This is a genomic window from Gordonia jinghuaiqii, from assembly GCF_014041935.1.
Lineage (GTDB): Bacteria > Actinomycetota > Actinomycetes > Mycobacteriales > Mycobacteriaceae > Gordonia > Gordonia jinghuaiqii.
Genome location: NZ_CP059491.1, coordinates 3,738,965 through 3,796,635, shown reverse-complemented (window position 1 = coordinate 3,796,635; position 57,671 = coordinate 3,738,965). Strand labels below are relative to the sequence as shown.

Sequence of the window (57,671 nt, the reverse complement as noted above, 5' to 3'; positions counted from 1 at the left end):
CGTCCTCACCAACTCGGGGCCGCTGGCCGGGGAGTCCTCGATCGACGACGTGACCCCGACGCCCGAGGACCCGTGGCTGGTCCAGCAGTACCTCGTGGGCGTCGACCGGTGCAGCTGGAGCGTCGCGCACCACGGCGAGATCGTCCTGCACTCCTGCTACGAACACCCCCTGGCCATCGATGACCGCGGTGGCATCGTGTTCGAATCCGTCGATTCCCCGCAGTCGCTCGCCGCGGCGCAGACGATCGCGCGAGAACTGAACTGGCACGGACAGATCAGCTTCGACTACCTGGTGACCGACGACGGCGTCCACCACATGGTCGAGTGCAATCCGAGGCCGACGTCCGGTTGCACCCTCGCGACCGCGGAGGAATTCGACGCCGCGCTCTTCGACCCCGGCGACCTCGTGGTGGTGCCCGCGGGTCGGAAGAAGATGATCAAGGCGGCCGTGCTGCGCGACGCCCTCAAGCATCCGTCGCATCTGCGCCGGAATCTGGCCGTGGCGAAGGGTGCGGGCGGCGTCTACGACCAGCCCCACGATCACCTGCCGCTGGTGTACTCGGCGTTGTCGTTGCAGCACATCCTGGCCTACCGCAAGGAACTGGGCCTCTCCCGGAACAAGCGCGAGGAGCTCGTGGCGACGCAGTTCTTCGACGTCCTGTGGGATGGCACCGCGATCGCCTGACCAGCGAGGATACCCGGCGCAATGTGTGCTAGGTTACAGTAACTGCCGGTAACAGTTAGTGGGGTGGCTCATGCAACCGGAACATGACGTGGTGATCGTCGGCGCGGGCTTCGGTGGGATGGGGGCCGCGATCGAGTTCAAGCGGCTCGGCATCGACAACATCGCGATCCTCGAGCGCGAGGCCGACCTCGGCGGCACCTGGCACGTCAATCACTATCCGGGGCTCGCCGTCGACATCGCGTCGGTGACGTACTCGTACTCCTTCGAGCCGAATCCGTTCTGGTCCAGGCTGTTCGCGCCCGGCGCCGAGCTCAAACGGTACGCGCACCACGTGGCCGAGAAGTACGACCTCACGCGGCACATGGAGTTCGGGGTCCTCGTCGACTCCGCCGAGTGGGACGACGCCGGCCTCCTGTGGCGGATCCGGACCGGCGACGGCACCGAACGCACCGCACGTTATCTCGTGACCGCGACCGGGTTCCTCTCCCAGCCACACATCCCGGACTTCCCGGGGATCAAGAACTTCGCCGGCACGGTCCTGCACACCGCCGACTGGCAGGACGGTTTCGACTTCGCCGGCAAGAAGGTCGCCGTCATCGGCACCGGCGCGACCGCCGTACAACTGATCCCGGAGATCGCCGCCCGCGCCGACGCCCTCACCGTCTTCCAGCGCACCCCGATCTGGGTGGTGCCCAAGGTCGACTTCGCCATCCCGCGCGCGGTGCAGCAGCTGTTCCGTCGCGTGCCGCTGACGCAACGCGCGGCACGCCTGGTCAACACCTCACTGCTCGAGGCGCTGATGGTCTTCGGGGTCCTGCACTTCAAACAGCTCAAGCCCGGCAACAAGCTGGCCGCGCGGCTCGCCAAGGCGCACCTGCGGGCTCAGGTCGCCGACCCGGAACTGCGTCGAAAACTGACCCCCCACTACGACTTCGGGTGCAAGCGGCCGACCTTCTCCAACACCTACTTCGCCAGCTTCACCAAACCGCACGTCACGCTGGAGACCAGTGGCGTCGCCCGACTCGAGTCAGATGCCATCCTCGCCGCCGACGGCACCCGCACCGAGATTGACACCCTCGTGCTGGCCACCGGCTTCAACCTGTGGGACGTGAACTTCCCGGCGTTCGACATCATCGGTCGCGAGGGCCGTGACCTCGGGAAGTTCTGGCGGGAGAACCGCTTCCAGGCCTACGAGGGCGTCACGGTGCCGAAGTTCCCGAACCTGATCTCGCTCAACAGTCCGTACTCCTACAGCGGATTGTCGTACTTCACCACCATCGAGGGGCAGATGAAGCACATCGCGCGTCTCTTCGGCGAACTGCGACGCCGCGGCAAGGACACCTTCGAGGTCACCGAGACCGCCAACGACGCCTTTCTCGACGAGGTGACGCAGCGTCTGCAGTCGTCGGTGTTCTACAACGGCGACTGCACCGGCTCGCGCAGCTACTACTTCAACCAGCACGGCGAGGCGACGCTCCTGCGTCCGGCGTCGACGCTCCGGACACTGAGGGAGATGAACTCCTATCCCGTCGACGACTACGCGTTCCGCTGACGCCGGTCAGCGGAAAGGGGTTCAGGCGTCGGACAAGCGCAGGTAGCCGCCGAGTAGTCGCCGGATCACCTCGGTCACGGCCGGGCCGCCCGCGGTGGTGGGCACATCGTCTGCGCGAGCGTCGTCGTCGGCGCCGACGGAGCGGCACGCCTGGATGATCATCGAGTCGATGAGCTGCGCGACCTCATGTGGACGTGGCTCGCCGTGCGCGGCAAGGGCATCGACGAGAGGCTCCTGGAGTTCTCGGTGAAACCGTTCCATCGGCCCCTGCAGCACGGTGGCGTCGACGACCCGGACGAGTGCGTTGGCGACGTCCTGTTCCGTGCCGGTGAACAACTCGACGTTCGCGCTGATGTACTCCCAGATCTGCCGACCGGAATCGGTCTGCGCCGCGACCCGGTCACGGACGTGGCGCGCCCATGCCGGAAAGACGTCGGCCACGACCGCGGCGAGGAGCTCGTCGCTCGAGGCGTAGTACTGGTACACGCTGGAGCGGGCGAGACCGACCCGCTGGCCGACGGCGGCCAGGGTCGGCGCCTTCCCGGTGTCGGCCAGGATGGCCTTCGCCCCCGCGAGGATCGCCTCTTCCTGCTGACGCCGGTGCTCGGCGACGGTGGGCGCCTGAATTCTCGGCAAACACCCACCTCCTCAGGTCATTTGGCCGCTGTTGCTCCGGGTGTCAACCTGCCGTCGATCATCTCGTACACCTTGTCACAGTGTATGAGGACGTCCTGGTCATGGGTGACCATGACCACTGCCACATTGTGCTCGTGTGCTTCGCGGGCGAGCAGCTCGACGATCTCGTGGCTTCGTGCGCGGTCGAGGGCGGCGGTCGGCTCGTCGACGAGGAGGACGTCCGGCCGGGTCATCAGAGCTCTCGCGATCCCGACCCGCTGACGTTCACCGCCGGACAGTTGGTGCGGCCGTCGCTTGGCCTTGTGCGCCATGCCGACCTCGGCGAGCAGCTCGGCGACCGGGCGCGGATCGGCAACGCTGCCGAAGGTGAGCGGCAGCCGGAGCTGATCCGCGACGGTCAACGAGCCGAGGAGGTTTCCGCTCTGGAAGACGAATCCGATGTGTTCGCGACGGATTCTGGTCAGTTCGCGGGCGGATGCCGTGCTCAGGTCGACGCCGCCGATCCGTACCGTCCCCGACGTGGGTGCGATGAGGCCGCCGGCGACGGCGAGCAGGCTCGACTTGCCCGAGCCCGACGGCCCCACCACGGCGACGAACTCGCCGGGTGTGACCTCGACGGTGATGTCGTCGAGCGCGGTGACGACATCCTCGCCGTCGCCGTGGACGAGGCTGACAGTGCGAAGTGAGAGTGCGGTCATCGGTTTCCTCCGAGAGCGGTCAGTGGGTCGACCCGGGTGATGCGGAGTACCGCGATCGCGGCCCCGGCCATGCCGCACACGATCAGCAACGCGCCGGCGACGGCGATCGACCCGGTTTCGAGGGCGAACGGCATGGGGGTCGAGCCGATGGCGGCGCCGATGCCGACGCCGATTCCGATGCCCGCGGCGGCCGAGGCAACGAGCAGGATGAGTGACTGCATGAGCGAGTCGCGCAGCAGATACCCGGTGCCGGCGCCGAGGGCGCGCATCACGGCGATCTCCTGCCTGCGCTGGATCGTCAGGACGGTGAAAAAGGCCCCGATCACGAGTGCCGAGATGGCGTACAGGAATGCCTGGATCAGCGCGAGCGTCGAGGTCTCGGCGGTGTAGCCGGGCGACGCACCGAACGATTCCGTCAGTGTCAGGGACGTCGTGCCCGCGGTGGAGTCGCCGGCCGGCAGGTCGACGGTGTCGCCGGCGTTGACCGCGACCGCGGTGATGTCGTCGTAGACGCGCGGCGCCACCGGCTCCCCCGGACGGGCCCCGGCGCGGATCTCCTGCCAGGTGCTCAGCGGCACGTACGCGACGTCCACGTGTCCGAAGGTGCTCTGGCCGTCGAGGATTCCGACGACGCGCAACCGGGTTCCGAGTGGTTCGACGGTCACGGTGTCGCCGATGGCGAGCCCGTCCTCGGCGGCGGTCTCGCTGATGACGAGCTCACCCGGGGTGCCGGAAAGCGAGGAGCCGGACGTCGCGGTGGGGCTGACGAACGAGCCCGGCTCGACGCCGAAGAGGGCGAGATCGATGTCCATACCGGTGTCGGTGCGGCCGTTGATCAGTGCGTTGCCGAATGGGGCGGCGTCGTCGACACCGGGCTGTTCGGCCCAGGTCTGCACCGCGGAGGTCGGCACCAGGCTGCGGGAGAAGGCGGAGTCGGTGGCGATGTCCTTCTGGAAGGCGAAGGAGGTCACCGGCAACTTCTTGAGTCCGGAGACACCGTCGTTGACCAGTCCCACCGACAGGCCGCTCAGCAGGACCATCAGCACGGCGATGAGTGCGACCACCGATCCCATCAGGGCGAACCGTCCGCGGGCGAAGGTGAGTTCACGTAGGGCCAGGAACATCGTCAGTTCCTCCACTCGGTTATCGACAGCATGTCGGGAAAGATAGCGACAATGTGTCGGGAAGTGCAATTCGAGTGACGGGGGTCTCGGGTCCGGAAGCGTTCCCGGTTACGCGTGACGGGGCGCCGGGCCGGGGATAACCTCGGGACATGCGCGCATGGGCGGTGACCGAACCGGCGCCGATCGACACCGGACCGATGCGGTTCGTCGACAAGCCACGTCCGCGGCCGGGTCCCGGCGAGTTGCTCGTCGAGGTACGCGCGTGCGGTGTGTGCCGCACTGATCTGCATGTCGCCGAGGGGGACCTGCCGGTGCATTGCGAGAACGTGACCCCGGGACATGAGGTGGTCGGCCACGTCGTCGAACTCGGGAGTGGCGCACAGGGTTTCACGCTCGGGGACCGGGTCGGGGTCGCCTGGCTGCACAGCACCGACGGCACCTGTGACCGATGTGTTCGCGGCAACGAAAACCTCTGTGCCGCATCGCGCTACACCGGCTGGGATGTCGACGGCGGCTACGCCGAGTTTGTCACCGTGCCCGCCGCGTTTGCCTATCCGCTCCCGGACGGGATCGACGACGTGTCCCTCGCCCCGCTGCTGTGTGCGGGCATCATCGGGTACCGGGCCCTGCGGCGCACCGGGCTGCTCGACGGCCCAGGCCCCGCCCGTCCGAAACGGCTGGGCCTCTACGGTTTCGGTGGCAGTGCCCACCTCTGCGCGCAGCTGGCGATCGCGCTCGGCATCCAGGTGCACGTGCTCACCCGCGGAGAGCAGTCGCGGCGGCTCGCGGCGGCGCTCGGTGCGGCGTCGGTCGGCGACGCGCGCGACGCCCCGCCGGTGTTGCTCGACGCCGCGATCACCTTCGCGCCGGTGGGTGATCTGGTGCCGGTGGCGATGCGGGCCCTCGACCGTGGGGGAGTCCTGTCGATCGCCGGCATCCATCTCAGTGACATCCCCGCCCTCAACTATGAGCGAGAACTGTTCTACGAGAAAGAGATCCGCTCGGTAACAGCGAACACCCGAGCCGACGGCACCGAGTTCCTGACGTTGGCCGAACGCCACGGAGTCCGCGCCACGACCCACGAGTACCCGATCTCGCGGGCCGACGAGGCATTGCTGGATCTGAGGAACGGCCGCTTCGACGGCGCCGCGGTCCTCACCACGGACTGAGTTCAGAGCGGGTTGAGCAACTCCGGACCGTTGTTGGCGACACGGTTGACCAGCGGTGCCACCTCGCGGATCGCGATGGCGTCCACGAGAGGTTCGGCCGGCGCGGAGAACAGGTCGTCGGGTGCCCTGTGGTCGGGATCGAGCCAGGTGTCCCAGCTGTCGAACGGCATGATCAGGGGCATCCGGTCGTGGACCTCACGCAGTTTGCCGACCGCATCGGTGGTCAGGATCGTGCAGCTGAGCAGCGGCGGGGCGTCGGAACCCTCGGCGTGCCACACCGACCACAGGCCCGCCATGAACAAGCGGGTCCCGTCCTCGGGGGCCATGAAGAACGGGATCTTCGTGGGCTTGCCCTTGCTGTCGGCCGGTCCCTTCTTCCACTCGTACCAACCGTCCATCGGCACCAGGCACCGACGCGATCTGACCGACACACGGAACGAGCTCTTCTCCGCGGCGCTCTCGGCGCGGGCGTTGAACAGCAGCGGCCCCTTGCCGACCTCCTTCGCCCACGGCGGCACCAGTCCCCAGCGCATGGCGCGCACCCGCAGGAGCGGATCGTCGTCGGGTTCCTCATGGGAATGGCGCTTGACGACGGTCATCACCGTGGTGGTCGGTGCGACGTTGTAGTTCACGCCGGGCGACCGGGCCGGTGGGGCGTCGAGGTCGGCGGACTCACTCGCCGGTTCGGGTACCTCGTTGACCGCGTCGATCTCCGCCGCCAGCTTCGCCGGGTCGGTGGTCACCGCAAAACGTCCGCACATGGTGTCCATGCTGCCCTAGGACGAGCCGCGGGTGAGCCTCACACGGCGATGTCGGCGAACACGGCCTCGGTGACGGCGGCGAGGTCGGCCGGTGCGAGCGCAATCTCCAGTCCGCGCTTGCCCGCGCTGCACAGCACCGTGTCGAACCCCATCGCCGAGGAATCGATGACGGTCGGCAGACTCGACCGCTGACCGACCGGGGAGACCCCGCCCAGGACGTAGCCGGTCGTCCGGGTGACGGCCTTGGCCTCGGCCATCTTGGCCTTCGACGCGCCGAGGGCCGCGGCTGCCGCCTTGAGCGAGAGTTTCGCCGGAACCGGCACCACGGCGACAGCCAGACCGGGGCGGTCACCGCCGGAGAGTTCGATGACGAGCGTCTTGAAGATCTGTTCGCCGCGGACCCCGAGGGTATCGGCCAGCGCCTCGACGGCCTCGGCGCCGTAGGCCTCCGACCTGGGATCGTGGTCGTAGCGGTGGACGGTGTGCGAGATCTCCGCGCGTTCGAGTGCGGCGATCGCCGGGGTGGCGGCCATGGTCGTTACCTCCTGCTCGGGACTGCCGGGTCTACGCCGAATGCGGACCCGCTGGATCGACCCGGCCGGGCGCGGGGGGAACAAATGACCGGCCGGGCTCTGTTGTGACTGGTTGCGACGAATGAAGACACAGGACATACCGCGAAGAAGGTGAGACACGCATGGGCGCATCGGCCGTACTGGAGCTGCCGGACCGCATCGAACCGAGGACCCTCTCGCTCGGGCCGGGATCGGTAGGCTTGACCGGCAACGTTCCCATGACACCTCTCATCGAAGGAATCGTAGTGTCCGAAGCCAGGCCAGCCGGCGACGAGTCACCGGGCGCCGAGACCAAGGCGCCTCGACGCGCCGACCCGAACGAGAGCCCCGAGCAGCTGACCGAGCGGTTCGAGCGTGACGCATTGCCACTGCTCGACCAGATGTACGGTGCCGCGCTGCGCATGACCCGCAATCCGGCCGATGCCGAGGACCTCGTCCAGGAGACCTACATCAAGGCGTTCACCGCCTTCGCGTCGTTCCGGGAGGGCACCAACCTCAAGGCCTGGCTCTACCGGATCCTGACCAACACCTACATCAACGGCTACCGCAAGAAACAGCGACAGCCCGCGCAGTACCCCACCGACGAGATCTCCGACTGGCAGATCGCCGCCACCGCCGAACACACCTCGCAGGGGTTGCGGTCGGCGGAGATCGAGGCGCTCGACACGCTGCCCGACGACGAGATCAAGGCGGCACTGCAAGAGCTTCCCGAGGATTTCCGGATGGCCGTGTACTACGCCGATGTGGAAGGCCTGCCGTACAAGGAGATCGCCGAGATCATGGACACCCCCATCGGAACCGTCATGTCCCGCCTGCACCGCGGCCGCCGGCAGCTGCGTGAGCTGCTCGCCGACGTCGCCCGCGAACGCGGCTTCAACCGGTCGGCCCGCGCCTCGGGTGCGGAGGTGGTCCGATGACAGACATCGATCCCGAACTCACCCGGCTCGACTGCTCGGCGGTGATCGCCGACGTCTGGCTCCTGCTCGACAACGAGTGTGACCAGAACGCCCGCGAGCGCCTCCAGGGGCATCTCGACAGTTGCCCCTCGTGCCTGGCCCACTACGGCATCGAGCAGCAGCTCAAGGCGCTCGTGAACCGCAAATGCGGCGGCGACCAGGCACCCCAGGGCCTCCGTGACCGGCTGCGGATCGAGATCCGCAAGACCGTCATCGTGCACGAGACCACCGTGCAGGAAAATGCCGTGCAGGACACCACCGAGACCGATCGCTGAGATCCGACGCGCGCGGGGGATGCGCGCATGAAAAAGCCCGGGCGGCCAGATGGCCGTACCCGGGCGTTTTTCTTGTTCTCGCTCGTCTGATCCGCCGCGAGGCGAGGATCAGGCGTTGGGGCGCTTGCCGTGGTTGGCAGCGTTCTTCTTACGAGCACGCTTCTTGCGTCCGCGCTTTCCCATGACGCATCTCCTTCATTGCGGGGGCGGGCGTCGTCTCCTGACAGGCCCGTTGTGACTGCACATCCCGCGGGACCGGGACATAACAGTGTCTCAGGCATTCTGCCACGGGACAAAAATCGGCTGGCCATCACCCGGTCGGGACCCGATCCTCCGTCGCGAGGATGTGGGCTAACTTAGGTGCATGGCAGAAGACGTTGTCGCAGAGATCGTCGCGAGTGTCCTCGAAGTGCGCGCCGCCGCGGGGCAGCAGATCGAGGTCGGCGACACCCTGGTGCTGCTCGAGTCGATGAAGATGGAGATCCCGGTCCTCGCCGAGGAGCCGGGCACCATCGCCGAGGTCAAGGTCGAGGTCGGCGACGTCATCCAGGCCGGCGACATCATCGCCGTCTTCGAATAGCGCATCGTCGGCCCCCGACTCCCATGCCCCCGACTCCCATGCCCCCGACTGCCACGTTGACCTGAATGTCGACCCTCTCCGATCTCCTGGCCGAGCACACGACGCTCTCCGACTCGGCCGCGGCACACCTGCAACGCCTCGTCGCCGAGTGGCAGCTGCTCGCGGACCTGTCCTTCGCCGACTTCCTGCTGTCGGTACGTACCGACAGCGGTGCCGTCGTCACGGTGGCGCAGTGCCGACCCAACACGGCGTCGACGGTCTTCCCGACCGACGAGGTCGGCCGCGTCATCGACACGACGGTCCATCCGCAGGTTCTCCGTGCCTTCAGCTCCGAACGTATTCTGCGCGACGAGGACCCGACCTGGTTCGGCGCGACGGCGATGCGCCAGGAAGCCGTCCCCGTCGGGTTCGAGGGCTCGGTCATCGCGGTTCTCACCCGAGCCGTCGACCTCACCCACCCGCGCCTGCCCTCGCCGCTGGAGCTCGCCTACCAGGACTCGGCCGACGATCTGTGTCAGATGGTCGCCGACGGCACCTTCCCGCACGAGGAGGGCAACCCGAGAGGACTGTCGACGCCGCGCGCCGGCGACGGGTTCGTCCGGCTCGACGGCGCCGGCACGGTCACCTACACCAGCCCCAACGCGCTGTCGGCCTTCCATCGCATGGGCTGGACCGCCGAGCTCAACCACACGCGCCTGTCCGATGTGGTCAAGCAACTCATCACCGAGCCGTTCGAGGCCGACGAAGTCGCGCTCATGCTCGACACGGCGGCCGGCCTGATCGAGATCCCCACCGGGCCCTACCGGGACATCGGCATGCGTGTCGAGGCCGACGCACGACGCGCGACCGCACTGATCCGGGCGGTTCCGCTGCGTCCGCGCGGAACGGTGTCGGGTGCGGTTGTCCTCATCCGCGACGTCACCGAGGTCAAGCGGCGCGACCGTGCATTGATCAGCAAGGACGCCACGATCCGCGAGATCCACCATCGGGTCAAGAACAACCTGCAGTCGGTGTCGGCGCTGCTGCGGTTGCAGGCCCGGCGCACCTCCAACACCGACGCCCGCGAAGCCCTCAACGAGGCCGTGCGCCGGGTGGCCTCCATCGCGCTGGTGCACGAACTGCTGTCGGGCAGTGTCGACGAGGAGGTCGACCTCGACGAGGTCGTCGATCGTCTCGTCCCGATCCTGGTCGACGTCGCGTCGGGGGAGGCGCGGGTGACGGTCCGTCATCGCGATCGTCTCGGGGTGCTGACCGCGGAACTGGCGATGCCGCTGGTGATGGTCCTCACCGAGCTCATCCAGAACGCGATCGAGCACGGCTTCGACGGCGACCCACCCGCCGACGCCGAGATCGCGGTCATCGCCGAGCGTGACGTGCGCGACCTGCGAATTGCGGTTCGCGACAACGGTATCGGACTTCCTGAACACTTCGACCTCGCCACCTCGGATCATCTCGGGCTGCAGATCGTCAAGACGCTCGTGTCGATCGAACTCGCGGGCGAACTCGACATCCACGCCAATCCCGACGGTCCCGGTACCGAAGTGGCAGTGGTCATCCCGCTGCGATCCTGACCCCGCGGGCGTCGGTCGATGTCGGGTGTCGACGAAAATGCCTGTCGCACAATGTCTTTTGCGCACGAAAAAACCCGGCCGTAGCCGGGCTTTTTCGAATCCGGATGTGGCGACTGCCGAGGGCTAGACGCTGCTCCGGGTGCGCGTACGTGCGGTACGGCGCTTGAGTGCGCGTCGCTCGTCCTCGCTCATGCCGCCCCAGACGCCTGCGTCCTGGCCGGACTCGAGAGCCCATGACAGGCAGTCGGCGGTGACGGGGCACCGTGCACAGACGAGCTTCGCGTCGGCGACCTGGGCGATGGCCGGGCCGCTGGTTCCCACAGGGAAGAACAGCTCCGGATCCTCGTCGCGACAGATGGCCTTGTGACGCCAGTCCATTCCTCTACTCCTTCGGGCGCGCTCGCGCGCGCCACTCGATTCACTTGCTGATGATTGTTGGATGTAACTCTTAGTTCACGCGGGCGCACCAAATGTTTCCGCGCTGTTGCTTGTGAATACTTTCACGAATTCGGCCGAAGTCAATGGGTTTGCCTTAACACGTGTGCAACATCACGTCGCAGGCCCTACCACTTCGGCCTCGATCACCCAGCGGGGGGTGTGGGCAGCAGGTTCGATGCCCGTGTAGTAGCCTACTCGCTCCCCCGCGGTGCTGTCGATGGGTTTCCGCAGGTCGCGCCTGTTGAGGGTCGGAAAATCGCCATGACGTGGAAAGACGCCGGGAGTATTTTTTGCCACATGCGCCGACGGTGTTGATCCACACCACCGGAACCGGACCGCAGGCGGCTGACCGCGGCAGCGGTGGGTGCCGGCATCCTGGCCGGCCGCGTACCGCGCTGGTAACTGCAGATCGAATCGTTCCTCACCGCTGCCGGACGCGGCGCTGCCTTACGTCGTGATGTCGGTGATCTCCACCGGCGGTGCGACGACCGCGAGGGCGTCGCGACGGTGCCGAAAACGGATGTCCCGGAACGCCCCGATGTAGTCGCCGTCCATCTGCACGTCGATGGGCTCGGCGGCGACGAAGCGGACCTCGTCGACGTCGTCGTCGCGAAAGAGGTGGCGTGCCTTGGGATTCGCCTGTGTCAGCAACCGGGTTGCCAGCGGCAGGTTGCGCAGCACACCGGTCGAGGTGGCCACGAACACCCCGAGCCCGGTGTCGAAGGCGGTGCCGGGGTTGGTGCGGATCTCCCGCGGGCCGAGATACGTCCAGGGGCTGGTGTTGGACACGAAACCGAAACGGGCGCCGACGATCCGGTCGCGTCCGGGGATCTCGACGTCGAAGGTGGCCGAGCTGCCGGACTGCTTGAGGAAGCTGGTGACGGTGGTCCACAGGTAGCGCGCCGGGGTGGCGGTCTTGCCGGCGTGGCGTTTGTCCTCCATCGCATGCACCACCACGGCGTCCATGCCCATGCCGGTGTTGAACAGGAACCACCGGTCGTCGGTGTGACCGAGGCCGATGCGACGGCACCGCCCCGCGTCGAGCAGCGAGATGATCTGCTGTGTCGCCAGGAGCGGGTCCGGGTCGATACCCAACGTCCGCGCGAACACGTTGGCGCTGCCGCCCGGGATCACGGCGAGTGCCGGACGCTGCCGGGTGGGGTCGCTGACCGACGGCGGGCCCAGCAGTCCGTTGGCGGCCTCGTTCACCGAACCGTCGCCGCCGTGGACGATGACGGTGTCGAAACCCTCGGCCGCCGCGCGGGTCGCGAGTTCGAAAGCGTGCCCGCGGTGGGTGGTGAGCTCGACGTCGAGGTCGAAATGTGCGCTGAGGGTATGCGCCAGGGCATCGCGACCCGCCGGACTGGTCGCGGTGGCGAAGGGGTTGACGATGAGCATGACGCGCACGACACCCGAGGATATGGGGTCCGACGGGTCCGCGCGTAATCGCACCGCTACCCGGACCCGCCGGGGTCACCCCGCCGGCACCAAATATCCTGGACCGGTGAGCACGGAGAAGGACCGCCCCGAGGTCGACACCGATCCGTCGGTGACGCCCCGCCAGATCAAGATCGCCGGCGCCGTCACCACCGCCGAAGGGCTGCTCGGTGTCACGGTCGCGGTGATCCTGGTGATCCGCGGTCTCGCCGGCCACCGGGAAGCCGCGATCAGCGGATACGGAACCGCGGCCTGGTTCGCCATCATCGGTGGAGGTGTCCTCCTCGGCGGCCTGGCGCTGCTCACCGGGCGGCGCTGGGGTCGCACGATCGCCATGATGGCGCAGATCCTGCTGCTGCCGGTCGCCTACTACCTCTTCACCAGCGGGTGGTCGGCCCTCGCGGTTCCACTCGCGCTGGTCGCGCTCGGCGCGCTGGTGATGCTGTTCAGTCCGGCGTCGGTGCGGTGGCTCGCCGAGGGACCCGAACCCGGGAGCTGACCCCGGCCGGCGACTCTGCGGCCCCAGCAGACTCTTATCCGACGAGCACGGGGCAACCGGTCGTACAGTAGGGCGCATGACCCGCATCCTCGCGATCGCCAATCAGAAGGGCGGGGTCGCCAAGACCACCACGGTGGAGTCCCTCGGGGCCGCCCTTGCCGACCTCGACGTGTCCGTACTCGTCGTCGACCTCGATCCCCAGGGCTGCCTGACCTTCTCTCTCGGGCACGATCCCGACCAGCTGCAATCCTCGGTCCACGACGTGCTCCTGGGCGACGCGGAGATCGCCGACGTCCTGCTCGACACCGAGGACAAGGTCACCCTGCTACCCGCCACCATCGATCTCGCCGGTGCCGAGGCCCTGTTGCTGATGCGACCGGGACGCGAGTACGCGCTCAAGCGGGCGCTCGCCGAGGTGGGTGAGGATTTCGACGTCATCATCGTCGACTGCCCGCCCTCGCTGGGCGTGCTCACGCTCAACGGGCTGACCGCGGCCGACGAGGTCATCGTGCCCCTGCAGTGCGAGACCCTGGCCCACCGCGGCGTCGGACAGTTGCTGCGCACGGTCCGTGAGGTCCAGCAGATCACCAATCCGAACCTCACGATGCTCGGTACCGTCGCCACGCTCTTCGACGCCCGGACCACCCACAGCCGCGACGTCCTCGCCGACGTGTCCGACCGCTACGAGCTCCCGGTGCTGGATCCGCCGATCCCGCGCACCGTTCGCTTCGCCGAGGCGTCCGCCTCCGGGACATCGGTGATGCGCGGTCGCAAGAACAAGGGCGCCATCGCCTATCGCGAGCTCGCGGAGAACCTCTGGAAGCACTGGGACGCCGGCGAAGCGGTACGTACCTTCGGCGCCTGAGTCCATTCGAGACACCCGGGGCCGGGAGCGGTACGCGGGCCTCAGCCGGGGCCGTAGGCCTCGATGGTCGGGCCACGCTGCTCGACGACGATGTCGCCGATGACGCGCAGGCTCACCACCGACTCCACGGGCCCGCTCCGGGTGAGCGGGATGGATCGGATCTCGCGACCGGTGGCGACATCGCGCACGCTGATCCCCGACGCGCTCGGCAGCAGCAGCTGACCGGCCATCACCTGGCCCGGGCCGAGGGTGCCGGGCACCTGGTAGATCGGCTTGAGGCTCGTGGCGTCGAGCACCACCGTCGCCCGGCCGGTCCAGTACGTCACGATGCCGTCGGCCGCGATCGGGACGCTGCCCGGGGGAGGCGTCGCGGCGCCGGCGACGGTGTTTGTGCCGGCGGCGACGCCGTCGGAGTCAAAACGGCGGATGGCCGGTCCGCTCTCGGCGCCGATCGTCGGCGGTTCGGCGGGACTCGCGCCACCGTCGTAGACCGCGATCCCCGACGGGGACATCGCGACCAGGACCGGCGGCGGTCCACTGGTGTCCCCGGTGATGAGGGTCGACCCGTACTCTTCGACCCGCTCGTCGTCGCCGAGTACCGCACCGAGGACGGTCAGCCGGTAGCCCGGATCATCGGCACACCGCTCGATGACCGCGACACGGTCACCTGAGACGGCCGACGAGAACAGTTCGCAGTCCGCGCGTCGCGGCGTGTCCTCCGGGCGTACGGCCGCCTCGATGCGGCCGTACTCGATGCCGCGGACGAGGTTCGATCCCCACGTCTCCATTCGGCGGGGCCCCTGCGCGACGACGTAGCCGGAATCGCTGACCAGCGCGAGGGTGGCGTCGGCATCGCTGGTCCGGGCACCCTTGCGGCTTCCGGTGGCGGCGTCGAGTGCGGTGACCTCCGAACAGCCCCGGCTGTTGCGGTAGACGGCCAGGGCGAGGTCGACGCTGGAGGTCCACGCGGTACCCACCGCGCACAGGTCCAGATCCCTTGTGTAGGACCACAACTCGCGCCCGGTCCCAGGGTCGTGTCCGACGACCGCGCCGCCGTTGCCGGTCACGATCACCGAGTCGGCGACGGCCGGGGCGGTGGTGGCGTCGGAGTCTGCCTGCCAGCGGAACACGAAGGCCGCCGGCACGGACTGGGGCTGCTCGACGCCGGGCGGCGTGCCCTGCGCCTGCACGCTCGTCGTCTGACGGACCGGGCTGACCACCCACGCGATCAGACCGACCGCGACCACGAGTACGACGATGACCGCGGTGATCGCGAGATCGCGCGGTCGGCGCCGCTCGGGTCTGACTCGTGCCACGCGGGGTTCCGGGGGAGTCGGTCGGCTAGGCGGTGGTGGTCATTCGGCGGTGGCAGCGGCCGAGGCTGCCGAGTCGGCACCCGCGGACTCCGGCGCCGCGGAGTCGCGGTTGGCGCCACCACGACGGCGGCGGCGACGGCGCGGCTTCGCGGTGCCCTCACCGGTGTCGCCGTCCGACGGGCTCTCGCTGCTGTCGGAAGCGGGGGCGGCGGAGACAGGGGCCGCGCTGCTGTCCGCGCTGCCGGCGGAGCTGGTGCTGCTGTCGGCGTCGCCGGCCTGACCGGCGCGCGTGCGGCGCCGGGTGCGGTCGGAAGGCTTGCGTGGCGCCCGGTCCTGACGGGACTCGCGCTTCTCACTGCTGTCGCGTTCGGGCCTGGCGGCGGCGACGATACGGCCGGTCTTCGACTCCGGGATCGACATGTCGTCGCGCAGGTTCTCCGACGTCGAGTAGGTCTCCGGCGGGTCGGGGATGCCGAGGCCGAGCGCGTTGTTGATGAGTTCCCAGCGGTGCAGCTCGTCCCAGTCGACCAGGGTCACCGCGATGCCGGTCCGCCCGGCGCGACCCGTGCGGCCGATGCGGTGCACATAGGTCTTGTCGTCGTCGGGGCACTGGTAGTTGATGACGTGGGTGACGTCGTCGACATCGATGCCACGGGCGGCGACGTCGGTGGCGACCAGCACGTCGATGGAGCCCTCGCGGAACTTGTTGAGTGCCTTCTCACGCGCGACCTGGCCGAGGTCGCCGTGCACCGCACCCACCTTGAACCCGCGTTCGGCGAGGTCGTCGGCGACCTTCTGTGCGGTGCGCTTGGTGCGGGTGAAGATCATCGTGGCGCCGCGGCCGTCGGCCTGCAGGATGCGGGCGACGAGTTCGGCCTTGTCGAGAGCGTGGGCCCGGTAGGCGTACTGGGCGGTGCGGTCGTGCACTGCCGAGTCGTTGGCGTTCTCGGCGCGGATGTGTGTCGGCCGGTTCAGGAACGTGCGGGCCAGGGTCACGATCGGACCGGGCATCGTCGCCGAGAACAACATGGTCTGGCGGGGTGTCGGCAGGGCCGACATGATGCGCTCGATGTCGGGCAGGAAGCCGAGGTCGAGCATCTCGTCGGCCTCGTCGAGCACCAGGATCGACACCTTGCCGAGGACCAGATGGCCCTGCTTGGCGAGATCGAGGAGGCGGCCCGGGGTGCCGACGACGACGTCGACGCCGGACTGCAGCTCGGAGATCTGTGCCTCGTAGGGGCGCCCGCCGTAGATCGAGGTGATCTTCAGCGGACGGACGGTGCCGTCGGCGAGGGTGACGTCGGTGGTGCGGGCCGCGACCTCGAGGTCTCCGGTCACCTGCACGCACAGTTCGCGGGTGGGCACGATGATCAGCGCGCGCGGGGTGTTGTCGAGCGGGCGCACGCCCGATGTCTCGGCATGGGCGAGGCGGTGCAGCAGCGGGATGCCGAATCCGAGGGTCTTGCCCATGCCGGTACGTGCCTGACCGATCAGGTCATGGCCTTCGAGGGCGAGCGGCAGGGTGAGTTCCTGGATCGCGAAGCTCTCGGTCTTGCCGTCTGCGGCGAGAGCCGAGACGATTCGCTCGTCCACGCCGAGTTCGGCGAAGGTGGGGGCGGTGTGGGTGTCGTCGACGATGGTCGTCTGCACGGCGGAATCGCTCATGTGCGGTTGTTGCCTTTCTGGGCCGTCTGTGCGCGCGGTGTGTTTCGGTGCGCGCACGAGGAAGGCTCGAAAGTGCGCGCGCAATTGTCCTGGTGGCACCGCCGGATGTGACCGGGTGTCGGGCGAGATGGCCCGCAGGTTGCCCGCGGGGAACCCGCAGGCAACAACGATCAGTACATCCACACGCTCGCACCGGCCGCGCAGTCGATAACCGGGCTGCTCAGCGGGCAAGCGACGGGGGGTCCCGTCCAGTGCACCGCAGTCGAGTGTACTTGGTGCATCCGATCAGCCCGCTACCATCACCTCATGGCGCCTGCATCCGACCCCACCGAGTCGACTCCGCGACCTGCCGGGGACACCCCGGTGGCTGCGATCGAGAAGCAGGATTCGGCGATCGGCAAGTTGTTCGCGGTGCTGCTGGCCGGCGAGTTCGCCGCCTTCTACCGCCTGATCGACGAGTCGTCGATGGCCCCCGACGTCCCCAGCCGGATCGCGATCGCGCGGATGGCCGCATCCGAGGTCGCCCACTTCGACCGCCTCGCCGAGCGGGTGTCGGCGATGACCGGACTCGACGCGGCGGAGGCCGTCGAGCGGTACCGGTCGGTGTTCGACCAGTACCACCGCGCCACCACCCCGAAGACCTGGTACGAGGCGCTCGTCAAGGCCTACGTGGGAGACGGCCTGGCCGCCGACTTCTACGCCGAGCTCGCCGACGTGCTGCCGCCGGACTCCCAGGCGGTGATGGCCGAGGTGATGTCGCAGACCGCCAGTTCGGAGTTCGCCCGTGAGCAGGTCCGGTCCGCGGTCGCGGCCGACCCGTCGATCAAGTCGGCGCTGATCCTGTGGGGCCGGCGCCTCCTCGGCGAGGCCATCACACACGCGCAGTGGGTGCTCGCGGCCGAGGAAGAGGTCACCGACCTGCTCTTCTCCGGTTCCTCGCTGTCCGGGGTCGCGGGGTTCTTCGACGCGGTCGCCGCCAAACACGCCGAGCGGATGACCGACCTCGGACTGGTCTGAGGTCCGTCTTCCGCAGGTCGTCGCCGCCCGGCGTTTTCGCTGTCAGCGGAGCGCCTGTCACGCCGGGACCCGGCTGAACTAGCCTTGTGCGGCAAGCGTTGTTGAGACCGAGCGTTGTTGAGACCCAGCGTTGATGAAACACCGAGGAGGCGGCACATGGCCGTGGAAGTGAAGATCGGCATCACCGACAGCCCGCGGGAGCTGACCATCGCGTCGACCCTGACCAGCGACAAGGCCTTCGCCGAGGTCGAGGCGGCACTGGGCGGCAAGCAGCAGCTGCTGTCTCTGGTGGACGAGAAGGGCGCCCGATACCTCGTGCCGGTGACCAAGATCGCCTACGTCGAGGTCGGTGCATCGGAGAACAGGCGCGTCGGGTTCGGTTCCTGACCTGTCGGGGCACGAGACCCCGGACCATACGAAAAGGGTCCTCCCACGTCGATGACGTGGGAGGACCCTTCTCGTGGAACGCCTCTCAGGCGTCGGTGCCCGGGGTGGCCTGCGGTGCGGCCTCGGGAGCGGCCTGCGGTGCGTCGGCCGTGGGGCCCTGACGGGGGAAGTGCGACAGTCCGCCCCAGAGAAGCGCGACCGTGGTGTCCACGGCGGACTGCTTGTCGACGGGACGCTTGGCCTCGAGCCAGTAGCGCGCATTGACCTGGCTGGCGCCGACGAGGCCCGAGGCGACCATCCGCGACCGGTATGGATCGAGCCCGGAATCGTGCATGACGAGTCCGTACACGGCGTCCACGCACGCCTCGGTGGCACCCTCGACGCGTCGGATGACCGCGGGGTCGGAGGCGTCGGAGGAGAAGATCAGCCGGTATCCGGAGTTGTCCTGATCGATGAAATCGAAGAATGCCTGCACCGCGGCGCGTACGCGCTTGCGGTTGTCGGTGGTGGTCCGCAGGGCGGTGTTGACGTCGCTGACGAGCTTTTCGGCATGGGAGTCCACAACCGCGATATACAGGTCGAGTTTCGACGGGAAGTGTTGGTACAGAACGGGTTTGCTCACTCCCGCGTGCACCGCGATCTCATCCATGCCCGCGGCGTGGTAGCCGCGTTCGACGAAGATCTCACTGGCCGCGTCGAGCAACTGCATACGCCGTGCGCTGCGCGGCAGGCGCGTACTGCGTCCGGGTACGGCGGACGCGTTGGTTGCGGTCGACATGCCCAAGAGAGTACTCGGGAGACCTTCCTGCGCAGTATCGGCGGTCCGCTGTGAGAAAGTTGAACAGTGAGCCGCACAGAGGATGGTGGCCCCGGCCTGGATCGTGGGCGGGTGCGTGCCAAGGATGTCGGCCCGAGATCGTCGGGACGCCCCAGACCGGACCAGCCGCTTCGTGCGCGCTGGGACCCGACCGACGACAGCGGCCGCCCCCGGGTCGACCGTGATGCCCAGCCGGGATACAAGAAGCAATCGGCCCTGGGCCGCTTCGTGGCGACCTACGGCTGGCGGGCCTACGCGATCCCCGTCCTCTCGATCCTGACGATCGCCCTGATCGTGGTGACGATCCAGGACGGCCGGAGCAGTTCGATGGAGCCGGCCGCGGCGGTCAACCCCGACTCGGCGGCGCGCAACACCGACATCAACAAGGAGACGCGCCCGATCGGTGCGCCCAGCGGTGACATCGCGCCCGCCGCGCTACCCGCGGGCACACTGCCTCAGGGCGGCCCGTTCACCGCGAAGGGGCGTCAGACGTTCCGTGTGTTGAGAGGTGCCGGCAAGCCGGTCGGCACCGGCGGGCAGGAGTACACCTACACCGTCGAGGTCGAGAACGGTCTCGATCCGCAGGACTACGGCGGCGACCCGACCTTCGCGAAGATGGTCGACATGACCCTGGCCAACCCGCGCAGTTGGATCGGCGACGGACGGGTCACCTTCCGCCGTATCGACCGCGGGGAGCCGGATCTGCGCATCTCGCTGGTCTCGACCGACACCACGCGCGAACTCTGCGGCTACCAGATCAAACTGGAGAGCTCGTGTTTCTACCCGCCGCAGCAGCGCGTCACGCTCAACGAGGCCCGCTGGGTACGCGGCGCGCTGTCCTATCAGGGTGACGACATCGCCTACCGGCAGTACCTGATCAACCACGAGGTGGGCCACGGTATCGGATACGAGTCGCACGAGCCGTGCCGGGAGAACGGCGCCCTCGCGCCGGTGATGATGCAGCAGTCCTTCGGCGTCGACAACTCCCAGATCATGGCCCTCGACCCCCAGATGAAGGCCAACCGCACGTTCGTGTGCCGACCCAACCCGTGGCCGTTCCCCAGTCGCTGACCTCGTCTGCCGGTGAGCTCGCCGAAGCCCCCGGGGAATGGCGCCGCTGCCTCGATGGTTGAGCAAAGAGTCGTATTCAGCCCGAACAATGGAGGCGTTGTGTCGTCGCAAGGGTCGCTCACCGGATCGCTGCCACCTCTGGTGGAGCCCGCGGCAGAACTGAGCAACGAAGAGGTGGCCCGCTACAGCCGCCACCTGATCATCCCGGACGTGGGGATGGACGGGCAGAAACGCCTGAAGAACGCCAAGGTCCTCGTGATCGGTGCCGGCGGCCTCGGGTCGCCCACATTGCTGTATCTCGCCGCGGCAGGCGTCGGCACGATCGGCATCGTCGAGTTCGACATCGTCGACGAGTCCAATCTGCAGCGCCAGGTCATCCACGGCCAGTCCGACATCGGACGGCCCAAGGCCGAGAGCGCGCGGGACTCGATCCTCGAGATCAACCCGTTCGTCACCGTCAATCTGCACGACCAGCGTCTCGAGCCCGAGGGGGCCATCGAGCTGTTCTCGCAGTACGACCTCATTCTCGACGGCACCGACAACTTCGCGACGCGCTATCTCGTCAACGACGCAGCCGTCCTCGCGCACAAGCCGTACGTGTGGGGATCGATCTACCGGTTCGAGGGTCAGGCATCGGTGTTCTGGGAGGACGCGCCCGACGGTCGCGGGCTCAACTACCGCGACCTCTACCCGCAGGCCCCGCCGCCGGGGATGGTGCCGTCGTGCGCCGAGGGCGGCGTGCTCGGCATCCTGTGCGCCTCGATCGGCTCGATCATGGGCACCGAGGCCATCAAGCTGATCTGCGGTATCGGCGAAACCCTCCTCGGCCGCCTCATGGTGTACGACGCGCTCGACATGACCTACCGCACCATTCGGATCCGCAAGGATCCGGAGGGTGAGCGGGTCGCCGCTCTCATCGACTACGACGAATTCTGCGGTGTGGTCTCCGGTGAGGCCGCCGACGCCGCGGCCGGTTCGACGCTGACCGCGGTGGAGCTCAAGCAGAAGCTCGACGCGGGGGAGAAGCTCGCGATCATCGACGTCCGTGAACCGGTGGAGTGGGACATCGTCCACATCGACGGTGCGACGCTGGTCCCGAAGGGCGACATCCTCTCCGGTGAGGGCCTGGCCAAGGTGCCCCACGACCGGCCCACGGTCCTGTACTGCAAGACCGGAATCCGTTCGGCGGAGGCTCTCGCGGCGCTCAAGCGCGCCGGTTTCGCCGACGCGACCCACGTGCAGGGCGGCGTGACCGCCTGGGCCAACCAGGTCGACAAGACACTGCCGGTCTACTGACACCCGACGCCGCGTGCCTCACCGACTCCGCCACCGGCGATCGGTAATCTGAGCTGGTGAATACCGTCGCCCCACCCGAACACGTGTTGAACACGTTCGGGCTCACCGCCCATCCGCCGATTGCCATGGGGGATTCATGGATCGGTGGGTGGCGCGTCGGTGAGGTCGTGTTGTCGTTGGTTCCCGATCATGCGCGTGCCGCGTGGTCGGCGTCGGTCCGTGAGTCGCTGTTCGTCGAGGGCATGCGGATCGCCCGGCCCTTCCGCGCGACCGACGGTCGCTATGTGATCTCCGGCTGGCGCGCCGACACCTACATCGCCGGCACTCCCGAACCGCGCCACGACGAGGTGGTCCTCGTCGCCGACCGTCTCCACGACGCCACCGCCTCCCTCGAACGGCCGCGCTTCCTGCTGCAGCCGCCCGCGCCGCCGCACACCGACGTCGACGTGTTCACCGCGGCCGACCGTGCCGCGTGGGAAGAGGTGCCACTGCGTTCGGCGCGGGCCGCGGGGATGGTCGAGCCGACCTCGCCGGACGGCGTGCAGAGCGTCGAGATGCTGAAAACCCTTGCGAAGCTTCGTAAGCCGGTCGATCTGCCGTCACAGGTCGTCCACGGTGACCTGTTCGGAACCGTCCTGTTCGCCGGCGCGGCGGCGCCCGGCATCACCGACATCGTGCCGTACTGGCGCCCGGCGCCCTGGGCGGCGGCGGTCGCGGTCGTCGACGCACTCGCGTGGGGCGGCGCGGACTCCGAACTGGTCCAGCGGTGGTCGGATCAGCCGGAGTGGCCGCAGATGATGCTGCGGGCGACGATGTTCCGGCTGGCAGTTCACGCGCTGCACCCGCGGTCCACCTCCGGGGCTCTGCCGGGGCTGCAGCGTGTCGTCGAACTGGTACGTTTGCTCGTATAACCGCAGCTCACAGCGTTATGGCGGAATAGTCAGGGTTCTCACACGGTCTTCGGAACGAAGTGAGGACAACGTGACTGTCCGGTCACCTCGCGGACAATCCGCGCAACACGCCCCCTCCACACTTGGTCTCGAGCCGCACGACACCGGCGTCGGCGTCACAACCCGACAGCCGCACTGCCGCGCGCAGTGACATCACGCAGACCACCGAGCATCGGAGGCGGGGCCTTGGCTTTCGCACACCTCACAGCACTTCTGAAACGCGACCACACCATCACCGACTGGGACCCCGAAGACCGGGTCGCCTGGGACAACGGCAACGCCGAGGTCGCCAAGCGCAACCTCATCTGGTCGGTGATCTGCGAACACGTCGGGTTCTCGATCTGGTCCCTGTTCTCCGTGATGGCCCTGTTCATGGGCCCGGAATACGGCATCAGCATGGACCAGAAGTTCGTCATCGCCGCGACCGCGACCTTCGTCGGCTCCTGTCTGCGCATCCCCTACACCCAGGCGACCGCACGGTTCGGCGGGCGCAACTGGGCGATCTTCTCGGCCGTCGTGCTGCTGATCCCGACGGGTCTGACGATGATGCTGATGATGAACCCGGGGGAGTTCGGGTTCGGCTGGTTCCTCGCCGTCGCCGCGATCACCGGTTTCGGCGGCGGCAACTTCGCCTCGTCGATGACCAACATCAACGCCTTCTATCCGCAGCGGCTGAAGGGCTGGGCACTCGGCCTCAACGCCGGCGGCGGCAACATCGGTGTCCCGGTGGTCCAGGTCATCGGTCTGCTGGTCATCTGGCTCTTCGCCGACCAGCCCGAGATCGTCTGTTCGATCTACCTCGTGGCACTTGCGGTCGCGGGTGTGGGTGCGGCGCTCTACATGGACAATCTCGATCACCAGACCGCCAGCGGCAAGGCGATGATCGACTGCCTCCGGCACCGCGACACCTGGCTGATCTGCCTGCTCTACATCGGCACCTTCGGCTCGTTCATCGGTTTCGGTTTCGCGTTCAGCCAGGTGCTCAACATCAGTTTCACCTCCGCCGGCGCGTCCAAGCCCGCCTTGGCCGCGGCGCAGATCGCGTGGATCGGTCCGCTGCTGGGCTCGGTCGCGCGACCGTACGGCGGCAAGCTCGCCGACCGCGTGGGCGGTGGCAAGGTCACCCTGTACTGCTTCATCGCGATGGCGGCGTCTGCGTCGATCCTGGTGGTCGCCGGGATGTCGGCCGACGCCAACGGCAAGGTCATCACCGGCGGCGTCCTCGCGGCCTTCATCGTCGGGTTCATCCTGCTGTTCCTGATCTCCGGGGTCGCCAACGGTTCGGTGTACAAGATCATCCCGACCATCTGGGAGCACAAGGCCCAGTCGATCACGGGTCTCAACTCGGTGGCCAAGGCCAAGTGGTCGCGCAGCATGTCCGGAGCCCTCATCGGTATCGCCGGTGCGGCCGGGGGCCTCGGCGGCGTGGGCATCAACCTGGTCCTGCGTTCCAGCTACAAGTCGAACCAGTCTGCGACGCAAGCGTTCTGGGTGTTCCTCACCTTCTACCTGGTGGCCGCAGTCGTCACGTGGTGGTTCTACGCGCGGCGCCCGATCGTCATCGCCGAGACAACAGATCTGCCGGTTGCCGACCAGCCTGCCGGCGCGAAGACCACCACACCCGAGAACACCACCACACCCGGCAGCACCGACGAGCCGGCAACCAAGGAAGCGCTGGCCTGACCCCCGGCGGGCGCAGGCGAGGCAAGGGAGTCAAGAGCAGTGAGCAGCGAAACCAACACGGGCGCCAACACCGTTGTCGTGGTCGGTCACGGAATGGTCGGACACCGCTTCGTGCAGTCGATCCGCGAGCGGGACGTCGAGAACCGGTGGCGCGTCGAGATCGTCTGCGAGGAGCCCGACCCGGCCTATGACCGGGTGGGATTGTCCTCCTACGTCGGTGCCTGGCAACGCGATTCACTCGCGCTGGACGGCAACACCTACGACGGTGACGATCTCGTCGTCACCCGCGTCGGGGAGACCGTCACCGAGATCGACCGCGCGGGCAAGCGCGTCGTGACCTCGACCGGTCGCGAGATCGGCTATGACGCACTGGTTCTGGCCACCGGCTCCTATGCCTTCGTGCCGCCGGTTCCCGGTCACGACAACAGCAGGTGCTTCGTGTACCGGACCCTCGACGACCTCGACGACATCCGGACGGCCGCCGACGCAGCCGGACCGGGTGCGGTGGGGGTGGTGGTCGGCGGCGGACTCCTCGGACTCGAGGCCGCCAACGCGCTCAAACTGATGGGGATGACCCCCCACGTGGTGGAGTTCGCCCCGCGTCTCATGCCGATGCAGGTCGACGCGGGTGGTGGCGCCGTCCTCGAGAACCTGGTGACCGACCTCGGGCTCACGGTGCACACCGGGGTGGGTACCTCCGAGATCGCCGACGCCGAGAACGGCGGGCTACGCGTGACACTGTCCGACGAGTCGACGATCGACGCGTCGCTGGTGGTGTTCTCCGCGGGCGTGCGTCCGCGCGATCAACTGGCGCGCGACGCGGGTCTGGCGGTCGGGGAGCGCGGCGGTGTGCTCGTCGACGACAGCTGCGTCACCGACGATGCGAACATCTACGCCATCGGTGAGGTCGCCGCCGTGGGCGGCCGGTGCTACGGACTGGTCGCCCCCGGCTATTCGACGGCCGAGGTGGTGGCCGACCGGCTGCTCGGCGGGACCTCGGTGTTCCCCGGAGCCGACATGTCGACCAAGCTCAAGCTCCTCGGCGTCGACGTCGCCAGCTTCGGCGACGCCTTCGGCGCCACCGAGAACGCGCTCGAGATCACCTATCACGACGCCGTGGCGGGCCGCTACGCCAAGGTGGTCCTCAGCGACGACGCGAAGACCCTGCTCGGCGGCATCCTGGTCGGCGACGCATCGGCCTACGCCATGCTCAAACCGATGGTCGGCCGCGAGGTCCCCGGCGACCCGGCCGCGCTGATCGCACCGGAGGGGGGTTCCGGCGTCGGCATGGATGCACTGCCCGACGACGCCGAGATCTGCTCGTGCAACGGGGTGTCCAAGGGCACGATCTGCTCGGCGATCGCCGCCGGCGCGTGCGAGATCGCCGACATCAAGAAGCAGACCTGCGCGGGCACCACCTGCGGTGGCTGCCTGCCGAGCATCAAGCAGCTGCTGGCCGCATCGGGCGTCGAACTGAGCAAGTCGCTGTGTGATCACTTCGCGCAGTCCCGCGCCGAACTGTTCGAGATCGTCGCGGTCACCGGCATCCGCACCTTCTCCGAGCTCGTCGAGCGATACGGCAGCGGGCAGGGTTGCGAGATCTGCAAGCCGACCGTCGCGTCGATCCTGGCGTCGACGTCGAGCGACCACATCCTCGACGGCGAGCAGGCGGCCCTGCAGGACACCAACGACCACTTCCTGGCGAACATGCAGAAGAACGGTTCCTACTCGGTGGTGCCGCGCATGCCGGGCGGCGAGGTCACACCCGAGCAGCTGATCGTGATCGGCGAGATCGCACGCGACTACGGGCTGTACACCAAGATCACCGGCGGGCAGCGCATCGACCTGTTCGGTGCGCGCGTGGACCAGCTCCCCGAGATCTGGCGGCGGCTCGTCGACGCCGGGATGGAGTCGGGACAGGCCTACGGCAAGAGCCTGCGGACGGTGAAGAGTTGCGTGGGGTCCACGTGGTGCCGCTACGGCGTGCAGGACTCGGTCGGCATGGCGGTGCTGCTGGAGAAGCGCTATCGCGGTCTGCGGTCGCCGCACAAGATCAAGTTCGGGGTGTCGGGTTGTGCGCGTGAGTGCGCGGAGGCCCGCGGCAAGGACGTCGGCGTGATCGCCACCGAGCACGGCTGGAACCTCTACGTCGCAGGCAACGGTGGCCAGAGTCCCAAGCATGCGCAGCTGCTCGCCAGTGGAGTGGATGACGAGACCCTCCTCGCCTACATTGATCGGTACCTGATGTTCTACATCCGCACCGCTGACCGACTGCAGCGCACGGCCCCGTGGCTGGAGTCTCTCGAAGGCGGCCTCGATCACCTCAGGGCGGTTGTGTGTGATGACAGCCTGGGGCTGGCCGCCGAGCTCGAGGACGCGATGGCCAGACACGTCGCTGGTTATCGGGACGAGTGGGCGGCGGTGCTCGCCGACGAGGACAAGCTGAAACGGTTCGTGTCGTTCGTGAACGCGCCCGACGTGGCCGACCCGACCATCCGCTTCGCCGAATACGACCGTAAGGTTCCGGTGCTGCTGGACATGCCGCAGGTACGTCCGGGTGCCGCCCCGGAGGCGGCGGCCGCCGAGCCGGTGAAGGAAGGAGTGCCGACATGACCATCGCACCCGAAGAGACCGCACCCGAAGAGACCGCACCCGAGGAGACCGCACCCGAAGGGACCGGCAGTTCCCCGGTCCGGGACGGCACCTGGGTTGCCGCGTGCCCGATCGACGACCTGATCGTCGGGCGTGGTGTCGCCGTGCTCGGTCCGGGCGGGGTGCAGGCCGCACTGTTCCGCCTCCCCGCGGCCGAAACGGACCGGGAGGCGGCACCCGGGCGTTCGCGCCTCTACTCGATCGGCAACATCGATCCGTTCGGCCGCGCCGCGGTGCTCTCCCGCGGCCTCACCGGCGACCGCGCCGGCGAGCCCACCGTCGCCTCGCCGCTCGGCAAACAGGTGTTCGCGCTGCGCACCGGGATCTGCCTCGACGACGAGTCGATGTCGGTGCCCAGCTATGGCGTGCGCGTCGTCAACCGGACCGTCGAGGTGTTCTTTCCCGCGTGAACGCCACCACAACTCCCGGGACCGACACCCCTGAGGCCGATGCGTTGCCGCTGAACGGTTTCACCATCGGGATCACCGCGGCGCGTCGAGCCGAGGAGTTCGCCGTACTGCTGGAACGACGCGGCGCGCAGGTCGTGCACGCGCCGACCATCCGCATCCTTCCGCTCGTCGACGACACCGAGCTCGAGCGGGTGACCGCCGAGATCATCGAGAACCCGCCCGAGGTCATGGTGGCGACCACCGGTATCGGTTTCCGCGGATGGGTGGAGGCCGCCGACGGCTGGGGCAACGCCGAGGACGTGCTGAAGTCCCTGACCCAGAGCAGGCTCATCGCGCGCGGGCCCAAGGCCAAGGGTGCGATCCGGGCCGCGGGCCTCCGGGAGGAGTGGTCGCCGGAGAGCGAGTCGTCCTCGGAGGTGTTGGACCGGCTGCTGGCCGAAGGTGTCGAGGGCGTCCGGATCGCGGTCCAGCTCCACGGTGCCACCAGCGAATGGGAACCGCTGCCGGACTTCTGCACGGTGCTGCGCGCCGCGGGTGCCCAGGTCGTGCCGATCCCGGTGTACCGCTGGAACATGCACCCGGACGTGGCCCGTATCGACAAGATGATCTCGTCGGTCCTGCGCGGTGACCTCGACGCGATCACCTTCACCAGTGCGCCGGCGGCGGCGTCGATCCTGACCCGCGCCAAGGAGCTGGGCAAGCTGCAACAGTTCGTGCACGCGATGCGTACCGCGGTGCCGGTGATGTGTGTCGGGTCGGTGACGGCCAGTCCATTGGAGGCGCTGCAGATCCCGACGATCTATCCGCGGCGGTTCCGGCTCGGGGCGCTCGCGCGACTGATCACCGAGGAGCTGCCACGACGGACACACGTCCTGCGAGTCGCCGGTCACGACACCGCCATTCGCGGTCAGGCCGTGGTCGTCGACGGCGAGCTGAAGGAGATGTCGTCGACGAGTCTGCTGCTGCTGAAGATGCTCGCCCGCAACCCGGGGCGGGTGGTGGCGCGGCAGGAGCTGCTGACCGGCCTGCCCGGCGACAGCTCGGACACCCACGCGGTGGAGGTCGCCGTCGCGCGACTCCGCGCGGCGCTGGCTGATTCGAAGATGGTGCAGACGGTCGTCAAACGTGGGTACCGCCTGGCCGTCGACCTCGAATACGACGCCGCAGACGAGTGAGACGCAGGCGAGTGAGACGCAGACGAGTGAGAGGAAGAGACAATCATCATGGGCGACAATGATGTACGACTTCCCCACGGTGACCGGCTGCGCGAGGTCAGTCCGGTCCTGGTGGCTCATGGAACGCGAAATCCGCACGGCGTCAACGTGATCGCCGAGATCGCCGAGGCGGTCAGCCGACGCGTGGGTGTCACGCGCACCGCATTCGTCGACGTCCTGGGGCCGACGCCGAGTGAGGTGATCGCCGATCTCGAGCGGCCCGCCGTGCTGGTGCCGGCCTTTCTCGCGTCGGGCTATCACGTCCGCAAGGACATTCCCGAACACGTCGCCCGGGCCGGCAGGTCCGACACGGTCGTGACCCGGGCGCTCGGCCCCGACCCGTCGATCGCGGCGGTGGCCCGGCTGCGTCTGGCGGAGGCCGGCTGGGAACCGGGCGACGCGGTGGTGCTCGCGGCGGCCGGCTCGTCGGACGAAAGTGCCTGCGGTCAGGTTCATCTCGCCGCCCGACAGCTCGAGTCGCTCATCGGCGGCCGGGTGGAGGTCGGGTTCATCACCACCGCGCAGCCCTCGGTGCCGGAGGCGATCGAGCGCGCACGACGCACCGGACGGCGCGTCGTGGTGGCCAGTCATCTGTTGGCCCCGGGCCTGTTCCACCAGCGTCTGCAGACCTATGGCGCCGATCTGGTGGCGGCGCCACTCGGCCCGGACCCCCGCATCGTCGACCTGATCGTCACCCGGATGCGTGCGGCGATCAGCCCGTACCGTCGCCGGGCCGGGGTCTGACCCGGCCTGACCCGGTCACCGGTCAGATGGTGGCGTCCACCGGCACTCGCGCAACCGGATGCGTCCGTCGGTGATCGGAACTCCTTCTGCGGCAAGCCGTTCGAGCTGGCGTGTCGCCAGATGCGGTGCCGGACGGCCACTGGCCGGGACCACCCGGTGCCACGGCAGATCCGCGGTGTCGGTGCGCATGATCCAGCCCACGATCCGCGGACTCGACAGCCCGGCCGCGGTGGCCAGGTCGCCGTACGTGCTCACCTGCCCGACGGGGATCGCCGCGACCAGCGCACGCACGATCTCGACCTCCCCCTCGGTGATCGCAGCCATCGTCGAGCCCCGCTTCTAGAGCAGCGACCGGATCAGCGACGCGCAGAGCCCGGGCTCCAGGAAGGGCACCATGTGGGCGCAGTCGGCGTGATGGATGGTGACGTCGTCGCCGCGTTCGCTCGCGCACGCCTCCAGGAACGCGGGCCGCACGAAAGGCGGCTGGACCTGATCGGCCACGACGATGTGCGTCGGGGTCCCGGGCGGCGGCAACACCGCGGGCCGGGCCATCTCGCTCCACGACGCCGCGGCCGCGGGTGCGCTGACCCGCCAGCCGACCCGCCCGTGGGGCCGGGGGATGAGGTGTTCGGCGAGTTCGGCTTCCAGAACCGCGTCGGGTACGGCGGCCCACCCCTCGGCCCGTTTCGCCGAACGCGCCGCGTCGGCGTTCGCGTAGTCCCAGTTGTCGAGACTGTCGGTGGCGACCTCGAGGGCGAACTCGGGATCGAGGCCCTGTGCGGGGTCGAGGAGCACGAGGCCCTTGACCGCGTCCGGACGCTGGTTGGCCAGATGCAGGGCCAGCGCCCCGCCGAACGAGTGGCCCACCACGACGATCGGCTGGGCCTCGACCGGGATGTGGGTGTCGATGACCTCGGACAGGGCGCGCACGTGATGTTCGATACTCCACGGCGGCCGCCACGGGGACCGGCCGTGTCCGATGAGGTCGGGCGCCACGATGCGGACGTCGCCCAGATGCTCGGCCATCGCGGCCCAGCGCAAGCCGTGCCCGGTGAGGCCGTGGACGGCGAGAACCGTGGGACCGCTGCCGAAGACGTGCGTGTTGAGTGCTGCCACCCGTCCATCCTGCCGTATGTCCCCGGCGCCGCCGACGCCGGAGGAGGCGTGCCGAAAGGCGCCGTCGGTGGCCCATGATTCGATGGGACCCATGAGTCGGAACCCGGGCGCCAAGCCGCCGCGCAGCGCTCTGCGCGCGCGGCTGGTCGCTGCTCCCGAGTCCACCGATCGCCCGCGCCGGTGGCCGCCGGAGGTGGCGGCGGTGATCGCGCCCGAGGCCACCTCGCCCGCGGGGGAGGAGCAGGCGTGGCGGCCGGTTCGCGTCCACGGCGGGCCGGGCAGCGGCAAGACCGCCCTGATCGTCGACGCTGCCGTCGCGCGACTCCTCGACCCCGCCACCGATCCCGAGTCGGTTCTCGTGCTGGCGTCGAGTCGCCGGGCGGCCGTGGCGCTGCGTGAGGAGATCACCCGGCGGGTCCTGTCGGCGCATTCCGGAGGACGGCGCGTGCTCGGCGGTGCCCTGCGCGAACCCCTCGTCCGCACCGTGCACTCCTACGCCTTCGCGATTCTGCGGCTGCAGGCCACCGCCCACGGCAATCCGCCACCGCGGCTCATCACCGGGTCCGAGCAGGACGTCGTCCTCCGTGAGTTGCTCGCCGGCGACATCGAGGACGGCGCCGGGTACTGGCCCGCCCACCTGCGTCCGGCCCTGGGCACCGATGGTTTCGCCCAGGTCCTGCGGGACCTGATGATGCGCGCCGCCGAACGCGGTGTCGGACCGGAAGAACTTGCGGCGCTGGGTCGTACGCACAAGCGGCCGGAATGGTCCGCGGCGGCGCGGGCGTACGCCCAGTACGAGCAGAACATGCTGCTGCGCGGGGCCGTCGGGCTGGAGACCCCGGGTGCCTCGGCCCCCGCGGTCGACGCCGCCGAACTGATCGGCTCGGCGTTGTCGGCATTCGCCACCGACCCCGACCTGCTCAGCGGTGAGCGTCGCCGCATCCGCCACCTGCTCGTCGACGACGCACAACACCTCGACCCGCAGGCCGCCCACCTGATCAGCCTGGTCGGCACCGGCACGCTCTCGACGATCATCGCGGCCGACACCGACCAGTCCGTGTTCGGGTTCCGCGGGGCGAGCCCACGATTCGCCGACGGTCTCGCCGAGCCCGGGTCCGAACGCGACATCGTGCTCGAACACGACTTCCGCGCCCACCCCGATCTGGCACGGCTGGGCCGGGCGATCGCCGCCCGGCTGCCCGGCGCGCGTCCCCACTCCTATCCCGTTCCGGTGACATCGGAAGCGCGAGACCATGTTCCGTCGGGGGACGCGGCCGCTGTGCGCATCTTCGGATCTGCCGCCAAGGAGGCCACCGCGATCGCCGACCTGCTCCGCCGGGCGCACCTGTTCGACGGTGTGCCGTGGTCGCAGATGGCCGTCGTCGTGCGGTCGGTGTCCGCGGCGCTGCCGCCGTTGCGTCGTGCGTTCCGCTCGGCCGGTGTCCCGCTGACCACGCCCGCGAGTGATCTTCCCCTGCACCGGCAACGGGCGGTGATCGCGCTGATGCTGGTGCTGCGGGCGGTCGCGGCGCGGTCGGCCGGACCCGACCCGGATCAGCGCACGCCAGATCGGCTCACAACAGACCTGTTCACGACGGAAGACACGCTCACCCTGCTGTCCGGTCCGATCGGCGCCGCCGATCCCGGCTCGATGCGACGCCTCCGTCGCGGCATCCGCCGCCTCGATGACTCGGCCATCGCGAAGGAGGCGGCCGCTGCCAAGAACGCGGATGTTGCGGAGGCCGCCGCCGGTCCGGATGCCACCGCCGATCCGGACGCCACCGCCGATCCGGATGCCACTGCCGTTGCCGCACAGCCCGATTCGCTGACGTCGCTGACCCGGGCCATCCTGGACCCAGCACTCGGGGCGCGCTACCGGCGGACGCTCACCGAGACCGAGGCCACCCCGCTGGCCCGGGTGCTCGACGTCGTGGCCGCCGCGCAACGCGCCCACGACGCGGGCCGGGGCATCGAGGAGACCCTGTGGGCCGCATGGCAGTCCACCGGACTCGAACGTCGCTGGGCGGCCTCGGCGGTCCGCGGCGGACCGGCAGGCGAACAGGCCGATCGCGATCTCGACGCGGTCATGGCGATGTTCGAGTCGGCGGCCAATTTCGCCGACACCCTGCCCGCCGCCGGGCCCGCCGGATTCGTGCACTATCTGTCGCAGCTGCAGATCCCGCGTGACAGCCGTACGCCCGGCGCCGCCGCCGACTCGGTGACGGTGCTGTCGGCACATGCGGCGGTGGGACGCGAGTGGGAGGTCGTCGCGGTCGCCGGGGTGCAGGACGGACTGTGGCCGTCGTTGCGCAGCCGCGGCGGCGTCCTGGCCACCGGGCAGCTCGTCGACATCCTCGACGGGATGGACGCAGGCGCGGCCGACACCGTCGCCCGCGGCGCGACCGCCCTGGCCGACGAGCGGCGGCTGTTCCTGGTGGCGTGCACGCGCGCCCGGAGCCGGCTGCTGGTGACCGCGGTCGAGGACGGCAGCGGTGACGCGTCGCCGTCGCGCTTCATCACCGAGCTCGCCGATCTCGTCGGCGAGGCCGATGACGAGGCACCCCAGGCCGAGCTCCGGCTCGACCCCGGTGTCGACCGGGTCCTCTCGCTGCCGTCCCTGGTCGCGACATTGCGGTCGGCGGTCATCGCCGGCGTGCAGGACACCCCTCACGGACACGAACCCGACGAGCGCACGCGTGCGGCCGCGCGGCTCCTCGCCGAACTCGCCGACTCCGACATCCCCGGTGCCCATCCGCGCGACTGGTTCGGACTCGCCGCACCCAGTTCCGACGAGCCGCTGTGGACGCCCGACAAGGGCCCGGTGGTGTTGTCGCCGTCGAATGTCGATGCGCTGACCCGGTGCTCGCTGCGGTGGGTACTCGAACGCAACGGCGGTCGCGACGGGGACGGCACCCCGGCGCTGACCGGGAGCCTGGTCCACACGCTCGTGCAGGCCGTTGCCGGGCAGCTGGACCCGGCCGAGGTGACGGCGGCGCTGCGCGGGATCTGGGACCGCGTCGACACCGGTGCGGGGTGGTACTCGGCCCGCGAACTCGAACGCGCCGAGGGCATGCTCGGCCATTTCCGCGACTGGCTACGACTCTCCCGCGCCGATCTGGACGAGGTCGGCGTCGAATTGCCGGTCGACGCAACCCTTCCCGCCGTCACCAGCCCGTCCGGCGGCGGGACCGACGACGGGACCGGCGTCGAGGTCGAGGAGCCCGCCGTCCGGCTCCGCGGCCGGGTCGACCGGCTCGAGGTCGATGCGGCGGGGCGGCCGGTGGTGGTCGACGTGAAGACCTCGAAGACCCCGATCACCAAGGCCGACGCCGACGAGCACGCACAGATGGCTGCCTACCAGGTGGCCCTCGCGCACGGCGGGGTCCCGCAGTTCGCCGATGTCGCCCCCGGCGGTGCGCGCCTGGTGTACGTGTCCACCGCGAACCGCAATTCCGGTGCGGCCGAACGCATTCAGTCGCCGCTGACGCCGGAGCTGCTCGACGAGTGGGTCGGCGTCGTGCGCCGGGCGGCGCGCGCGAGTATCGGCCCGACCTACCACGCCACGCCCAACCCGGGATGTGTGCACTGCACCCTCACCACCAGTTGTCCGGCACAGATCCCCGGCAAGGCGGTCACCGATGACTGACATCGACAATCGGACGAGCGACAATCCCACCATCGGCGCGAAGTCGCTCGCCGCGGCACTCGGCCTGCCCGACCCGACACCCGAACAGGTCGCCGTCATCGAGGCCCCCATCGAGCCGATGCTCGTCGTCGCAGGTGCCGGTGCGGGCAAGACCGAGACCATGGCGTCGCGGGTGGTGTGGCTGGTCGCCAATCAGATCGTGGCACCCGACGAGATCCTCGGACTGACGTTCACGCGCAAGGCCGCCAGCGAGCTCGGCGCCCGCATCCGGCGACGCCTGTCGATGTTGTCGGGCACCCCGGCGCTGCGCTCCTGGGATCCCGACGGTTCGCTGGCCGCCCGACTCCGCGGCGCCGACCCCGAGGTCAGCACCTACCACGCCTATGCCGGTCGTCTCATCGCCGACTACGGTCTCCTGCTGCCCGTGGAACCGTCGTCGACGCTGCTGACCGAGACCGAGCTGTGGCAGCTCGCCTTCTCGCTGGTCTCGGCGTGGCCCGGCGAGCTGAACACCAAGAAGGTGCCGGCCAGCGTCACCGAGGCGGTGCTCAAGCTCTACGGCGAGATGTCCGAACACCTCGTCGACATCGCCGACCTGGCGCGCGCGGGCACACTGCTCTACGACCTCATCGACACACTGCCGAAGGGACCCAAGCAGCGGGACAAGCCGACCCAGGCGTTGCTCAAGGTCAAAGAGGTCATCGACGAACGGCGCGAACTGATCCCGATGGTCATCGCGCTCGGCGACACCATGCGGGCCCAGTCCGCGCTCGACTTCGGCAGCCAGATGTCGCTCGCGGCACGGCTGGTGGTATCCAACCCGGAGGTGGTCGCGGCCGAACGGACCGCCTTCCGGGCCGTGCTGCTCGACGAGTACCAGGACACCGGACACTCTCAGCGAGTCCTGCTGTCAACGCTTTTCGGCGGTCACGATCCGGCACGCTCTCCCGTCGCGGTCACCGCCGTCGGCGATCCGATCCAATCCATCTACGGGTGGCGTGGCGCCTCGGCGGCCAACCTGCCGCGCTTCGCCCGGGACTTCCCCCGCCCCGACGGCACCCCCGCACGACGCCTGGAACTGCTGACCAGCTGGCGCAATTCGGCGCAGGGTCTGCGCCTGGCCAACCAGATCTCCGAGGACCTGCGACGCCGGGGCATCCCGGTCAGTGTGCTGCGCCCCCGGCCCGACGCCCCGCACGGCACCGCCACCATCGCGCTGACCGAGACCGTCGTCGACGAGCGGAACTGGATCGCCGACCACATCGAGGCGCGCTACCGGGCCGCCGAGGCGGCGGACGAAGCGCCGCCGACAACGGCTGTCCTGGTGCGGCGCAACGAGGATTCGGCACCGCTGGCCGCCGAACTGGAGAGCCGCGGCATCCCCACCGAGGTCGTCGGCATCGGTGGGTTGCTGCACGTCCCCGAGATCGAGGACATCGTCGCGACCCTGCGTGTGATGGCCGACCCGATGGCCGGGACCGCGGTCATGCGGCTGCTCACCGGTGCCCGCTGGCGCCTGGGCGCCAAAGACCTTGCCGCCCTGTGGCGTCGCGCCACCACTCTCGCCGCGGAGAGTTTCGCCGAGTCGGGCGGGGTCGTCACCAGCCGCGAACAGCTCGACGCCGCGCTCGATGCGGTGCTGCCCACCGAGATCGTCGACCGGGCGGGCATCGCCGACGCCGTCGTCGACCCGGGTGACCCGGCCGATTACAGCCCCGAGGGGTACGCGCGAATCCGCGCGTTCGGTGCACAGCTGGAATCTCTCCGGCGCCGCATCGGCCAGCCGCTGCCCGAACTCGTCGCCGACGTCGAGCACACCATCGGTGTCGGCGTCGAGGCGCAGATCCGGGCTCGGCGGATGCGCGGTGCGATCACCGGACGCGAACACCTCGACGCCTTCGCCGACTACGTGAGTCACTACGCGGATCGTGCCGGCGCGAATCTGCCCGGGCTGCTTGCGTTCCTGGACGCGGCCGAGACCATCGAGAAAGGGCTCGAACCCGGTCGGATCGAGGTCGCCGAGCAACGCGTGCAGATTCTCACCGTGCACGCCGCCAAGGGCCTCGAGTGGGATGTCGTCGCGATCCCGCACCTGGCGAGGGGGATCTTCCCGAGCGCCAAGGCCGACACCACCTGGCTGGGCAGTGCCCGCGAGCTGCCCGCCGACCTGCGCGGCGACCTCGCGATCCCCGCCGAGGCGGCCGACGGTGCGCCCGAAGGGTTCCCGTTGCTGAAGATCGACACGGTCGGCGATCGCAAACAGCTGGAGGAGGCCCTTGCCGATCACAAGGCCGCGATCGGGGAGCGCCGCCTCGAAGAGGACCGGCGGCTGCTGTATGTCGCGCTCACCCGCGCCCGCCACGATCTGCTGATCTCGGCGCATCACTGGTCGGAGACCGGTGACAAACCGCGCGGCGGTTCCGATTTCTTCGACGAACTGATGGTCGGGATCGACGAGGCGGTCAACGATCCCAGCGTCGACTCGACCGGACTGTCGATCGCGGTGCGGACCCCGCCGCCGGCCGAGGACACCCCCAATCCGCTGGCCGAGCGGGTCGTCGCACGGGCCTGGCCGCGCGATCCGCTTGCCGGACGCCGTGATTCGGTCCAGGCCGCCGCCGGCCTCGTGCTCGATGCCGTCACCGCCCGAGACGCCCCCGCCCTGTTCGACAGTCCCGGGCCGGTCGACAGTCCCGGGCAGGCGGACACCGGTGCCGCCGCCGACCCCGAGGACGAGATCGCCGCCTGGGAGGCGGAGGTCGCGGCGCTGCTCGCCGAACATCATCAGGCCAACCAGGCACTCGTCGAGGTGACCCTGCCGACGCATCTGTCGGTGAGCCAGCTCGTCGAGCTCGACGCCGACGAGGCCGAGTTCGCCCGTAGGCTGCGCCGGCCCACCCCGTACCGGCCCAACCCGATGGCGCGGCGCGGCACCGCATTCCACGCGTGGGTGGAGCGGTGGTTCGGCGCCACCAGGCTGCTCGACATCGACGAGTTGCCCGGCGCGGCCGATGCGACCGCGAGCCCCGACGCCGACCTCGACGCGCTACGCGATGCCTTCCTCGCCTCGCGCTGGGCCAACCGCAGCCCCACCGAGGTGGAGGTGCCCTTCGAGACGGTCATCGGCGGCATCGTGGTACGCGGACGCATCGACGCGGTCTTCGCCGAGAAGGACGGCTCGTGGACCGTCGTCGACTGGAAGACCGGCGTCGTACCCGAACCCGCGCGCCGCGAGTCGCTGTTCATCCAGCTGGCGGCGTACCGCATCGCCTGGGCACAGCTGGCGGGCGTCGAGGTGGAGAAGGTGCGCGCGGCGTTCCATTATGTGCGCGACGGACACACCCTCGAGGCCGATGACCTGCCCGACGAGGCCACCCTCGCGGCCAAGCTGGCCAAATAGTTCTCATGGTCGTGTGGTGGGTTACATTTCTGCGTGTGAGCGAACTGGAGAAGCGCGGGCGGGCCGGTGGCTAGCCCCCTGCGTGGTCGCTTCCGGCGCACCGAGCTGGCCAACCGACCGGACCACGCCCTGGTCGGCGTCGTCCGCATTCCCGAACTGCAGCAGAGCCCCAGCCGGGCCATCGGCCGGCGCGTGTTCTGGGCGACCCTGGCGCTGCTGTTCACCTCGGTCGTCGTGTGGCTCGATCGCGACGGCTACCGCGACGCGCAGAACAGCGAACTGTCGTATCTGGATGCGCTCTACTACTCGGCGGTGACGCTGTCGACGACCGGCTACGGCGACATCACACCGATCAGCCCGTTCGCCCGGTTCATCAACCTCATCATCATCACGCCGTTGCGTGTGTTGTTCCTGATCGTGCTGATCGGTACCACCCTCGAGGTGCTCACCGAACGGTCCCGGCAGGCGCTCAAGATCCAGCGTTGGAGGAATACCGTGCGCAATCACACCGTGGTCATCGGTTACGGCACCAAGGGTCGCACCGCGGTGGACGCGATGCGTGCCGACGGCATCAAGCCGTCGGAGATCGTCGTCGTCGACGCCGACCCGGCAGTGCTGGAGAACGCCGCCTCCGACGGCCTGGTCACCGTGCGCGGCGACGCCACCAAGTCCGACGTGCTGCGTCTGGCGGGGGTGGCGCACGCGGCGAGCATCGTGGTGGCCACCAACCGTGACGACACCGCGGTCCTGGCGACGCTCACGGCCCGGGAACTGAACCCGCGGGCCAAGATCGTGGCCTCGATCCGCGAATCGGAGAACACGCACCTGATGCGGCAGTCGGGTGCGAACTCCGTGGTGGTCTCGTCGGAGACCGCCGGCAGGTTGCTCGGTATCGCGACCAAGACACCGTCGGTGGTCGAGGTCATCGAAGACCTGCTGACCCCCGACGCCGGCTACGCCATCGCCGAACGTGAGGTGGACCCCACCGAGACCGGCGGCTCGCCGTCGCACACCCGGGACATCGTGCTCGGAGTGGTCCGCAACGGTGTGCTGCACCGGGTCGACGACCGCGAGGTCGAGCAGATCGAGGTCGGCGACCGTCTGCTGTACGTCCGTAAGAGCCCCACCGACGACTGACCGGCGCCCGAGACCCGACCGGGAAGCGCAACAACAGACAGGACACCCCCGAAGTGCACTTCGAACTGGCCCAACCGCCGCTGCTCTCGCGCGCCACGTTCAACCGCGCCGACGAGATCCGCGACGACGCCGCGCGGATGGCGGCGGGGTGGCCCCAGGCGAAGGTGCTGCTCATCGATCCGGCCGGTAGGTATCCGGTCGAAGAGTCCGGCGCGCTGCACTGGGTCGACGCCACCACCGTCGCTCCGGAGCCGCCCGCGGACGCGGTGATCCTCGGATTCGACGGTGTCGACCTGTGGACCCGGCGCGTCGACCACATCGACGGCCCGACCGACGACGCCCGCCGCGGTGCGACACGGCTGTCCGCCGACGAGGGCGGAATTCTCGCGACGGCGCTTGGAATCCTGAATTGGCATGAGACGGCGCGACATTCGCCGGTCGACGGATCGCTGACCACACCGGCACGCGGTGGCTGGGTCCGGCGCAGCGTCGACTCCGGTCGCGACGAGTTCCCGCGGACCGACCCGGCGATCATCACCGTCGTCCACGACGGGGCGGACCGTATCCTCCTGGGTCGCCAGGCGGTGTGGCCGGACGGGTGGTATTCGACGCTCGCCGGGTTCGTCGAGCCGGGGGAGTCGCTGGAACAGTGCGTGCTGCGCGAGGTGCACGAAGAGGTCGGGATCGTGGTGCGCGAACCGCGCTACCTGGGCAGCCAGCCCTGGCCGTTCCCGCGCTCGCTGATGCTCGGCTTCGCCGCGATCGGCGATCCCGCCGACGAACTGGCGTTCCTCGACGGCGAGATCGGCGATGCGCAGTGGTTCCACCGCGACGAGGTGCGTGAGGCACTGTCACGCGGCGACGGGTGGACGCGCGCGGATACGCCGGGCGAACCCGACGCGCCCCGGCTCCGGCTGCCCGGGTCGATCTCCATCGCCCGTTCGATGATCGAATCCTGGGCCGCGGCGTCACCCACGGTGAACTAGGGCGACCTCAGAAGGGCGGCTCAGACCCCGAGCTTGGCCTTGACGTCGGCGACCGAGGGGTTGGTGGCGGTGGTGCCGTCGGCGTAGAGGACGGTCGGGACCACGTGGTTGCCGCCGTTGACGCTGCCGACGAATTCCGCGGCGTCGGGGTTCAGCTCGATGTCGATCTCCTGCCAGCTGATCCCGCTGCTCTTCAGGCCTCGCTTGAGGCGGGCGCAGAAACCGCACCACGACGTCGTGTACATGGTCAGCTCGCCGGACTCGGAGGTGCGTGCGCCGGCCTCGTCGTCGATCACATTGCTCATGGGTCCCATAACACCACGGCCAGGCGTGCTGTTCCCGTCGGCGGCCCCGTGCACAGGTGGTGTGCGTCGCCACACAGCACGGTCTCGGCATCCGGCGGCGTCGGTGGTGGGTGACATAGTGGAACCCGTGCGTTCCCCGACTTCCCCCGCCCACCCCGAGTCTCCACACCGTGATGCCGGATTCACACAGGGCGATGCCGGAGCGGTTGCGGGACTCGACCCGGAACAGAGTGCGGCCGTCCTGGCCCCGCGCGGCCCGGTGTGCGTGCTGGCCGGTGCGGGAACGGGCAAGACCCGCACCATCACCCGCCGGATCGCGCATCTCATCGACACCGGCCAGGTCAATCCCGGTCAGGTGCTGGCGGTGACGTTCACCGCGCGCGCGGCGGGCGAGATGCGCACGCGTCTGCGCGGTCTCGGTGTCGGCGGCCAGGGCGGCGGAACCGGCACCGTCGCCGCGCAGACCTTCCACGCCGCCGCCATGCGTCAGCTGCGCTACTTCTGGCCGCGCGCGTTCGGCGACGCCCGCTGGGAGTTGCTCGACAACAAGTTCCCCCTCATCTCCCGGGCCGCGCGCAGTTCCGGCCTCGACACCGCGACCGACACGCTGCGCGACCTGTCGTCGGAGATCGAGTGGGCCAAGGCGTCGCTGATCTCGCCGGAGAACTACGTCGAGGCGGTCGGGCGTCTGGGCCGCGAGTCGCCTGCGCCACCGCCGAAGGTGGCCGCGGTGTACGGCCACTACGAGGACTCGAAGGTCTCACCCGACGGCGACCGTCTCCTCGACTTCGACGACATGCTCATCTACATGACGCAGATCCTCACCGCCGAACCCGGTGCCGCCGACGAATTCCGTTCGCGCTACCGGTGTTTCGTCGTCGACGAGTATCAGGACGTGACGCCGGTGCAGCAGGGCCTGCTCGATGCCTGGCTCGGCGAACGCGACGACCTGACCGTCGTCGGCGACGCCAACCAGACCATCTACACGTTCACCGGCGCCTCCCCGAACTACCTGCTCGACTTCAGCCGCCGGTTCCCGGAGGCGACGGTCGTGCGTCTCGAGCGCGACTACCGGTCCACTCCGCAGGTCGTCGACCTCGCCAATCGGGTGATCGGCGCCGCCCGCGGACGAATCGCGGGCACCCGGCTCCGGCTCATCGGTCAGCGCCCGGCCGGGCCGGAACCGGAGTTCGCCGAATACGCCGACGAACCCGCCGCCGCGACCTCGCTCGCGATCGAGATCAAACACCTGATCAAGGGCGGGGTGTCCCCGTCGGAGATCGCGATCCTCTACCGCGTCAACGCCCAGTCGGAGAGCTACGAGCAGGCATTGACCCAGGCGGGGATTCCGTACCAGGTCCGGGGCGGCGAGGCGTTCTTCGCGCGCACCGAGGTGCGCCAGGCGATGCGGCAGCTCGCCTCGGTCGCCGGCCGCGAGGTGAAGGAGGGCGTCGCGACGCTCGACGTCGTGCGTGCGGTCCTCGGCGAACTCGGACTCTCCGAGGAAGAACCCTCCGGTGCCCAGGCACGCAGTCGCTGGGAGTCGCTGAAGGCATTGGTGCAGCTCACCGAGGACATGGTCGCCGAGAATGCCGAGCTGACCCTGCCGCAGCTGTCCGCCGAGCTCGCGGCCCGCGCCGAGGCGCGTCACCCGCCGACCGTGCAAGGGGTGACGCTGTCGTCGCTGCACGCGGCCAAGGGCCTCGAATGGGATGCGGTGTTCCTCGTCGGCCTCACCGACGGATCGCTGCCTATCAGCCAGGCCATCAAGGGGTCATGGGAGGACGTGGAGGAGGAGCGCCGGCTGTTCTACGTGGGCGTCACCCGGGCCCGCATACACCTGTACCTGTCGTGGGCACTCGCGCGCAACGAGGGCGGCCGGCCACGTCGCCGTTCGCGTTTTCTCGCCGACCTCATCCCCGACGGATCACCCGCCTCACCGATCGCCAAGGAACGCACACCGCGCCGGGGACCGACGTGCCGGGTGTGCGGTTCGCGGTTGATGGATTCGACGGCGACGCTGCTCGGGCGGTGCGCGGGATGCCCGTCGGACCTCGATGAGGGCCTCCTGGTCGCGCTGAAGGAGTGGCGTCGCGAACGGGCCCTGGAGAAGAAGGTCCCGGCGTTCGTGGTGTTCTCCGACAAGACGCTGACCGCGATCGCCGAACAGCGCCCCACCGATACCGCTGCGCTGGTGTCGATCTCGGGCATCGGGGCGAAGAAGGTCGACGAGTACGGCGAGGACATCCTCGGACTCGTGAAAACCGCAGGTCAAAAATAGGTTGTGCGGTCTGCGGCGCAGCACTTAGTCTGATTCTCGTCAGAACGGGGTGGGAAGCTGTGCGTGCGTCGCAGGCCCCATTTCCCACACGGAAGTCATCGAGCAGATGAGAGGAGCGGATCAGTGAACGGAATCAACGTGTATCAGGCCGGCATCAGCCTGCCTGCGGCCGAGCCGAACCAGGCAGCGGCCCACGTCGTGCAAGCCCGTCGCACCCGCTCCTGGATGCCGGTCGGCTGCGCTCGCGCAACCGATGCAGCTCCGGTGGCACTCCCTTCGGAAGCTGTGCACCTGGCAGCGGCGGCAGCGCATGTAGCGCGAATCGCCCCGCCGGCGGCAGCAACCGCAGCAGCACGAGCGCCGCAAGGGTTCCCCGTTTCGACACGAAGTCCCCGGAGCTAGACCTCCGAGACATTCGGGCCACGGGCGAATCGCACAGGCGACAACCCGTGGCCCTCTTTCTGTCTTCCGTTCACCGCCCTGACCAGGGTTCGCGGAGACGGAGCCACATCGAGGACTCGGGTCAACACACCCAAACGAGCAGATGTGGAGTAACCCAATGACTGTCGATTGCGTTCTCGAGTCGTGTATCTCGGCGGACCTCGCAGCGACTGCCCGCCTCGACCTGCCCTGTCAGGTGACCGACGCAGATCTGTGGTTCGCCGACGACCCCCGCGATCTGGAGCGAGCCAAGGCGATGTGCGCCGAGTGTCCGCTGCGGACCCAGTGCCTCCAGGCGGCACTCGACCGCGCCGAGCCCTGGGGCGTGTGGGGCGGCGAGATCTTCGAGCGCGGAGCCGTGATCGCGCGCAAGCGTCCCCGCGGCCGGCCACGCAAGAACGCCGCGTAGAAACACCGACGCGTAGAAACACCGACGCGTAGAAACACCGACGCATAGAAACACCGACGCATAGAAACACCGGCGCCGCGAGCACTCGGCTCGCGGCGTCGGTGTGTTCTGTCGTGGTGGGGGTCAGTCGCCCAGGCCGGGAACCCATTCCTCCATGATCGCGCGGTACGGCGCGTGCGCCTCGAGCTGTGAGGCGATGCCGACGCAGCCGCCGAGTACGCGGAAGACCATCACGAAACGCTTGGGCACGTTGAGGTTTCGCGACGTCTTGTACACCTCGCCGCGGACGTCGGTGGCCTTGCCCGCCGCGCGCTGCATCCACTTGCGCGTGAAGTGGAACGACTCGGAGTACAGCGGATCGACATAGGGGCGCAGGTACGCCTCGAGATCCTCGGCCGTCACCTTCGCCGCGTGCGTCGGACGGATGAACTCGGCGGAGACCATGAGCTCGCGGAGCTCGTCGTACTTCTGGTCACGGGCGAGCCGCAGGATCGGGCCCGTCTCCGGGGGCAGCCCCTCCGGGTAGTGGCCCACCGCGCCGAAGTCGAGGATGCCGAAGCGGCCGTCGTCGGCGATGAAGAAGTTGCCCGGGTGCGGATCACCGTGGAGCAGACCCACGCGGTACGGGGAGCTCACCTCGAACTCGGCCATCTTCGCGGCCGCGTTGTCGCGGGTCTTCTGGTCGCCGGTGGTGATGACCTTCGACAGTGCGACGCCGTCGACCCACTCCGACACCACCACCTTGGGGGCGCTGGCGATCACCTTGGGGACCAAGAAGTCGGGATGTCCGTCGTAGACCTTCGCGAACGCGCGCTGGTTGTCGGCCTCGCCGAGGTAGTCGAGCTCGGCCTCGGTGCGGTCGATGAGCTCGTCCATCATCGCCTTGACGTCGGTACCCGGCGACAGGCGTTGCAGCAGACCCGACATCCGCGACAGGGTCTTCAGATCTGCCTTGAGGGCGTGGTCGGCTCCGGGGTACTGGACCTTGACCGCGACCTCGCGACCGTCGGACCACACACCCTTGTGGACCTGACCGATCGACGCCGACGCCGCGGGCTCGTCGGAGAACTCCTTGAAACGGTCGCGCCAGCGGGTGCCGAGCTGCTGGTCGAGGACCTTGTGGACCTTGTCGGCAGGCATCGGGGGCGCCTCTGCCTGCAACTTGGTGAGAGCTTCACGAAAGGGCTCACCGAACTCGTCGGGGATGGCGGCTTCCATGATGGACAGCGCCTGTCCCACTTTCATGGCGCCGCCCTTGAGCTCGCCGAGGACCGCGAACAACTGCTCCGCGGACTTCTCGAGGAGTTCCTGGTTGACCTCGTCCTTGTCCCTGCCGACCATGCGCTTGCCGAAGCCCGCTGCCGCACGTCCGGCCATACCGATGGGGAGAGACGCCAACTTCGCGTTCCGGCGTCCCTGTCCTCGAGTGATGTCGGTCATATCATCCTTTCCGCGTCACACATTAGACGACCTGACCCGCGAATCCGCCACGGGACGACAATCGCATTCCGGGTGCGGTGCCCACCGCGTGATGTCCATTCGGGCTGGATCGTCACGGAACTCCACCACCCGATTCAACAGCGGCGGCTCGAGTTGCGCAGCGGCTGGGCCGGACGGGCCGGAGAGCGCCGTCACCAAACGCTCGATCTGTCCGTACGCGATCGCCGCGGTGGTGGCCACCACCGCGGGTTCGGCGTGCCCGGGCTTGCGGATGAGCTGCACCGCCAGCGTCGGCCATTCCGGGTCCAGGTCGGATCGATGGTGATCGGCGCACATCAGGCAACTCGACAACCCGGGTAGCACCAGCGGTCCGACGATCCCCACACCGTCGCGGACTCGCACCAGCAGATGGGGGATTCGTGCCCTGGTCAGCGCGAACACCACGCGAGGATCGTGTACGAGAAAATCGCTGAGGACGACCAGCCGGGTGTGCCGCGCGTCGAGTGACCCGTCGGGGAGCCGGTGCATCGTCCTGCTCGCCGACAGCCCGGCACCACGCAACGACGTGGTGAGCACGTCGCTCAGCGGCCCCTGCCCATGGATCTGGATGCGGAAGTCGTCGCGCCGGAGCGGGGTGGCGACCTGATCCGACGGCGCGGGGATCGCACGCCCGGCGGCCACCAGGCCGGCCAGGATGATCTCCACATCGTCGGCGGTCAATCCCGCCGCTTGCGCGCGCCGGATGAGGATCTCGGGAGTGCAGGGCTTCTCCAGCGAGCGCAACAGTGCCACGACGCTGTGCGCCGACACCGGCGTGTCGACCTCCACGACGATGCTGTCGGCGGGGTCGATCCCGATGTGCACCACGTTGCCGGGCCGGACGAGGAGCGGCGTGCCCGGCCGGAGCAGGGGCACCCCCGTACTCAGGATCGGCGACGGTGACGCCCCGACCGGGGCCGGAATTGCCTCGGGTACGGTGCGAGCTCGCGACATGCGGCCACTCTGCCAGCGATGGGGCCCCGCCGACGGCGACCGGACAGGTTATCCACAGCATGGTCGGAGCCGGGGCCGTCTGTGGAGCTCTACGATCCGCCCGCCTCCGTGCTTCCGTCGCCCTCGTTCCTCGGACCGTTCTGTTTGCCGTCGGCCTCGCGCGCGCGCTCGGCGGCGATCGTCTTCTCCAGCTGTGCCATCGGGTCGTCGAGTTCGTCGCCGCCGAGCAGCCGGTCGATGAACCCGGCCGGATTGTCGAGGTCGTCGGCGTCGGGAAGCAGGTCGGGGTGGGCCCAGATGCCGTCGCGGGTGGCGACATCGGTGGCCTCGAGGACGCGGCGCCACAGTTCCGAGGCCTCGCGAACCTTGCGCGGGCGCAGTTCGAGACCGACGAGTGTGGCGAAGGTCTGCTCGGCGGGTCCGCCCGAGGCGCGGCGCCGGCGCATGGTCTCGGTCAGTGCGGCGGTGCTGGGGATGCGATCGCCCAGCGCCCGGGTCACCACCTGTTCCACCCATCCCTCGATGAGTGCCAGCAGGGTCTCGAGACGGACCAGCGCCGCCTTCTGTTCGGGAGTGGTGGTGGGCTCGAAGGAGGTCGAGTTGCTGATGAGCTCCTCGAGCTTCGACGGATCGGACAGCAGTTCGGTGGGATCGATGCTCGCGGTGGCGTCGGTGATCCCGCTGAAGTCGATGCTGATCCCGCGGGCGTATTCCTCGACGGTGGTCAGCAGCCGCTGGCGCAGCCAGCCGACGTGGGTGAACAGCCGCACATGGGCGGCCTCCCGGGCGGCGAGGAAGACGATGATCTCCTGGCCGGGCTGTTCGAGGCCCTCGGCGAACTTCGCGATGGCCTCCGGCAGCAACACCGCGATGCCCTCGGGTGCGAGCGGCAGGCCGACGTCAGTGGAGGTCAGGACCTCTTTGGCGAGCTGGCCGAGACCCTGGCCGAGTTGGGTGCCGAAGGCCATCCCGCTCATCTGCGTGAGCATGCCCAGCATCGGTCCGGCGAACTGTGCGGCCTCGGCGGGCAGATTGTCCTTCCACGCCCGGGCCAGCTGCTCGGCAACCGGATCGCACAGTCCCTTCCAGGTGTCCATGGACTCCTCGAGCCACTGCACCGGGGTCCAGGCGAGGGTCTGGGTGACACCGCTGGGGAAGGTGGTCGCGTCGTCGAGCCACACGTCGGCGAGCCGTACGGCGTCGGAGGACGCCGAGATCTCCTTGTCCAGGATGGGCGTGAACGACCCGATCTGCTGGCGCGCGAGGTTGGTGGCCACCTGATAGTTGACCGGACCGGCGCCGCCGCCGGCCATGCCCGCGCCCATCCCGCTGAACATGCTCCCGAGTTGGGAGAACATCTGGCCGATCATGTTCGGATCGATCTTCGACGGGTCGAAGTCACCGCCGAAACCCGCTCCGCCGGAACCGAATCCGAACGGGTCGGACCCACCGAAGGGGTTGCCGCCGGGATTGTTGCCCGGCTTGTTCTTGTCGCCGCTGTTCTTGTCGCGGTCGTCGTCGCCGTCACCGGACGCCGAGAAGCCGAAGGGCAGATCACTCATGGGCTCCACCGTACCGCCCGGTGGAGCCGAAAAGCCGGGGCGGTTGTTCGCCGTGCGCGTAGTCCTCAAGGGCTCAGGACGGGGCACTATCGTGTGCGGAATGAGTTCGAGCCCTCGATTCCGAAGGATCGCCACGGCCGCGGTCAGCACCGTGGTCCTGCTGGCGTTGCTGGTGGTGGGTACGCAGGTTCAGGTGCCTTACGCGGCGCTCGGCCCCGGACCGACGCTGAACACGCTCGGCACCGCCAAGGTGGAGGACGACGGCAAGGTCGTCGAGCGCAAGGTCGTGCAGATCGATGGGGCGCCGACCGATCCGACGACGGGCAATCTCAACCTCACGACCGTCTCGGTGACCGACGGGATCTCGTTGTTCAAGGCGCTCGGGATGTGGCTCTCGGGCACGTATGCACTGACCCCGCGCGACCAGGTCTACCCGCCGGACCGCACGACCGAGCAGGTGCAGCAGGACAACGCCGACCAGATGGTGGGTTCGGAGGAGAACGCCACCGTCGCTGCCCTGCGTTACCTCGACCGTCCGACCGCACTGCGGATCGCGAGCGTGGGCCCCGACGGCCCCGCGGCCGACGTCTTGCGTGCCGGCGACGAGGTGGTCGAGGTCGGTGGCGTGAAGGTCGAGACGAGTGCCGAGCTGCGCAAGGTGGTCGCGGCGAACCCGCCCGGCACGGTGTTGCCGCTCGAGATCGTCCGCCAGGGCACCCCCGAGACCGTCACGGTGACACTCGCCGCCCATCCCGACGACCAGAAGGCCGGTTACCTCGGGGTGGTCCCCGAGGTTGTCAACGCCGACCCGACACTCGATGTCACCTACACCGTCGGCGACATCGGCGGACCGTCGGCCGGAATGATGTTGGCGCTCGCGGTCATCGACAAGTTGAGCCCGGGCGAACTCACCCACGGCAAGTTCATCGCGGGGACCGGCACGATCTCGGTCGACGGCGACGTCGGGCCCATCGGCGGCATCACCCACAAGACCCTCGCGGCCCGCGACGCAGGCGCGACGGTGTTCCTGGTCCCGGCGCGCAACTGTGCCGAGGCGACCTCCGACCGGCCCGACGGACTCGAGCTCATCAAGGTGGAGACACTCGAAGGCGCCATCGACGCGCTCGACGCCATCGGCGACGGACGGCCCGCGCCGACCTGCTGACGCCTCGGGGTGCGGCCGTCAGGACCCGGGCGCGTCCGGGGCGAAGGTCCCGTGCAGCGCGGCCCGCAGCTCGGTCGCGAGCTGGGGGTGGGTGAGTAGTTCCGGCGTCTCGCCCGAAGCCGGGCGCAGGAGGGCGAGGTCGGTGCCGTTGCGCAGCACGCCGACGACCAGCCGCGCGATCTCGGTGTCCGTGCCCGCATCGTCGTGATCTGCGACGGTGTAGCGCGGAACGGTGTCGTCCTCGGATTCCGGGTCCGCGACGACGATCTCCATCGCGACCGCCGCCCCCTCGACCGAATCCGGCCACCACGCGGTGGCCAGGAACTCGTCGAGGTCCGGGCACTCCTCCTCGACGGGGGTGAACACCGAGCCGTCGTCGGCGATCACGCCGGGTACACGTTCGGTGAGCAGGGCGGTGGGCACGAGTGCGAACACCGACGGTGACTGCCCCCAGCCGGCGGCGTCGACGTGTTCCATGATCTCGCTCAGAGCACGACCAAGGTCGTCGGTGGGCAGGCCGCGCGGGGTGATCGGGGTGTCGGACACCCGCCCATCTTGCCCGGCGGCCGACGACTTCCACGACAGGGGACTCGCCGCCGGGAACCCGGGCGGGCTCGCGATCGTTGTCCGGGCGCCCGAGTGACTTGGTCGCTCAGGTGGTGCCAGTACAGTGGGCACCACGCCCAGCAGGACTCAGTGCGTGGGTGATGTCCGAATTGAGAGCTTTGGAGAGTGAGTCTGGTGAGCGTCCGAGGGCCGGCGGGTATGCCGACACTGTCACGCAGGAGCAAGATCATCATCGGACTCGGCGTCGCCGTGCTGGTCCTCCTACTCGTGGGGCCACGGCTGATCGGGTTGGCCACGGACTGGCTCTGGTTCTCCGACGTCGGGTATTCGGGCGTCTTCAGCAAGGTCGTCTGGACCCGGGTGATCCTGTTCCTGATCACCGCTGTGGTCGTCGCCCTGATCATCTTCGGCGCGGTGTCGCTGGCGTACCGGTCCCGTCCGGTGTTCGTCCCGACATCCGGTCCGAACGATCCACTGGCCCGCTACCGCACGGCCATCATGGGCAAGGTGCGCTGGTTCGCCGTGGTGCCCGCGCTGATCATCGGTGCACTCGCCGGGCTGGTGGCCCAGGGCTCTTGGGCAACGGTCCAGATGTTCCTCAACGGCACCTCGTTCGGTAGGACCGACCCCCAGTTCAACCTGGACATCGGCTTCTACGCGTTCGACCTGCCGTTCTATCGCTTCGTGCTGAACCTGCTCTTCGTCGTGGTCGTGGTGGCATTCCTCGCCAACCTCGTGACGCACTACGTCTTCGGCGGCATCCGCCTCGGGCAAGGTGGCGGCACGGTGACCACCGCGGCGCGCATCCAGCTGGCAGTTCTCGCCGGTACGTTCCTCCTGCTGAAGGCGGCCGCGTACTGGCTCGATCGATACAACCTGCTGTCGAGTCAGCGAAAATCCGAGATCTTCCCAGGTGCGAGCTACACCGACATCAACGCGGTGTTGCCGTCGAAGCTCATCCTGATGGCGATCGCGGTCATCTGTGCGGTGGCGTTCTTCGCCGGCATCGTGCTGCGTGATCTCCGGGTCCCGGCGCTGGCGACGGTGCTGATGCTGTTCTCGGCCCTGCTGATCGGCGTCGGCTGGCCGCTGTCGATGGAGCAGTTCTCGGTCAAGCCGAACGCGGCGCAGAAGGAGGCCGAATACATACAGCGGGCCATCAACTCCACGCGTGAGGCATATGCGATCGGCCCCGACAACGTGATAACGCAGCCCGACTGGACGGACGAACCCGCCAACCCGGCGCTGGTCAACAGCGACATCCCGACGCTGTCGAACGTGCGAATCCTCGACCCCAACGTGGTGTCGCCGACGTTCATCCAGCAGCAGCAGCGCCAGAACTTCTACGGCTTCCCGACGCAGTTGGCGGTGGACCGTTACCGGATCGACGGGGAACTGCGCGACTTCGTCGTCGCGGTCCGCGAACTCGACCCGAGCCGTTACCTGGAGAACCAGCAGAACTGGCTGAACAAGCACCTCGTCTACACCCACGGAGACGGCTTCGTCGCCGCGCCGGCCAACAGGGTGAACGAGTCCGCCGATGTCAACGACATCGACGGCGGCGGTGACCCGTTCTATTACGTCAGTGACACCTCGAACTACCAGAGCGAGGCGTACAAGCGCGATGCGCCGATCAAGGTGACCCAGCCCCGGATCTACTTCGGTGAGCTGCTCGCCAAGATCGATCCGGATTACGCGATCGTCGGTTCCGAGAACGGCGATGCCCGTGAGCACGACATCGGCGACGACAAGTACACCTATCAGGGACCGGCCGGCGTCTCGCTGGGCAACTGGTTCAACCGGATGCTGTATGCGGGCAAGTACGCCGAGCGCAACTTCCTGCTGTCGGGTGAGATCAACTCGGCGTCGAAGATCATCTACAACCGGGACCCGCGAGACCGTGTCAAGAAGGTCGCACCGTGGCTGACCGTCGATTCCAAGACGTATCCGGCGGTCATGGAGGACGGCTCGATCAAGTGGATCGTCGACGGTTACACGACGCTCGACAACTACCCGTACTCGCAGCCGACGTCGCTGCAGAGCGCGACCGCCGACGCCCAGGATCTCAACCCCGGACAGACCGGTCGTACTCAGATCAACAAGACCGTGTCGTACGTGCGTAACTCGGTGAAGGCGACGGTCGATGCCTACACCGGCGAAGTCGAGCTCTACCAGTTCGACGCGGAGGACCCGGTTCTGGACACCTGGATGAAGGTCTTCCCGGGCACCGTCAAGTCGCGTGCCGATTTCGACAAGCAGACCTCGCTGCGGGATCACATCCGGTACCCCGAGGACCTCTTCAAGATCCAGCGGGCCCTGTTGACGCGCTACCACGTCGAGTCGCCTCAGACGTTCTTCCAGGCGAGCGACTTCTGGTCGGTGCCCTCGGATCCGACGAGCCCCGATGCAGAGCAGCGCGGTCTCGATCAGCCGCCGTACTACTTCGTGGCCTCGGACCCGGAGAGTGGTAAGCCCACCTTCCAGCTGACGTCGGTGCTGACCCGACTCAACCGCCCGATCCTCGGTGCCTACGTGACCGTGTCGTCGAACCCCGAGAACTACGGGCAGATGACGGTCAAGGAATTGCCGGGTAATGCTCAGCGGTCGGGCCCCAAGCAGGCGTTCAACCCGATGAAGACCGATGGGCGCGTCGCTGAGTCGCTGAAGTCGCTCGAGAACACGGCCAAGGTCACCTTCGGTAATCTGCTGACGTTGCCGGTGGGCGACAATGGCATCCTCTACGTGGTCCCGATGTATGCGCAGGCGCAGGGTGAGGAGGCATTCCCGAGGCTGTTCCGGGTCATCACCCGCTACGAGCCGAAGGAGCGCGAGGCGCGTATCGGCTATGCGCCGACGACCGCCGAGGCGCTCCGCCAGGTCGGGATCACCCCGGCCGCCGGCGTGGTCCCCGGTGACAATCCGACGTCCGAGTCGGATCAGACCTCGGACCAGAGCGGTACACCGACGCCGAATCAGCCTCCGCAGCAGCGGGATTCGCCGGAGCGTGACGCTGCCGCGAAGGCCATCGGCGATGCGATCTCCGCACTGCGGGCGGCGCAGACGAAGGGCGACTTCGCCGCCTACGGCGCTGCGCTCGATCAACTGAGCAAGGCGGTCGCGACGTACGAGTCGCTGCCGGCGCAGAACTAGTCAGTTCCCCGGGCCGAGACGGCCCGGGGGGAGAACGATTCCGAGCGCTATGTGCGTGAGGTGCCGCTAGCCGCGGTACTTGCGCACATAGCGCTCGGTCTCGTCTGGGGTGTTGTCCGGGAGTACCGGACTGTGGTGGTACCGGTGGGAGAGCGAGAAGAAGATCGAGACGGCGATGGCAAACGCGGCGACCGTGAGCAGGCCGCACACGATTGCGGCACCGACGTTGCCGGCGGCCATGTTGACCAGCCACAAGGCGGCCATCGCGAAACCGCCGAGGGCGAGCACGAATCCGATGTAGCTCATCGGGTGGTTGCCGTGACTCTCGTGGTGGAAACGGTGCGTGGACATGGTCCCTCCTCGGCCCGGATGATCTCGTGCGCCGAGTCTACGCCCCATGTGACTCAGCTCACATGGCTCCGCGCGACCACGACCTTCCTGACGGACGCGCCCCGACCTCGGATTACAGGTCCGTCAGTGACCGCCGTCACGCGAGTAGGCCCAGGTCGGACCGGGTTTCCGTACCGATTTGCATCGCTGACGAACCTCTGTGTAACGTTGTGTTCACACCAACGCGGGGTGGAGCAGCTCGGTAGCTCGCTGGGCTCATAACCCAGAGGTCGCAGGTTCAAATCCTGTCCCCGCTACAAAAACAAGAACCCCCGCCCGGGATATCCGGGCGGGGGTTCTTGTCATATGCGGACCGGGGCGGGGACGGTGGTCTGCGTCTTCGATCGAGGCTTCGGCCTTCTGCTGACGCTTCGGCTGCGGTGTTACCGCGTCGTTGGGCCTGACCAGGCGATTTGACGTTCGGCGCACGCCTGCGTAACTTCATTCCAGTCAGCGAGCCACGGCGCCGCCCCGGAAGACCTGTGAGGGTCTGAAGGCGGGGAGTGGGGACCGGGTTTTTCGTTGGCCGTCCCTGGGTTTCTGGTTCCAGACTTTGTGTCTGGGATTGGTTGTTCGGGGTTACCATGATCCCTTGAGTTCGAGATTCTTCGGAGTTGCGGACTGAAGATCGGGTCTGGTAGGCTGGAAAAGTTGCCTCGGAGACGGGGTTGACTGGTAGGACAGAACTGAAGTCTGCTGGTGAGAGCCTCCTTTGTGGGGTGGGTAGCTGGTGGGTGTGTGTTCTTTGAGAACTCGATAGTGTGATGATGAATTGTCTGATGCCAATTTGGCATCGAGCATTCTTTATGGATGTAGATGTTTTTGTTTGTTTTTGTGGCATCTGCCTTTTTGGGGTGGGTGTTGCTAGTTTTTGGATTGGTCAGGTTTTGCTTTCCTGATTGTGTTGAAATGCCGGCTCTTTTGGGGGTTGGTTGTTTCGCTATTTTTTCATGGAGAGTTTGATCCTGGCTCAGGACGAACGCTGGCGGCGTGCTTAACACATGCAAGTCGAACGGAAAGGCCCAGCTTGCTGGGTACTCGAGTGGCGAACGGGTGAGTAACACGTGGGTGATCTGCCCTGCACTCTGGGATAAGCCTGGGAAACTGGGTCTAATACCGGATATGACCTTCCCTCGCATGGGGGTTGGTGGAAAGCTTTTGCGGTGTGGGATGGGCCCGCGGCCTATCAGCTTGTTGGTGGGGTAATGGCCTACCAAGGCGACGACGGGTAGCCGACCTGAGAGGGTGATCGGCCACACTGGGACTGAGACACGGCCCAGACTCCTACGGGAGGCAGCAGTGGGGAATATTGCACAATGGGCGCAAGCCTGATGCAGCGACGCCGCGTGAGGGATGACGGCCTTCGGGTTGTAAACCTCTTTCACCAGGGACGAAGCGCAAGTGACGGTACCTGGAGAAGAAGCACCGGCCAACTACGTGCCAGCAGCCGCGGTAATACGTAGGGTGCGAGCGTTGTCCGGAATTACTGGGCGTAAAGAGCTCGTAGGCGGTTTGTCGCGTCGTCTGTGAAATTCTGCAACTCAATTGCAGGCGTGCAGGCGATACGGGCAGACTTGAGTACTACAGGGGAGACTGGAATTCCTGGTGTAGCGGTGAAATGCGCAGATATCAGGAGGAACACCGGTGGCGAAGGCGGGTCTCTGGGTAGTAACTGACGCTGAGGAGCGAAAGCGTGGGTAGCGAACAGGATTAGATACCCTGGTAGTCCACGCCGTAAACGGTGGGTACTAGGTGTGGGTTCCTTTTCACGGAATCCGTGCCGTAGCTAACGCATTAAGTACCCCGCCTGGGGAGTACGGCCGCAAGGCTAAAACTCAAAGGAATTGACGGGGGCCCGCACAAGCGGCGGAGCATGTGGATTAATTCGATGCAACGCGAAGAACCTTACCTGGGTTTGACATACACCAGAAAGCTATAGAGATATAGCCCCCCTTGTGGTTGGTGTACAGGTGGTGCATGGCTGTCGTCAGCTCGTGTCGTGAGATGTTGGGTTAAGTCCCGCAACGAGCGCAACCCTTGTCCTGTATTGCCAGCGGGTTATGCCGGGGACTTGCAGGAGACTGCCGGGGTCAACTCGGAGGAAGGTGGGGATGACGTCAAGTCATCATGCCCCTTATGTCCAGGGCTTCACACATGCTACAATGGCTGGTACAGAGGGCTGCGAGACCGTGAGGTGGAGCGAATCCCTTAAAGCCAGTCTCAGTTCGGATTGGGGTCTGCAACTCGACCCCATGAAGTCGGAGTCGCTAGTAATCGCAGATCAGCAACGCTGCGGTGAATACGTTCCCGGGCCTTGTACACACCGCCCGTCACGTCATGAAAGTCGGTAACACCCGAAGCCGGTGGCCTAACCCCTTGTGGGAGGGAGCTGTCGAAGGTGGGATCGGCGATTGGGACGAAGTCGTAACAAGGTAGCCGTACCGGAAGGTGCGGCTGGATCACCTCCTTTCTAAGGAGCACACAACAACACTCGTTTCTGTGGGCGTATGTTCTGCGGCGAGTGTGTGTTCAGGGTGAAACATCAGACAGGCCATGTGGTGGTGCCGGCTCATGCCGGGGTCATCGGTCGACGCTCACTGTGAGGTGGGTGTGTTCTTGTCACACTATCGGGGTTCTGAGAGAACACGCGGCATGCCTTTTGGGGTGTGTATCGGGTTGTCTCTGACCTAGCTGTCTTGGTGATCGTGCTGTTGAGGTGTCCTGTGATGGGGTGCGGAGGCTCGTGAGCTGGGGTGGTGTGTGTTGTTTGAGAAGTGCATAGTGGATGCGAGCATCTTTATTTCAAATCAACAATTTTTGTTGGTCTGTGATTTAGCAGAAAATGTTTTGTGATGTCTACATTTGGTCCCTCGCTGGCATGGCCTTCGGGTTGTGTTGGGTGGGGGGTTGTTTGTAGGTGTTGTTGTAAGTGTTTAAGGGCGTTCGGTGGATGCCTTGGTACCAGGAGCCGATGAAGGACGTGGTAGGCCGCGATAGTCCTCGGGGAGTTGTCAAACGAGCTGTGATCCGAGGGTGTCCGAATGGGGAAACCCAGCACGAGTGATGTCGTGTTACCACCAGCTGAATGTATAGGCTGTGTGGGGGGAACGTGGGGAAGTGAAACATCTCAGTACCCATAGGAAGAGAAAACAATTGTGATTCCGTGAGTAGTGGCGAGCGAAAGCGGAGGAGGCTAAACCATGCGCATGTGTAACCGGGTAGGGGTTGTGTGTGTGGGGTTGGGGTTCATCTTCTCAGATCTACCTGTCTGGGCGTGAGTCAGAAAACCATGTGTTAGGTGAAGTGGCCTGGAATGGTCTGCCGTAGTCGGTGAGAGTCCGGTAGCTGAAAACATGTGGTCTTGCGTGATGAATTTTCCCAAGTAGCAGCGGGCTCGTGGAATCTGCTGTGAATCTGCCGGGACCACCCGGTAAGCCTGAATACTTCCTGGTGACCGATAGCGGACAAGTACCGTGAGGGAAAGGTGAAAAGTACCCCGGGAGGGGAGTGAAATAGTACCTGAAACCGGACGCTTACAATCCGTCAGAGCCTGTGCACCCTTGTGGTGGTGGGTGATGGCGTGCCTTTTGAAGAATGAGCCTGCGAGTTAGTGCTCGGTGGCGAGGTTAACCCGTGTGGGGTAGCCGTAGCGAAAGCGAGTCTGAATAGGGCGTTTGAGTCGCCGGGTCTAGACCCGAAGCGGAGTGATCTACCCATGGCCAGGGTGAAGCGACGGTAAGACGTCGTGGAGGCCCGAACCCACTTCAGTTGAAAATGGAGGGGATGAGTTGTGGGTAGGGGTGAAAGGCCAATCAAACTCCGTGATAGCTGGTTCTCCCCGAAATGCATTTAGGTGCAGCGTCACATGTTTCTTACCGGAGGTAGAGCTACTGGATGGCCGATGGGCCCCACAGGGTTACTGACGTCAGCCAAACTCCGAATGCCGGTAAGTGAGAGTGTGGCAGTGAGACTGCGGGCGATAAGGTTCGTAGTCGAGAGGGAAACAGCCCAGATCGCCGGCTAAGGCCCCTAAGCGTGTACTAAGTGGAAAAGGATGTGGGGTCGCGAAGACAACCAGGAGGTTGGCTTAGAAGCAGCCACCCTTGAAAGAGTGCGTAATAGCTCACTGGTCAAGTGATCCTGCGCCGACAATGTAGCGGGGCTCAAGTACACCGCCGAAGCCGCGGCACTCACACAATAGCCCGTTCTTCCCTTACGGGGGTGAACCAGGTGTGTGGGTGGGTAGGGGAGCGTCCTGCATCCGTGGAAGCCACAGAGTGATCTAGTGGTGGAGGGTGTGGGAGTGAGAATGCAGGCATGAGTAGCGAAAGCAGAGTGAGAAACTCTGCCGCCGAATGACCAAGGGTTCCTGGGCCAGGTTAATCCGCCCAGGGTGAGTCGGGACCTAAGGCGAGGCCGACAGGCGTAGTCGATGGACAACGGGTTGATATTCCCGTACCCGTGTATCCGCGCCCATGCTGAATCAGTTGTACTAACCATCCTGAAACCACGAGAAGGCCTTCGGGTCTCGAGTTGGTGGATGCATGGGACCTCGGCTGGTAGTAGGCAAGCGATGGGGTGACGCAGGAAGGTAGTGGGGCCAGTGAGTGGTAGTACTGGTGTAAGCCTGTAGGGCGTGTTCTAGGTAAATCCGGGACACATACAGCCTGAGAGGTGATGCGTAGCCGTTGAGGCGAATTCCATGATCCTATGCTGCCGAGAAAAGCCTCTAGTGAGTTGGTACACGGCCCGTACCCCAAACCGACACAGGTGGTCAGGTAGAGAATACTAAGGCGATCGAGAGAACTGTGGTTAAGGAACTCGGCAAAATGCCCCCGTAACTTCGGGAGAAGGGGGACCCAGACTGGTGACGGCATTTACTGCTTGAGCTGGTGTGGGTCGCAGAGACCAGAGAGAAGCGACTGTTTACTAAAAACACAGGTCCGTGCGAAGTCGTAAGACGATGTATACGGACTGACGCCTGCCCGGTGCTGGAAGGTTAAGAGGACCGGTTAGTCACTTTCGGGTGGCGAAGCTGAGAATTTAAGCCCCAGTAAACGGCGGTGGTAACTATAACCATCCTAAGGTAGCGAAATTCCTTGTCGGGTAAGTTCCGACCTGCACGAATGGCGTAACGACTTCTCTGCTGTCTCAACCACAGACTCGGCGAAATTGCAGTACGAGTAAAGATGCTCGTTACGCGCGGCAGGACGAAAAGACCCCGGGACCTTCACTATAGCTTGGTATTGGTGTTCGGTTCGGTTTGTGTAGGATAGGTGGGAGACTGTGAAGTGGGCACGCCAGTGTTCATGGAGTCGTTGTTGAAATACCACTCTGATCGTATTGGACTTCTAACCTCGGACCCTGATCGGGTTCAGGGACAGTGCCTGGTGGGTAGTTTAACTGGGGCGGTTGCCTCCTAAAAAGTAACGGAGGCGCCCAAAGGTTCCCTCAGCCTGGTTGGCAATCAGGTGTTGAGTGTAAGTGCACAAGGGAGCTTGACTGTGAGACGTACATGTCGAGCAGGGACGAAAGTCGGGACTAGTGATCCGGCACCGGCAAGTGGAAGCGGTGTCGCTCAACGGATAAAAGGTACCCCGGGGATAACAGGCTGATCTTCCCCAAGAGTCCATATCGACGGGA

46 protein-coding genes, 1 tRNA gene and 2 rRNA genes (2 of these 49 running past the window's edge) are annotated in these 57,671 nt (G+C 67.4%); 30 read left to right on the top strand and 19 right to left on the bottom strand.

The window, feature by feature from the left end; translation table 11 throughout:
• Both H1R19_RS17025 and H1R19_RS17020 read left to right on the top strand, forming a co-directional pair.
• A protein-coding gene (locus tag H1R19_RS17025; RefSeq protein ID WP_219849644.1) for an ATP-grasp domain-containing protein crosses the window boundary here: on the top strand, positions 1-685 show its 3' portion. Its footprint begins 506 nt before the window's first position; the window shows 685 of its 1,191 coding nt (coding positions 507-1,191); the start codon falls outside the window, past its left edge; its stop codon occupies positions 683-685.
• A gap of 70 nt (positions 686-755) precedes the next feature.
• Positions 756-2,237 carry a flavin-containing monooxygenase gene (locus tag H1R19_RS17020; RefSeq protein WP_219849643.1) on the top strand — a complete coding sequence of 494 codons (1,482 nt, stop codon included), beginning with the start codon at positions 756-758 and terminating at the stop codon, positions 2,235-2,237.
• 21 nt (positions 2,238-2,258) lie between these two features.
• Here H1R19_RS17020 and H1R19_RS17015 read toward each other — a convergent pair whose 3' ends face one another.
• Genes H1R19_RS17015 through H1R19_RS17005 form a run of 3 tightly spaced genes read right to left on the bottom strand, consistent with a single transcriptional unit; the run spans position 2,259 to position 4,695 of the window.
• Positions 2,259-2,873, bottom strand: a complete 615-nt coding sequence (locus tag H1R19_RS17015) for a TetR/AcrR family transcriptional regulator (RefSeq protein WP_219849642.1) — start codon at positions 2,871-2,873, stop codon at positions 2,259-2,261.
• A gap of 17 nt (positions 2,874-2,890) precedes the next feature.
• Positions 2,891-3,571, bottom strand: a complete 681-nt coding sequence (locus tag H1R19_RS17010) for an ABC transporter ATP-binding protein (RefSeq protein WP_219849641.1) — start codon at positions 3,569-3,571, stop codon at positions 2,891-2,893.
• Positions 3,568-4,695: an ABC transporter permease gene (locus tag H1R19_RS17005; RefSeq protein WP_219849640.1), complete on the bottom strand. Its 1,128-nt coding sequence runs from the start codon at positions 4,693-4,695 to the stop codon at positions 3,568-3,570. The genes H1R19_RS17010 and H1R19_RS17005 overlap by 4 nt, the downstream gene beginning before the upstream one ends.
• 149 nt (positions 4,696-4,844) lie before the next feature.
• Between H1R19_RS17005 and H1R19_RS17000 the strand changes: the two genes are divergently transcribed.
• Positions 4,845-5,864 (top strand): zinc-binding alcohol dehydrogenase family protein, encoded by a 1,020-nt coding sequence (locus tag H1R19_RS17000; protein WP_219849639.1) that lies wholly within the window; start codon positions 4,845-4,847, stop codon positions 5,862-5,864.
• A gap of 2 nt (positions 5,865-5,866) precedes the next feature.
• Here the strand turns inward: H1R19_RS17000 and H1R19_RS16995 are convergent, their stop codons facing one another.
• On the bottom strand, positions 5,867-6,625 hold the full coding sequence (locus H1R19_RS16995) for an SOS response-associated peptidase (RefSeq protein ID WP_219849638.1): 759 nt from the start codon (positions 6,623-6,625) through the stop codon (positions 5,867-5,869).
• Positions 6,626-6,663: 38 nt separating this feature from the next.
• On the bottom strand, positions 6,664-7,158 hold the full coding sequence (gene ybaK / locus H1R19_RS16990) for a Cys-tRNA(Pro) deacylase (RefSeq protein ID WP_188328586.1): 495 nt from the start codon (positions 7,156-7,158) through the stop codon (positions 6,664-6,666).
• A 161-nt stretch (positions 7,159-7,319) separates the two neighbouring features.
• On the opposite strand from ybaK, the gene H1R19_RS16985 reads away from it, so the two are divergent.
• Both H1R19_RS16985 and rsrA read left to right on the top strand, forming a co-directional pair.
• Positions 7,320-8,114, top strand: a complete 795-nt coding sequence (locus H1R19_RS16985) for a sigma-70 family RNA polymerase sigma factor (protein ID WP_188328585.1) — start codon at positions 7,320-7,322, stop codon at positions 8,112-8,114.
• Positions 8,111-8,428, top strand: a complete 318-nt coding sequence (gene rsrA, locus H1R19_RS16980) for a mycothiol system anti-sigma-R factor (RefSeq protein ID WP_188328584.1) — start codon at positions 8,111-8,113, stop codon at positions 8,426-8,428. The genes H1R19_RS16985 and rsrA overlap by 4 nt, the downstream gene beginning before the upstream one ends.
• Positions 8,429-8,536: 108 nt before the next feature.
• Here the strand turns inward: rsrA and H1R19_RS23470 are convergent, their stop codons facing one another.
• Positions 8,537-8,611 carry a 50S ribosomal protein bL37 gene (locus tag H1R19_RS23470; protein WP_369758845.1) on the bottom strand — a complete coding sequence of 25 codons (75 nt, stop codon included), beginning with the start codon at positions 8,609-8,611 and terminating at the stop codon, positions 8,537-8,539.
• 181 nt (positions 8,612-8,792) lie between these two features.
• On the opposite strand from H1R19_RS23470, the gene H1R19_RS16975 reads away from it, so the two are divergent.
• Both H1R19_RS16975 and H1R19_RS16970 read left to right on the top strand, forming a co-directional pair.
• The gene (locus H1R19_RS16975) at positions 8,793-9,008 is read left to right on the top strand and encodes a biotin/lipoyl-binding carrier protein (RefSeq protein WP_188328583.1); all 216 of its coding nucleotides are present in this window, start codon (positions 8,793-8,795) and stop codon (positions 9,006-9,008) included.
• A 65-nt stretch (positions 9,009-9,073) separates the two neighbouring features.
• Positions 9,074-10,579 carry a sensor histidine kinase gene (locus H1R19_RS16970; RefSeq protein ID WP_188328582.1) on the top strand — a complete coding sequence of 502 codons (1,506 nt, stop codon included), beginning with the start codon at positions 9,074-9,076 and terminating at the stop codon, positions 10,577-10,579.
• 123 nt (positions 10,580-10,702) lie between these two features.
• Here H1R19_RS16970 and H1R19_RS16965 read toward each other — a convergent pair whose 3' ends face one another.
• The gene (locus H1R19_RS16965; RefSeq protein WP_004023450.1) at positions 10,703-10,957 is read right to left on the bottom strand and encodes a WhiB family transcriptional regulator; all 255 of its coding nucleotides are present in this window, start codon (positions 10,955-10,957) and stop codon (positions 10,703-10,705) included.
• Between the two features lie 507 nt (positions 10,958-11,464).
• On the bottom strand, positions 11,465-12,415 hold the full coding sequence (locus tag H1R19_RS16960; RefSeq protein ID WP_219851738.1) for a diacylglycerol/lipid kinase family protein: 951 nt from the start codon (positions 12,413-12,415) through the stop codon (positions 11,465-11,467).
• Positions 12,416-12,521: 106 nt separating this feature from the next.
• Here H1R19_RS16960 and H1R19_RS16955 point away from each other — a divergent pair, with 106 nt between their 5' ends.
• Positions 12,522-12,953 carry a hypothetical protein gene (locus H1R19_RS16955; protein WP_188328581.1) on the top strand — a complete coding sequence of 144 codons (432 nt, stop codon included), beginning with the start codon at positions 12,522-12,524 and terminating at the stop codon, positions 12,951-12,953.
• A 76-nt stretch (positions 12,954-13,029) separates the two neighbouring features.
• A complete protein-coding gene (locus H1R19_RS16950) occupies positions 13,030-13,818 on the top strand; it encodes a ParA family protein (RefSeq protein WP_188328580.1) in 789 nt (262 codons plus the stop codon).
• 41 nt (positions 13,819-13,859) lie between these two features.
• On the opposite strand, the gene H1R19_RS16945 is transcribed toward H1R19_RS16950, so the two are convergent.
• Complete coding sequence (locus tag H1R19_RS16945; protein WP_188328579.1) at positions 13,860-15,134, bottom strand: Rv3212 family protein; 1,275 nt, start codon at positions 15,132-15,134, stop codon at positions 13,860-13,862.
• Between the two features lie 39 nt (positions 15,135-15,173).
• Entirely contained in the window at positions 15,174-16,799 is a 1,626-nt protein-coding gene (locus tag H1R19_RS16940) for a DEAD/DEAH box helicase (RefSeq protein ID WP_219849637.1), read from the bottom strand.
• Positions 16,800-17,105: 306 nt separating this feature from the next.
• Between H1R19_RS16940 and H1R19_RS16935 the strand changes: the two genes are divergently transcribed.
• Together H1R19_RS16935 and H1R19_RS16930 are read left to right on the top strand one after the other, a co-directional pair.
• Positions 17,106-17,816, top strand: a complete 711-nt coding sequence (locus H1R19_RS16935; protein WP_188328577.1) for a ferritin-like fold-containing protein — start codon at positions 17,106-17,108, stop codon at positions 17,814-17,816.
• A gap of 156 nt (positions 17,817-17,972) precedes the next feature.
• Positions 17,973-18,203 (top strand): DUF3107 domain-containing protein, encoded by a 231-nt coding sequence (locus tag H1R19_RS16930; RefSeq protein WP_188328576.1) that lies wholly within the window; start codon positions 17,973-17,975, stop codon positions 18,201-18,203.
• Positions 18,204-18,288: 85 nt separating this feature from the next.
• Here the strand turns inward: H1R19_RS16930 and fasR are convergent, their stop codons facing one another.
• Entirely contained in the window at positions 18,289-18,981 is a 693-nt protein-coding gene (gene fasR, locus H1R19_RS16925; protein ID WP_244970737.1) for an HTH-type transcriptional activator FasR, read from the bottom strand.
• A gap of 66 nt (positions 18,982-19,047) precedes the next feature.
• Between fasR and H1R19_RS16920 the strand changes: the two genes are divergently transcribed.
• The 8 genes from H1R19_RS16920 (at position 19,048) to H1R19_RS16885 (ending at position 29,040) form a co-directional block, all read left to right on the top strand.
• The gene (locus H1R19_RS16920) at positions 19,048-20,091 is read left to right on the top strand and encodes a DUF3152 domain-containing protein (protein ID WP_188328574.1); all 1,044 of its coding nucleotides are present in this window, start codon (positions 19,048-19,050) and stop codon (positions 20,089-20,091) included.
• 99 nt (positions 20,092-20,190) lie between these two features.
• Positions 20,191-21,387, top strand: coding sequence for an adenylyltransferase/sulfurtransferase MoeZ (gene moeZ, locus H1R19_RS16915; protein WP_219849636.1), 1,197 nt, complete (start codon positions 20,191-20,193; stop codon positions 21,385-21,387).
• A gap of 56 nt (positions 21,388-21,443) precedes the next feature.
• Entirely contained in the window at positions 21,444-22,298 is an 855-nt protein-coding gene (locus H1R19_RS16910; RefSeq protein ID WP_188328572.1) for a TIGR02569 family protein, read from the top strand.
• Positions 22,299-22,523: 225 nt separating this feature from the next.
• A complete protein-coding gene (locus H1R19_RS16905) occupies positions 22,524-24,020 on the top strand; it encodes a nitrate/nitrite transporter (RefSeq protein WP_219849635.1) in 1,497 nt (498 codons plus the stop codon).
• A 39-nt stretch (positions 24,021-24,059) separates the two neighbouring features.
• Positions 24,060-26,633 (top strand): nitrite reductase large subunit NirB, encoded by a 2,574-nt coding sequence (nirB, locus tag H1R19_RS16900; protein ID WP_188328570.1) that lies wholly within the window; start codon positions 24,060-24,062, stop codon positions 26,631-26,633.
• Positions 26,630-27,082 carry a nitrite reductase small subunit NirD gene (locus H1R19_RS16895; protein ID WP_219849634.1) on the top strand — a complete coding sequence of 151 codons (453 nt, stop codon included), beginning with the start codon at positions 26,630-26,632 and terminating at the stop codon, positions 27,080-27,082. Before nirB ends, H1R19_RS16895 begins: the two co-directional genes overlap by 4 nt.
• Positions 27,079-28,257 carry a uroporphyrinogen-III synthase gene (locus H1R19_RS16890; protein ID WP_188328569.1) on the top strand — a complete coding sequence of 393 codons (1,179 nt, stop codon included), beginning with the start codon at positions 27,079-27,081 and terminating at the stop codon, positions 28,255-28,257. The genes H1R19_RS16895 and H1R19_RS16890 overlap by 4 nt, the downstream gene beginning before the upstream one ends.
• A gap of 48 nt (positions 28,258-28,305) precedes the next feature.
• Positions 28,306-29,040 carry a sirohydrochlorin chelatase gene (locus H1R19_RS16885; protein ID WP_188328568.1) on the top strand — a complete coding sequence of 245 codons (735 nt, stop codon included), beginning with the start codon at positions 28,306-28,308 and terminating at the stop codon, positions 29,038-29,040.
• 15 nt (positions 29,041-29,055) lie between these two features.
• Here H1R19_RS16885 and H1R19_RS16880 read toward each other — a convergent pair whose 3' ends face one another.
• Both H1R19_RS16880 and H1R19_RS16875 read right to left on the bottom strand, forming a co-directional pair.
• A complete protein-coding gene (locus tag H1R19_RS16880; protein ID WP_219849633.1) occupies positions 29,056-29,364 on the bottom strand; it encodes an MGMT family protein in 309 nt (102 codons plus the stop codon).
• A 15-nt stretch (positions 29,365-29,379) separates the two neighbouring features.
• Positions 29,380-30,156, bottom strand: a complete 777-nt coding sequence (locus H1R19_RS16875) for an alpha/beta fold hydrolase (RefSeq protein ID WP_219849632.1) — start codon at positions 30,154-30,156, stop codon at positions 29,380-29,382.
• 91 nt (positions 30,157-30,247) lie between these two features.
• Between H1R19_RS16875 and H1R19_RS16870 the strand changes: the two genes are divergently transcribed.
• The 4 genes from H1R19_RS16870 to nudC all read left to right on the top strand — a co-directional run bounded on the left by H1R19_RS16870 (position 30,248) and on the right by nudC (position 39,325).
• A complete protein-coding gene (locus tag H1R19_RS16870) occupies positions 30,248-33,802 on the top strand; it encodes an ATP-dependent helicase (protein ID WP_219849631.1) in 3,555 nt (1,184 codons plus the stop codon).
• Positions 33,795-37,202, top strand: coding sequence for an ATP-dependent helicase (locus H1R19_RS16865; protein ID WP_219849630.1), 3,408 nt, complete (start codon positions 33,795-33,797; stop codon positions 37,200-37,202). The genes H1R19_RS16870 and H1R19_RS16865 overlap by 8 nt, the downstream gene beginning before the upstream one ends.
• A gap of 66 nt (positions 37,203-37,268) precedes the next feature.
• Positions 37,269-38,339 (top strand): potassium channel family protein, encoded by a 1,071-nt coding sequence (locus H1R19_RS16860; RefSeq protein ID WP_188328563.1) that lies wholly within the window; start codon positions 37,269-37,271, stop codon positions 38,337-38,339.
• A gap of 53 nt (positions 38,340-38,392) precedes the next feature.
• A complete protein-coding gene (gene nudC / locus H1R19_RS16855) occupies positions 38,393-39,325 on the top strand; it encodes an NAD(+) diphosphatase (protein WP_188328562.1) in 933 nt (310 codons plus the stop codon).
• Positions 39,326-39,345: 20 nt separating this feature from the next.
• On the opposite strand, the gene H1R19_RS16850 is transcribed toward nudC, so the two are convergent.
• Complete coding sequence (locus H1R19_RS16850) at positions 39,346-39,630, bottom strand: mycoredoxin (RefSeq protein ID WP_188328561.1); 285 nt, start codon at positions 39,628-39,630, stop codon at positions 39,346-39,348.
• A 118-nt stretch (positions 39,631-39,748) separates the two neighbouring features.
• Here H1R19_RS16850 and H1R19_RS16845 point away from each other — a divergent pair, with 118 nt between their 5' ends.
• Positions 39,749-41,911: an ATP-dependent DNA helicase UvrD2 gene (locus H1R19_RS16845; RefSeq protein ID WP_219851736.1), complete on the top strand. Its 2,163-nt coding sequence runs from the start codon at positions 39,749-39,751 to the stop codon at positions 41,909-41,911.
• A gap of 559 nt (positions 41,912-42,470) precedes the next feature.
• Positions 42,471-42,761 carry a WhiB family transcriptional regulator gene (locus H1R19_RS16840; protein ID WP_188328560.1) on the top strand — a complete coding sequence of 97 codons (291 nt, stop codon included), beginning with the start codon at positions 42,471-42,473 and terminating at the stop codon, positions 42,759-42,761.
• 123 nt (positions 42,762-42,884) lie between these two features.
• On the opposite strand, the gene H1R19_RS16835 is transcribed toward H1R19_RS16840, so the two are convergent.
• The 3 genes from H1R19_RS16835 to H1R19_RS16825 form a co-directional block, all read right to left on the bottom strand.
• Complete coding sequence (locus H1R19_RS16835; RefSeq protein WP_188328559.1) at positions 42,885-44,201, bottom strand: ABC1 kinase family protein; 1,317 nt, start codon at positions 44,199-44,201, stop codon at positions 42,885-42,887.
• A 15-nt stretch (positions 44,202-44,216) separates the two neighbouring features.
• Positions 44,217-45,128 (bottom strand): hypothetical protein, encoded by a 912-nt coding sequence (locus tag H1R19_RS16830; protein ID WP_188328900.1) that lies wholly within the window; start codon positions 45,126-45,128, stop codon positions 44,217-44,219.
• Positions 45,129-45,283: 155 nt separating this feature from the next.
• On the bottom strand, positions 45,284-46,756 hold the full coding sequence (locus H1R19_RS16825) for a zinc-dependent metalloprotease (protein ID WP_219849629.1): 1,473 nt from the start codon (positions 46,754-46,756) through the stop codon (positions 45,284-45,286).
• Between the two features lie 100 nt (positions 46,757-46,856).
• Between H1R19_RS16825 and H1R19_RS16820 the strand changes: the two genes are divergently transcribed.
• On the top strand, positions 46,857-47,921 hold the full coding sequence (locus tag H1R19_RS16820) for a YlbL family protein (RefSeq protein ID WP_219849628.1): 1,065 nt from the start codon (positions 46,857-46,859) through the stop codon (positions 47,919-47,921).
• 18 nt (positions 47,922-47,939) lie between these two features.
• Here the strand turns inward: H1R19_RS16820 and H1R19_RS16815 are convergent, their stop codons facing one another.
• Positions 47,940-48,467: a PPA1309 family protein gene (locus H1R19_RS16815; protein ID WP_219849627.1), complete on the bottom strand. Its 528-nt coding sequence runs from the start codon at positions 48,465-48,467 to the stop codon at positions 47,940-47,942.
• A gap of 219 nt (positions 48,468-48,686) precedes the next feature.
• Here H1R19_RS16815 and H1R19_RS16810 point away from each other — a divergent pair, with 219 nt between their 5' ends.
• Complete coding sequence (locus H1R19_RS16810) at positions 48,687-51,638, top strand: UPF0182 family protein (protein ID WP_244971002.1); 2,952 nt, start codon at positions 48,687-48,689, stop codon at positions 51,636-51,638.
• A 66-nt stretch (positions 51,639-51,704) separates the two neighbouring features.
• Here the strand turns inward: H1R19_RS16810 and H1R19_RS16805 are convergent, their stop codons facing one another.
• The gene (locus H1R19_RS16805) at positions 51,705-51,989 is read right to left on the bottom strand and encodes a hypothetical protein (protein ID WP_188328554.1); all 285 of its coding nucleotides are present in this window, start codon (positions 51,987-51,989) and stop codon (positions 51,705-51,707) included.
• 222 nt (positions 51,990-52,211) lie between these two features.
• On the opposite strand from H1R19_RS16805, the gene H1R19_RS16800 reads away from it, so the two are divergent.
• From H1R19_RS16800 to H1R19_RS16790, 3 genes are all read left to right on the top strand, one after another.
• A tRNA-Met gene (locus H1R19_RS16800) sits at positions 52,212-52,285 on the top strand.
• Between the two features lie 690 nt (positions 52,286-52,975).
• Positions 52,976-54,498 (top strand): 16S ribosomal RNA (locus tag H1R19_RS16795).
• 453 nt (positions 54,499-54,951) lie between these two features.
• A 23S ribosomal RNA gene (locus tag H1R19_RS16790) occupies positions 54,952-57,671 on the top strand; it runs 413 nt beyond the window's last position.
• Together the 16S and 23S rRNA genes form the textbook arrangement of a ribosomal RNA operon.

Bases quoted from the DNA above. Each gene is read 5' to 3' on its own strand.
- H1R19_RS17020 (WP_219849643.1), top strand. From the start codon at position 756: ATGCAACCGGAACATGACGTGGTGATCGTCGGCGCGGGCTTCGGTGGG.
- H1R19_RS17010 (WP_219849641.1), bottom strand. From the start codon at position 3,571: ATGACCGCACTCTCACTTCGCACTGTCAGCCTCGTCCACGGCGACGGC.
- H1R19_RS17005 (WP_219849640.1), bottom strand. From the start codon at position 4,695: ATGTTCCTGGCCCTACGTGAACTCACCTTCGCCCGCGGACGGTTCGCC.
- H1R19_RS17000 (WP_219849639.1), top strand. From the start codon at position 4,845: ATGCGCGCATGGGCGGTGACCGAACCGGCGCCGATCGACACCGGACCG.
- H1R19_RS16995 (WP_219849638.1), bottom strand. From the start codon at position 6,625: ATGTGCGGACGTTTTGCGGTGACCACCGACCCGGCGAAGCTGGCGGCG.
- ybaK (WP_188328586.1), bottom strand. From the start codon at position 7,158: ATGGCCGCCACCCCGGCGATCGCCGCACTCGAACGCGCGGAGATCTCG.
- H1R19_RS16985 (WP_188328585.1), top strand. From the start codon at position 7,320: ATGGGCGCATCGGCCGTACTGGAGCTGCCGGACCGCATCGAACCGAGG.
- rsrA (WP_188328584.1), top strand. From the start codon at position 8,111: ATGACAGACATCGATCCCGAACTCACCCGGCTCGACTGCTCGGCGGTG.
- H1R19_RS16975 (WP_188328583.1), top strand. From the start codon at position 8,793: ATGGCAGAAGACGTTGTCGCAGAGATCGTCGCGAGTGTCCTCGAAGTG.
- H1R19_RS16970 (WP_188328582.1), top strand. From the start codon at position 9,074: ATGTCGACCCTCTCCGATCTCCTGGCCGAGCACACGACGCTCTCCGAC.
- H1R19_RS16965 (WP_004023450.1), bottom strand. From the start codon at position 10,957: ATGGACTGGCGTCACAAGGCCATCTGTCGCGACGAGGATCCGGAGCTG.
- H1R19_RS16960 (WP_219851738.1), bottom strand. From the start codon at position 12,415: ATGCTCATCGTCAACCCCTTCGCCACCGCGACCAGTCCGGCGGGTCGC.
- H1R19_RS16950 (WP_188328580.1), top strand. From the start codon at position 13,030: ATGACCCGCATCCTCGCGATCGCCAATCAGAAGGGCGGGGTCGCCAAG.
- H1R19_RS16940 (WP_219849637.1), bottom strand. From the start codon at position 16,799: ATGAGCGATTCCGCCGTGCAGACGACCATCGTCGACGACACCCACACC.
- H1R19_RS16935 (WP_188328577.1), top strand. From the start codon at position 17,106: ATGGCGCCTGCATCCGACCCCACCGAGTCGACTCCGCGACCTGCCGGG.
- H1R19_RS16930 (WP_188328576.1), top strand. From the start codon at position 17,973: ATGGCCGTGGAAGTGAAGATCGGCATCACCGACAGCCCGCGGGAGCTG.
- fasR (WP_244970737.1), bottom strand. From the start codon at position 18,981: ATGTCGACCGCAACCAACGCGTCCGCCGTACCCGGACGCAGTACGCGC.
- H1R19_RS16895 (WP_219849634.1), top strand. From the start codon at position 26,630: ATGACCATCGCACCCGAAGAGACCGCACCCGAAGAGACCGCACCCGAG.
- H1R19_RS16885 (WP_188328568.1), top strand. From the start codon at position 28,306: ATGGGCGACAATGATGTACGACTTCCCCACGGTGACCGGCTGCGCGAG.
- H1R19_RS16880 (WP_219849633.1), bottom strand. From the start codon at position 29,364: ATGGCTGCGATCACCGAGGGGGAGGTCGAGATCGTGCGTGCGCTGGTC.
- H1R19_RS16870 (WP_219849631.1), top strand. From the start codon at position 30,248: ATGAGTCGGAACCCGGGCGCCAAGCCGCCGCGCAGCGCTCTGCGCGCG.
- H1R19_RS16865 (WP_219849630.1), top strand. From the start codon at position 33,795: ATGACTGACATCGACAATCGGACGAGCGACAATCCCACCATCGGCGCG.
- H1R19_RS16850 (WP_188328561.1), bottom strand. From the start codon at position 39,630: ATGAGCAATGTGATCGACGACGAGGCCGGCGCACGCACCTCCGAGTCC.
- H1R19_RS16840 (WP_188328560.1), top strand. From the start codon at position 42,471: ATGACTGTCGATTGCGTTCTCGAGTCGTGTATCTCGGCGGACCTCGCA.
- H1R19_RS16835 (WP_188328559.1), bottom strand. From the start codon at position 44,201: ATGACCGACATCACTCGAGGACAGGGACGCCGGAACGCGAAGTTGGCG.
- H1R19_RS16825 (WP_219849629.1), bottom strand. From the start codon at position 46,756: ATGAGTGATCTGCCCTTCGGCTTCTCGGCGTCCGGTGACGGCGACGAC.
- H1R19_RS16820 (WP_219849628.1), top strand. From the start codon at position 46,857: ATGAGTTCGAGCCCTCGATTCCGAAGGATCGCCACGGCCGCGGTCAGC.
- H1R19_RS16810 (WP_244971002.1), top strand. From the start codon at position 48,687: ATGCCGACACTGTCACGCAGGAGCAAGATCATCATCGGACTCGGCGTC.
- H1R19_RS16805 (WP_188328554.1), bottom strand. From the start codon at position 51,989: ATGTCCACGCACCGTTTCCACCACGAGAGTCACGGCAACCACCCGATG.